51 protein-coding genes, 1 tRNA gene and 1 riboswitch (1 of these 53 running past the window's edge) are annotated in these 56,789 nt (G+C 68.9%); of the genes, 32 read left to right on the top strand and 20 right to left on the bottom strand.

All coding sequences use genetic code 11. The features are described from left to right. Together AB0E63_RS03075 and AB0E63_RS03070 are read right to left on the bottom strand one after the other, a co-directional pair. Nucleotides 1-543 carry the 5' end (the start) of an alpha/beta hydrolase-fold protein gene (locus AB0E63_RS03075; RefSeq protein ID WP_360360458.1) on the bottom strand. It extends 738 nt beyond the left edge of the window, so 543 of the gene's 1,281 nt are visible here — the first part of the coding sequence; its start codon is at nt 541-543; its stop codon lies beyond the left edge, outside the window. Nucleotides 544-614: 71 nt separating this feature from the next. Then, on the bottom strand, nt 615-1,586 hold the full coding sequence (locus AB0E63_RS03070; RefSeq protein WP_360360455.1) for a hypothetical protein: 972 nt from the start codon (nt 1,584-1,586) through the stop codon (nt 615-617). Nucleotides 1,587-1,654: 68 nt separating this feature from the next. Between AB0E63_RS03070 and AB0E63_RS03065 the strand changes: the two genes are divergently transcribed. From AB0E63_RS03065 to AB0E63_RS03050, 4 genes are all read left to right on the top strand, one after another. Continuing rightward, nucleotides 1,655-2,266: a VOC family protein gene (locus AB0E63_RS03065; RefSeq protein WP_360360452.1), complete on the top strand. Its 612-nt coding sequence runs from the start codon at nt 1,655-1,657 to the stop codon at nt 2,264-2,266. Between the two features lie 134 nt (nt 2,267-2,400). Then, nucleotides 2,401-3,237: an MIP/aquaporin family protein gene (locus AB0E63_RS03060; RefSeq protein WP_360360449.1), complete on the top strand. Its 837-nt coding sequence runs from the start codon at nt 2,401-2,403 to the stop codon at nt 3,235-3,237. A 39-nt stretch (nt 3,238-3,276) separates the two neighbouring features. Then, nucleotides 3,277-4,794: a glycerol kinase GlpK gene (gene glpK, locus AB0E63_RS03055; RefSeq protein ID WP_360360446.1), complete on the top strand. Its 1,518-nt coding sequence runs from the start codon at nt 3,277-3,279 to the stop codon at nt 4,792-4,794. 46 nt (nt 4,795-4,840) lie between these two features. After that, complete coding sequence (locus AB0E63_RS03050; RefSeq protein ID WP_360360443.1) at nt 4,841-6,553, top strand: glycerol-3-phosphate dehydrogenase/oxidase; 1,713 nt, start codon at nt 4,841-4,843, stop codon at nt 6,551-6,553. A 105-nt stretch (nt 6,554-6,658) separates the two neighbouring features. Here AB0E63_RS03050 and glpK (AB0E63_RS03045) read toward each other — a convergent pair whose 3' ends face one another. From glpK (AB0E63_RS03045) to AB0E63_RS03025, 5 genes are read right to left on the bottom strand one after another with little or no spacing between them, the layout of a single operon-like run. After that, nucleotides 6,659-8,176: a glycerol kinase GlpK gene (glpK, locus tag AB0E63_RS03045; RefSeq protein ID WP_360360440.1), complete on the bottom strand. Its 1,518-nt coding sequence runs from the start codon at nt 8,174-8,176 to the stop codon at nt 6,659-6,661. A gap of 21 nt (nt 8,177-8,197) precedes the next feature. Further along, nucleotides 8,198-8,956 carry an IclR family transcriptional regulator gene (locus tag AB0E63_RS03040; RefSeq protein WP_360360437.1) on the bottom strand — a complete coding sequence of 253 codons (759 nt, stop codon included), beginning with the start codon at nt 8,954-8,956 and terminating at the stop codon, nt 8,198-8,200. Between the two features lie 45 nt (nt 8,957-9,001). Beyond that, nucleotides 9,002-11,521 carry an FtsX-like permease family protein gene (locus tag AB0E63_RS03035; RefSeq protein ID WP_360360434.1) on the bottom strand — a complete coding sequence of 840 codons (2,520 nt, stop codon included), beginning with the start codon at nt 11,519-11,521 and terminating at the stop codon, nt 9,002-9,004. Next, on the bottom strand, nt 11,521-12,270 hold the full coding sequence (locus AB0E63_RS03030) for an ABC transporter ATP-binding protein (protein ID WP_360360431.1): 750 nt from the start codon (nt 12,268-12,270) through the stop codon (nt 11,521-11,523). Before AB0E63_RS03030 ends, AB0E63_RS03035 begins: the two co-directional genes overlap by 1 nt. Nucleotides 12,271-12,319: 49 nt before the next feature. Continuing rightward, entirely contained in the window at nt 12,320-13,210 is an 891-nt protein-coding gene (locus AB0E63_RS03025) for a PD-(D/E)XK nuclease family protein (protein ID WP_360360428.1), read from the bottom strand. Nucleotides 13,211-13,337: 127 nt separating this feature from the next. On the opposite strand from AB0E63_RS03025, the gene AB0E63_RS03020 reads away from it, so the two are divergent. From AB0E63_RS03020 to arc, 4 genes are all read left to right on the top strand, one after another. After that, nucleotides 13,338-14,201, top strand: coding sequence for an intradiol ring-cleavage dioxygenase (locus AB0E63_RS03020; RefSeq protein WP_360360425.1), 864 nt, complete (start codon nt 13,338-13,340; stop codon nt 14,199-14,201). 48 nt (nt 14,202-14,249) lie between these two features. After that, nucleotides 14,250-15,401: a site-2 protease family protein gene (locus tag AB0E63_RS03015; protein ID WP_360360422.1), complete on the top strand. Its 1,152-nt coding sequence runs from the start codon at nt 14,250-14,252 to the stop codon at nt 15,399-15,401. 41 nt (nt 15,402-15,442) lie between these two features. After that, a complete protein-coding gene (locus tag AB0E63_RS03010; RefSeq protein WP_360360419.1) occupies nt 15,443-16,399 on the top strand; it encodes a tRNA (adenine-N1)-methyltransferase in 957 nt (318 codons plus the stop codon). Between the two features lie 69 nt (nt 16,400-16,468). Further along, on the top strand, nt 16,469-18,214 hold the full coding sequence (gene arc, locus AB0E63_RS03005; protein WP_360360416.1) for a proteasome ATPase: 1,746 nt from the start codon (nt 16,469-16,471) through the stop codon (nt 18,212-18,214). Nucleotides 18,215-18,280: 66 nt separating this feature from the next. On the opposite strand, the gene AB0E63_RS03000 is transcribed toward arc, so the two are convergent. Next, nucleotides 18,281-19,132: an alpha/beta hydrolase gene (locus AB0E63_RS03000; protein WP_360360413.1), complete on the bottom strand. Its 852-nt coding sequence runs from the start codon at nt 19,130-19,132 to the stop codon at nt 18,281-18,283. Nucleotides 19,133-19,297: 165 nt separating this feature from the next. On the opposite strand from AB0E63_RS03000, the gene AB0E63_RS02995 reads away from it, so the two are divergent. Together AB0E63_RS02995 and AB0E63_RS02990 are read left to right on the top strand one after the other, a co-directional pair. Next, nucleotides 19,298-22,126 (top strand): AAA family ATPase, encoded by a 2,829-nt coding sequence (locus tag AB0E63_RS02995; RefSeq protein ID WP_360360410.1) that lies wholly within the window; start codon nt 19,298-19,300, stop codon nt 22,124-22,126. 60 nt (nt 22,127-22,186) lie between these two features. Next, nucleotides 22,187-22,528, top strand: coding sequence for a hypothetical protein (locus AB0E63_RS02990; RefSeq protein ID WP_360360407.1), 342 nt, complete (start codon nt 22,187-22,189; stop codon nt 22,526-22,528). A 6-nt stretch (nt 22,529-22,534) separates the two neighbouring features. Here AB0E63_RS02990 and AB0E63_RS02985 read toward each other — a convergent pair whose 3' ends face one another. Continuing rightward, the gene (locus AB0E63_RS02985; RefSeq protein WP_360360404.1) at nt 22,535-23,275 is read right to left on the bottom strand and encodes a phosphotransferase; all 741 of its coding nucleotides are present in this window, start codon (nt 23,273-23,275) and stop codon (nt 22,535-22,537) included. Further along, on the bottom strand, nt 23,272-23,763 hold the full coding sequence (locus AB0E63_RS02980; RefSeq protein ID WP_360360981.1) for an NUDIX domain-containing protein: 492 nt from the start codon (nt 23,761-23,763) through the stop codon (nt 23,272-23,274). Before AB0E63_RS02980 ends, AB0E63_RS02985 begins: the two co-directional genes overlap by 4 nt. Before the next feature lie 82 nt (nt 23,764-23,845). Here AB0E63_RS02980 and dop point away from each other — a divergent pair, with 82 nt between their 5' ends. The 7 genes from dop (at nt 23,846) to AB0E63_RS02945 (ending at nt 30,727) form a co-directional block, all read left to right on the top strand. Beyond that, entirely contained in the window at nt 23,846-25,366 is a 1,521-nt protein-coding gene (dop, locus tag AB0E63_RS02975) for a depupylase/deamidase Dop (RefSeq protein ID WP_360360401.1), read from the top strand. A 69-nt stretch (nt 25,367-25,435) separates the two neighbouring features. Then, on the top strand, nt 25,436-25,645 hold the full coding sequence (locus AB0E63_RS02970) for a ubiquitin-like protein Pup (protein WP_130448384.1): 210 nt from the start codon (nt 25,436-25,438) through the stop codon (nt 25,643-25,645). A gap of 8 nt (nt 25,646-25,653) precedes the next feature. Further along, complete coding sequence (gene prcB / locus AB0E63_RS02965) at nt 25,654-26,496, top strand: proteasome subunit beta (RefSeq protein WP_360360399.1); 843 nt, start codon at nt 25,654-25,656, stop codon at nt 26,494-26,496. 36 nt (nt 26,497-26,532) lie between these two features. Further along, nucleotides 26,533-27,384: a proteasome subunit alpha gene (gene prcA / locus AB0E63_RS02960; RefSeq protein ID WP_360360396.1), complete on the top strand. Its 852-nt coding sequence runs from the start codon at nt 26,533-26,535 to the stop codon at nt 27,382-27,384. Next, entirely contained in the window at nt 27,381-27,995 is a 615-nt protein-coding gene (locus AB0E63_RS02955; protein WP_360360393.1) for an NUDIX hydrolase, read from the top strand. The genes prcA and AB0E63_RS02955 overlap by 4 nt, the downstream gene beginning before the upstream one ends. 8 nt (nt 27,996-28,003) lie before the next feature. Then, on the top strand, nt 28,004-29,767 hold the full coding sequence (locus AB0E63_RS02950) for a beta-N-acetylglucosaminidase domain-containing protein (protein ID WP_360360390.1): 1,764 nt from the start codon (nt 28,004-28,006) through the stop codon (nt 29,765-29,767). After that, nucleotides 29,768-29,856: riboswitch (ZMP/ZTP riboswitch) on the top strand. A 28-nt stretch (nt 29,857-29,884) separates the two neighbouring features. Then, nucleotides 29,885-30,727 (top strand): tetrahydrofolate dehydrogenase/cyclohydrolase catalytic domain-containing protein, encoded by an 843-nt coding sequence (locus AB0E63_RS02945; protein ID WP_360360387.1) that lies wholly within the window; start codon nt 29,885-29,887, stop codon nt 30,725-30,727. A gap of 1 nt (nt 30,728) precedes the next feature. Here the strand turns inward: AB0E63_RS02945 and AB0E63_RS02940 are convergent, their stop codons facing one another. Further along, on the bottom strand, nt 30,729-31,604 hold the full coding sequence (locus AB0E63_RS02940) for a phytanoyl-CoA dioxygenase family protein (protein ID WP_360360384.1): 876 nt from the start codon (nt 31,602-31,604) through the stop codon (nt 30,729-30,731). Between the two features lie 99 nt (nt 31,605-31,703). On the opposite strand from AB0E63_RS02940, the gene AB0E63_RS02935 reads away from it, so the two are divergent. From AB0E63_RS02935 to AB0E63_RS02900, 8 genes are all read left to right on the top strand, one after another. Next, nucleotides 31,704-32,612: a helix-turn-helix domain-containing protein gene (locus tag AB0E63_RS02935; RefSeq protein WP_360360382.1), complete on the top strand. Its 909-nt coding sequence runs from the start codon at nt 31,704-31,706 to the stop codon at nt 32,610-32,612. Between the two features lie 84 nt (nt 32,613-32,696). After that, nucleotides 32,697-33,065: a chorismate mutase gene (aroH, locus tag AB0E63_RS02930; protein ID WP_360360380.1), complete on the top strand. Its 369-nt coding sequence runs from the start codon at nt 32,697-32,699 to the stop codon at nt 33,063-33,065. Continuing rightward, on the top strand, nt 33,062-34,126 hold the full coding sequence (locus AB0E63_RS02925) for a prephenate dehydrogenase (RefSeq protein ID WP_360360377.1): 1,065 nt from the start codon (nt 33,062-33,064) through the stop codon (nt 34,124-34,126). Before aroH ends, AB0E63_RS02925 begins: the two co-directional genes overlap by 4 nt. A gap of 51 nt (nt 34,127-34,177) precedes the next feature. Then, nucleotides 34,178-34,873 (top strand): (d)CMP kinase, encoded by a 696-nt coding sequence (gene cmk / locus AB0E63_RS02920; protein ID WP_360360374.1) that lies wholly within the window; start codon nt 34,178-34,180, stop codon nt 34,871-34,873. 46 nt (nt 34,874-34,919) lie between these two features. After that, nucleotides 34,920-35,648, top strand: coding sequence for a lysophospholipid acyltransferase family protein (locus AB0E63_RS02915; RefSeq protein ID WP_360360371.1), 729 nt, complete (start codon nt 34,920-34,922; stop codon nt 35,646-35,648). Next, nucleotides 35,641-37,020, top strand: a complete 1,380-nt coding sequence (gene der, locus AB0E63_RS02910) for a ribosome biogenesis GTPase Der (protein ID WP_360360368.1) — start codon at nt 35,641-35,643, stop codon at nt 37,018-37,020. The genes AB0E63_RS02915 and der overlap by 8 nt, the downstream gene beginning before the upstream one ends. Before the next feature lie 70 nt (nt 37,021-37,090). Next, nucleotides 37,091-37,165: transfer RNA gene (locus AB0E63_RS02905), tRNA-Pro, on the top strand. Nucleotides 37,166-37,193: 28 nt separating this feature from the next. Next, nucleotides 37,194-38,114, top strand: a complete 921-nt coding sequence (locus AB0E63_RS02900; protein WP_360360366.1) for a group I intron-associated PD-(D/E)XK endonuclease — start codon at nt 37,194-37,196, stop codon at nt 38,112-38,114. Here the strand turns inward: AB0E63_RS02900 and AB0E63_RS02895 are convergent. After that, nucleotides 38,031-40,205 carry an MMPL family transporter gene (locus tag AB0E63_RS02895; RefSeq protein ID WP_360360363.1) on the bottom strand — a complete coding sequence of 725 codons (2,175 nt, stop codon included), beginning with the start codon at nt 40,203-40,205 and terminating at the stop codon, nt 38,031-38,033. The genes AB0E63_RS02900 and AB0E63_RS02895 overlap by 84 nt on opposite strands. 87 nt (nt 40,206-40,292) lie before the next feature. Further along, nucleotides 40,293-40,841 (bottom strand): helix-turn-helix domain-containing protein, encoded by a 549-nt coding sequence (locus AB0E63_RS02890; RefSeq protein WP_360360361.1) that lies wholly within the window; start codon nt 40,839-40,841, stop codon nt 40,293-40,295. A 119-nt stretch (nt 40,842-40,960) separates the two neighbouring features. On the opposite strand from AB0E63_RS02890, the gene AB0E63_RS02885 reads away from it, so the two are divergent. After that, on the top strand, nt 40,961-41,905 hold the full coding sequence (locus AB0E63_RS02885) for a trypsin-like peptidase domain-containing protein (RefSeq protein WP_360360358.1): 945 nt from the start codon (nt 40,961-40,963) through the stop codon (nt 41,903-41,905). On the opposite strand, the gene AB0E63_RS02880 is transcribed toward AB0E63_RS02885, so the two are convergent. Then, nucleotides 41,892-42,437: a GNAT family N-acetyltransferase gene (locus AB0E63_RS02880; RefSeq protein WP_360360356.1), complete on the bottom strand. Its 546-nt coding sequence runs from the start codon at nt 42,435-42,437 to the stop codon at nt 41,892-41,894. The genes AB0E63_RS02885 and AB0E63_RS02880 overlap by 14 nt on opposite strands. A 23-nt stretch (nt 42,438-42,460) precedes the next feature. On the opposite strand from AB0E63_RS02880, the gene AB0E63_RS02875 reads away from it, so the two are divergent. After that, nucleotides 42,461-43,096, top strand: a complete 636-nt coding sequence (locus AB0E63_RS02875; protein WP_360360353.1) for a tetratricopeptide repeat protein — start codon at nt 42,461-42,463, stop codon at nt 43,094-43,096. An 8-nt stretch (nt 43,097-43,104) separates the two neighbouring features. Here AB0E63_RS02875 and AB0E63_RS02870 read toward each other — a convergent pair whose 3' ends face one another. After that, nucleotides 43,105-43,764: an MBL fold metallo-hydrolase gene (locus AB0E63_RS02870; protein WP_360360350.1), complete on the bottom strand. Its 660-nt coding sequence runs from the start codon at nt 43,762-43,764 to the stop codon at nt 43,105-43,107. Nucleotides 43,765-43,975: 211 nt separating this feature from the next. Here AB0E63_RS02870 and uvrA point away from each other — a divergent pair, with 211 nt between their 5' ends. Then, nucleotides 43,976-46,996 (top strand): excinuclease ABC subunit UvrA, encoded by a 3,021-nt coding sequence (gene uvrA / locus AB0E63_RS02865; RefSeq protein ID WP_360360347.1) that lies wholly within the window; start codon nt 43,976-43,978, stop codon nt 46,994-46,996. Nucleotides 46,997-47,087: 91 nt separating this feature from the next. On the opposite strand, the gene AB0E63_RS02860 is transcribed toward uvrA, so the two are convergent. After that, nucleotides 47,088-47,984, bottom strand: coding sequence for a hypothetical protein (locus AB0E63_RS02860; protein WP_360360344.1), 897 nt, complete (start codon nt 47,982-47,984; stop codon nt 47,088-47,090). A 260-nt stretch (nt 47,985-48,244) separates the two neighbouring features. Between AB0E63_RS02860 and AB0E63_RS02855 the strand changes: the two genes are divergently transcribed. Then, nucleotides 48,245-48,826: a Rieske (2Fe-2S) protein gene (locus AB0E63_RS02855; protein WP_360360341.1), complete on the top strand. Its 582-nt coding sequence runs from the start codon at nt 48,245-48,247 to the stop codon at nt 48,824-48,826. A gap of 56 nt (nt 48,827-48,882) precedes the next feature. Here the strand turns inward: AB0E63_RS02855 and AB0E63_RS02850 are convergent, their stop codons facing one another. Beyond that, nucleotides 48,883-50,103: a S8 family peptidase gene (locus AB0E63_RS02850; protein ID WP_360360338.1), complete on the bottom strand. Its 1,221-nt coding sequence runs from the start codon at nt 50,101-50,103 to the stop codon at nt 48,883-48,885. A gap of 149 nt (nt 50,104-50,252) precedes the next feature. Then, the gene (locus tag AB0E63_RS02845; protein ID WP_360360335.1) at nt 50,253-50,708 is read right to left on the bottom strand and encodes a DUF6194 family protein; all 456 of its coding nucleotides are present in this window, start codon (nt 50,706-50,708) and stop codon (nt 50,253-50,255) included. A gap of 82 nt (nt 50,709-50,790) precedes the next feature. Between AB0E63_RS02845 and uvrC the strand changes: the two genes are divergently transcribed. From uvrC to yvcK, 3 genes are read left to right on the top strand one after another with little or no spacing between them, the layout of a single operon-like run. Continuing rightward, nucleotides 50,791-52,821, top strand: a complete 2,031-nt coding sequence (gene uvrC / locus AB0E63_RS02840; protein ID WP_360360332.1) for an excinuclease ABC subunit UvrC — start codon at nt 50,791-50,793, stop codon at nt 52,819-52,821. Beyond that, complete coding sequence (rapZ, locus tag AB0E63_RS02835) at nt 52,821-53,687, top strand: RNase adapter RapZ (RefSeq protein WP_360360329.1); 867 nt, start codon at nt 52,821-52,823, stop codon at nt 53,685-53,687. Before uvrC ends, rapZ begins: the two co-directional genes overlap by 1 nt. Then, nucleotides 53,635-54,636, top strand: coding sequence for a uridine diphosphate-N-acetylglucosamine-binding protein YvcK (yvcK, locus tag AB0E63_RS02830; RefSeq protein ID WP_360360327.1), 1,002 nt, complete (start codon nt 53,635-53,637; stop codon nt 54,634-54,636). The genes rapZ and yvcK overlap by 53 nt, the downstream gene beginning before the upstream one ends. A 9-nt stretch (nt 54,637-54,645) precedes the next feature. Here the strand turns inward: yvcK and AB0E63_RS02825 are convergent, their stop codons facing one another. Continuing rightward, nucleotides 54,646-56,100 (bottom strand): hypothetical protein, encoded by a 1,455-nt coding sequence (locus AB0E63_RS02825; RefSeq protein ID WP_360360325.1) that lies wholly within the window; start codon nt 56,098-56,100, stop codon nt 54,646-54,648. Then, nucleotides 56,097-56,603 (bottom strand): SigE family RNA polymerase sigma factor, encoded by a 507-nt coding sequence (locus AB0E63_RS02820; RefSeq protein ID WP_360360322.1) that lies wholly within the window; start codon nt 56,601-56,603, stop codon nt 56,097-56,099. Before AB0E63_RS02820 ends, AB0E63_RS02825 begins: the two co-directional genes overlap by 4 nt. Nucleotides 56,604-56,789: the final 186 nt, after the last annotated feature.

Here is a 56,789-nt window from a genome sequence, read left to right as displayed (position 1 = left end):
CAGGTAGACGAGCTCCTGCCGATGCCGGAAGCCGCTGTACGCCGGTGGGATGTTCACCGCGACCAACCGTCCGGCCGGCGGGAGCTTCGTCGTACCGGTGCCGTGAGCCAGCCCGGACATCGACTCCTGACCGGGCAGCGGGGTGTTGGTCAAGTCGTTCACCGCGGCCGAGATGGTCGGGTAGTAGCCGGTAAACTGGTTGATCTGGTTCGCGAAGACCAGCGTTGCGAGCGCGATCGCGACGACCGCCGTGCCACGCCGCCACCACCGGGCACTACGCCACCCGGCGGCCAAGACGATCAGCGCCGCCAGACCGAGCCCGAACCAGAGCCACACGCGGAACGGCAGCGGATCGGTGATCCCGAGCAGTCGTGCACCCGGGTACGCCGCAATGAGCGTCCCCAGCGCCGCGCCGCCCGCAACCAGCGGGACGGTCCGCCGGCGCCACTGCCCATCCCGCCAGCCCACCGCGGCCAGCAGGGACGCGGCGGCCACGACATCCAGCAGCACCGGAAACCAGCCCCCGAGCAGCGACACACTCATTCCAGCCCTCCAAAGCCGACAAGACCCAACTCCCTAGACGCCGAGCCCGGCCAAGCGGTTGGCAGGAGCGATCAGTTCGACGGGAAAGTGAGGTCCTGCGGGTTGGTAGCGATGGCGGACTTCGCGATGCCACAGCTCATCGTGAGACCTGCGGGCACCCAGCATTTGAGCAGGTTGACGGGTTGGTCGCCCCCCGGCGCATCGGCGGCCGTGAAGGTGGTGTCGTTCAGCCATTGCCCGAACGTCGTCGGCTGCGCGCCGGTGACGATCACATATTGTCGGCCGTGGCCGTCGTACACCCGCAAGGTTCCGCCGGTCGCGACCACGTACTTTCCGGTGCCCTCTGGAGGCATGTCCAGGTAGGCGTACGTGCTGAACTCCGCCAGGGCGGACTTGACCACCACCGGGTACGACGGCCGGATCAGCTGTCCGAGGTGCGTGCGGACGTCCAGCCGGAACAGTCCGCCGGTCGTCGTGAAGTACGCCGAGTTGCCGTCGAGGGCGACCAGGCCGCCGGTGGGCTGGGCCGGTGGGGAACTGTGCGCCCCGCTCGGGCGGTTGATCTGGTACACGACGTCGTCGGTGCGGAGGTCCCGGATGATCGTGCGGGTGCCGCTGGTGGTCGGCTCCTCCCAACCGGCCAGCGCGCCGGATGCGACCACCGGGCTGTCGCTCGTAGCGTCGGCCAGCGTCCGGGTGGTCCGGCCGTCGGCCAGCTTGATCTGGTCGCGGTCGGCGAACACGAAGCCGACGTCGGTCTGGACGTAGCGCGCCAGGCGGGTGGTGCCGGTCGAGATCTCCGCGTCGCCGAAGTGGATCACGCCGTTCAGAGCGTACGTCGGACGCCGTTCGGTGAACGGGATGGGTGGCTTGGCCGCGGGCTCCGCGTCGTCCCGGATCATCCGGACCGCGCTCAGCCCGGCCGCGACCACGACGAGCGCGACGACCGCCGTACCGAGAAGGGTGCCGGCCCGCCGACGGCGGATGCGGCGCTTGCCCTGCGCGATGACGGCGTCGCCCATCCAGTCCCCTCCGTCGGACACATCCTCACCCGCCCTGACGTTCTGAGAGTCTCAAATGGTTGGTCCACGGAAGTCGTACTGTCGGGGGCATGCTGGATCACCTCGCGTTCGCCACCCCGGATCTCGCCGCGACCATCGCCTGGTTCGCCGAGGCGACCGGGGTCCAACCGGCCGAAGGTGGTCGTCACGACGGCCGTGGCACCCGGAACTACCTCGTCGGGCTCGGTCCCACGGCGTACCTCGAGATCATCGGGCCGGACCTGGAACGCCCGGCGACCGAGCCCGTGCCGTTCGGCATCGACAAGCTCGAGGGCGAGCGGCTGATCACCTGGGCGATCCACCCGGACGACATCGAGTCGGCAGCGGAGGCCGCGCGGCAGGCGGGCGCGGACCTCGGGTCGATCGTGTCGATGTCCCGGACGACCCCCGCCGGTGACGTGCTCAGCTGGCGGCTGACCGTCGCACAGCCCTCGCCGTACGACGGTGTCGTGCCCTTCCTGATCGACTGGGGCACGAGCCGCCATCCCGCCGCGTCCGGGCTACCGATGGTCGAGCTGGTCGAGTTCAGCGCCACACATCCACGGCCGGCCGAGGTGAGCGCCGTACTCGAGGTGCTCGGGGCGGAGCTGCCCGTCAGTGCTGGTGAGCCGGGCCTGCGGGCCGTGATCGCCGGGCCGGGAGGTACCTGTTCGCTGCGGTGAGATTACCGAGTGTCGCAGCGGCCGGTCGGGAGGAGAGCGTTCGACAATGTCGAACGACGAGCGTTGTGCCGCCTCGCGATCGCTCCTAGATTCCGGACAGCCGTGGTCGTCACGGCGTGGAAGGGAGGTTCGGCATGGCTACGACCGAAGCGGTCAAGGCAAGAACCCTTCTGGGGGAGTGTTCCGCGGAGTTCGCCGGAACGTTCATCCTGATCCTGTTCGGTGTGGGTGTGGTCGCCCAAGTGGTGGCCGGCGGCATCGGGGATCACGACTCGATCGCATGGGCCTGGGGTATCGGCGTGATCATGGGTGTGTACGTCTCAGCTCGGTTGAGCGGCGGCCACATCAACCCCGCGGTGACGATCGCGCTCGCGACGTTCCGTGGATTCCCCTGGCGCAAGGTGCTGCCGTACATCGGCGCGCAGTTCCTCGGCGCGTTCGCGGCGGCCATGGTGGTCCGCTGGAACTACGACAAGGTCCTGGAGAAGTTCGACCCCGGCCTGACCATCAAGAGTCAGGGCGTGTTCTCCACCCTGCCGGGCAACGGCAGCACGGAGCTCGGAGTCGGCATGTGGGGCGGCTTCCTCGACCAGATCATCGGCACCGCGATTCTCATGATGGTCATCCTGGCCATCGTCGACCTGCGCAACGTAGCGCCCGCGGCGAACCTCGGCCCGTTCATCATCGGTCTGCTGGTCGTCGGCATCGGCATGGCCTGGGGCACCCTGGCGGGCTACGCGATCAACCCGGCCCGTGACTTCGGCCCGCGGCTCGCCTCCTACCTCACCGGCTACGGGGGAGCGTTCAAAGACCAGTTCGGTGATCCCTACTTCTGGGTCCCGATCGTCGGACCGATCATCGGTGCGCTGATCGGAGCGCTGCTCTACGACCTCCTCGTCGGCCGCCACCTGCCGGTCGGCGAAGCGGACGAGGAGCCCGGCCGGATCCCCGAGGAGGAGACGACAGCATGATCCGCAGCACGACAGCGCAGTGTGAGGAGAGGAATTTCCATGGCTGACTTCGTCGGTGCCGTCGACCAGGGCACCACGAGCACCCGCTTCATGGTCTTCGACCACTCCGGCAATGAGGTGGGCATCCACCAGCTGGAGCACGAGCAGATCCTGCCGCAGGCCGGCTGGGTCGAGCACAACCCGGTGGAGATCTGGGAACGGACCAGCGCGGTCATCCGGACCGCGATGAACGCGCAAGGTCTGCAGGCGAGCGACCTGGCCGCGGTCGGCATCACCAACCAGCGAGAGACGACGGTGGTCTGGAACCGGCGGACCGGCCGTCCGTACTACAACGCGATCGTCTGGCAGGACACCCGGACCGACCGGATCGCCTCCGCGCTGGAGCGCGAGGGCAAGGGCGACGTGATCCGGCAGAAGGCCGGGCTCCCGCCGGCGACGTACTTCTCCGGCGGCAAGATCCAGTGGATCCTGGAGAACGTCGATGGCGTCCGGGAAGCGGCCGAGGCCGGTGACGCCGTGTTCGGCAACACCGACACCTGGGTGCTGTGGAACCTCACCGGCGGTACCGACGGCGGCGTCCACGTCACCGATGTCACGAACGCCAGCCGCACGATGCTGATGAATCTGGAGACGCTCGATTGGGACGACGAGCTGATCTCGTTCTTCAACATCCCCCGGCAGATGCTGCCCGAGATCCGGCCCTCGTCGGACCCGAACAAGTACGGCGAGACGCTGGCGAACGGCCCGTTGGGCGGAGTGATCCCGCTCACCGGTGACCTGGGCGACCAGCAGGCGGCGACCGTCGGGCAGGTCTGCTTCAACCCCGGCGAGGCGAAGAACACCTACGGCACCGGTAACTTCATGCTGCTGAACACGGGCACCGAGCTGGTCCGGTCGAAGGCCGGACTGCTCAGCACGATGTGCTACAAGTTCGGCGACGAGGCGCCGGTCTACGCGCTGGAGGGTTCCATCGCGGTGACCGGGTCCGCGGTGCAGTGGCTGCGGGACCAGCTCGGCATCATCTCCGGCGCGGCGGAGACCGAGACGCTGGCCCGGCAGGTCGCGGACAACGGCGGCGTGTACTTCGTGCCCGCGTTCTCCGGTCTGTTCGCGCCGTACTGGCGGTCCGACGCCCGCGGTGCGATCGTCGGACTGTCCCGGTTCAACACCAACGCCCACCTGGCCCGAGCAACACTGGAAGCGATCTGCTACCAGAGCAAGGACGTCTCGGACGCGATGGAGAAGGACTCCGGCGTCAAGCTGGACGTGCTCAAGGTGGACGGTGGCATCACCGCCAACGAGCTCTGCATGCAGATGCAGGCCGACATCCTCGGCGTGGCGGTGAGCAAGCCGGTCGTCGCGGAGACCACGGCGCTCGGGGCGGCGTACGCGGCCGGCTTGGCGGTCGGCTTCTGGAAGAACAAGGAAGAGCTGGTCCAGAACTGGAACGAGGACAAGCGGTGGGAGCCGCAGTGGAACGACGAGCAGCGCGCAGCCGGGTACGCCGGCTGGCAGAAGGCGGTCCAGCGGACGCTCGACTGGGTCGACGTCGACTGACCTGGCTGTCTCGGTAACAAGCAACGGAATCGGAAGGAACAGCACAGTGGGCGTAGTGGCTCTGTCACCGCAAGCGAGGGCCGAAGCGATCGACGCGATGGCCGACGGACGGGAACTGGACGTCCTGGTGATCGGTGGCGGGGTGGTCGGCACCGGGTCGGCCCTGGACGCCGCGACCCGGGGCCTGACCACCGGACTGCTGGAGGCGCGTGACTTCGCCAGCGGCACCTCCAGCCGGTCCAGCAAGCTGATGCACGGCGGTCTGCGCTACCTGGAGATGCTCGACTTCCGGCTGGTGCACGAGGCGTTGCAGGAGCGCGGGCTGCTGCTGCAACGCCTGGCACCGCACCTGGTCAAGCCGGTGCCGTTCCTGTACCCGCTCCAGCACCGCTGGTGGGAGCGGTTCTATGCCGGTGCCGGCGTCGCACTGTACGACGGGATGGCCGTCAGTTCGGGTCACGGCGCCGGCCTGCCGCTCCACCGGCACCTGACCCGCAGCGGTGCGATGCGGCTGGTGCCGAGCCTGAAGAAGTCGGCCCTGGTCGGCGCCATCCAGTACTACGACGCCCAGGTCGACGACGCCCGGCACACGATGGAACTCGCCCGGACGGCGGCGTCGTACGGCGCTCTGGTCGCGAACCGGGTCAAGGTCACCGGCTTCCTGCGGCAAGGTGAGCGGGTCACCGGGGTGCAGGCGAAGGACCTGGAGAGCGGCCGTGAGTTCGAGGTCCGGGCCAAGCAGGTCGTGAACGCGACCGGCGTGTGGACCGACGACACCCAGGCGATGGTGGGGGAGCGCGGTCAGTACCACGTGCGCGCCTCGAAGGGCATTCACCTCGTCGTCCCGAAGGACCGGATCCAGTCCAGCACCGGGATGATCCTGCGGACCGAGAAGTCCGTGCTGTTCATCATCCCGTGGGGCCGGCACTGGCTGATCGGCACCACCGACACGGACTGGCACCTGGACAAGGCCCACCCGGCCGCGACCAGCAAGGACATCGAGTACCTGCTCGACCACGTGAACGCCATCCTCACCACGCCGCTGACCCGCGAGGACGTCGAGGGCGTGTACGCCGGGCTGCGTCCGCTGCTCGCCGGCGAGTCGGAGAGTACGTCGAAGCTGTCTCGCGAACACGTGGTCGCGCACGCCGCGCCAGGTCTCGTGGTCGTTGCCGGCGGCAAGTACACGACGTACCGGGTGATGGCCAAGGACGCGATCGACGCCGCCGCGTCGGCACTCGACGGCCGGGTACCGCAGTCGGTCACCAAGACCACCCCGCTGGTCGGCGCCGACGGCTACCAGGCCCTGTGGAACCAGCGGCACCTGATCGCGCAGCGCTCCGGCCTGCACGTGGCCCGGATCGAGCACCTGCTCAACCGGTACGGCGCCCTGGTCGACGAAGTCCTCGCCCTTGTCGAGGAGGACCCGTCGCTCGGCGAGCAGCTGCCCGGCACCCAGGACTACCTGAAGGCCGAGATCGTGTACGGCGCCAAGGCCGAAGGCGCCCGGCACCTCGACGACATCCTGGCCCGCCGGACCCGGATCTCGATCGAGGCCTGGGACCGCGGTGTCGGCGCCGCCGAGGCCGCCGCCCGCCTGGTCGCCCCGATCCTCGGCTGGGACGAGGCAACCATCGAGCGCGAGGTCTCGTTCTACCTGCGCCGCGTCCAGTCCGAGCGCGACTCCCAGGACCAGCCCGACGACGAGTCCGCCGACAAGGTCCGCCTCGAAGCCCCGGACATCGTGTCGCCCGCCTGACCAGGCCGATGGGGAGGGCCGGCTGACGCAGCCCTCCCCGGTGCATATCAAGCGTTTGACAGCAACATCGCGGATGATGCTCTTCGAGGCTCGCCGAAAGGCTTGCTAGAGGTCCTGGTCCTCGGGGCGGATCCAGTTGAACGTGCGTTGCACGGCGGCCTTCCAGTTCGCGTACTCCGCCTCCCGGCGAGCCGGATCCATGTGCGGAATCCACTGCCCGGCGCGATGCCAGTTGCTGCGCAGCCCTTCGAGATCGGGCCAGTAGCCGACCGCCAAACCGGCCGCGTACGCCGCCCCGAGCGAAACGGTCTCGGTCACCATCGGGCGCACCACCCGTACGTCGAGCAGATCGGCCAGGAACTGCATCAGTAGGTTGTTCGCCGTCATCCCGCCGTCGACCTTCAACGCCGTCAGCGCGATCCCGGAGTCGGCGTTCATCGCGTCGACCACCTCGAGCGTCTGGAACCCGGTCGCCTCCAGCACCGCCCGGGCCAGATGTCCCTTGGTGATGTAGCCGGTCAGCCCGGCGATCACCCCACGCGCCTCGCTGCGCCAATGCGGCGCGAACAAGCCGGAGAACGCCGGCACGATGTACGCCCCACCGTTGTCCTCGACGGTCCGGGCCAGCGTCTCGATCTCGGCCGCGGTGTGGATCATCCCGAGCCCGTCCCGGAACCACTGCACCAGCGAGCCGGTCACCGCCATCGACCCCTCCAGCGCGTACGACGCCGGCTGGTCACCGATCTGGTACGCGACCGTGGTGAGCATGCCGTGCTTCGACCGGACGATCTCCTGCCCGGTGTGCAGCAACAGGAACGAGCCGGTGCCGTACGTGCACTTCGCCTCGCCCGCGCTGAAGCAGGTCTGCCCGAACAGCGCGGCCTGCTGATCGCCCAGGGCCGCGCCGATCCGGACGCCGGGCAGCACCTCGGTCGCGGTCGCGAAGACCCCGGACGACGGCCGGATCTCCGGCAGGATCGCGCGCGGTACGTCGAACGCCTCGAGCAGCCGGTCGTCCCACTGGAGCGTCTCGATGTTCATCAGCATGGTCCGGCTGGCATTCGTCACATCAGTGACGTGCAGTCCGCCGGACGCGCCGCCGGTGAAGTTCCAGATCAGCCAGCTCTCCATGGTGCCGAAGTAGATCTCGCCGCGCTCGGCCCGCTGTCGCAGACCGGGCGTGTGGTCGAGCATCCACCGGATCCGCGGCGCGGAGAAGTACGTCGTCAACGGCAGGCCGCACAGGTCGGCGTACCGGTCCGGACCCTCGTCCTCGGCCAGCTCGGTGACGAGCCGGTCCGTCCGGGTGTCCTGCCAGACCACCGCGTGCCCGATCGGCTGACCGGTGAACCGGTCCCAGAGCAGGCTGGTCTCCCGCTGGTTGGCGATGCCGATGGCAACGATCTGGGACGGCACGGCGCCGATCTGCCGGATCGCCGCCGGGACCACCCGGGTCACGTTGTTCCAGATCTGTCCGGCGTCGTGCTCGACCCAACCCGGTCGCGGAAACAGCTGCGGGTGCTCACGCTGGGCCACCGACACCAGTCGCCCGCGCCGATCGAAAAGGATGCATCGTGTCGAGTTCGTCCCCTGGTCGACGGCCGCCACGTACTGCTCAGCCATCGAGCCACCCCCGTCGAACCATCAGGTGTCCTCCCGCAGGTCTCGGCCGATCGCCTCGGCGGTGGCACGAACCATGGTGACCAGGTCGCCGCGATGCCGCAGCCGGCTGTCGCAGATCCGTTCGATCCGGCCGACCAGTCCCACCCCGCCGACGACCAGGCCGCCGAGTCCGCGGATCGGCGCGGCGATACCGGCAATCTCCACAGTGAGCTCCTCGAACTCACTGGCCCAGCCACGGGCGCGCACCGCGGCCAGCTCGTCGGCCAGCCGGACCGGGTCTGTGATCGTCCGGGTGGTGAACGCCTCCAGCTTGCGCGGGCGGGCGGCGCCGCTGGTGTCGAACGCGAGTACGGCCTTGCCGAGAGCGGTCGCGTGCGGCGGGAGCGTCGTACCGACGTCGAGGTCCTGGTCGCTGTCGTCCGGGCGGAAGACGTGGTGGACGACCACGACCTTGCCTTCGAGCAGGCGGCCGACGCGGACCACTTCGCCGCTGCGGGAGGCGAGGGAGTCGGCCCAGTTGATCGCCCGGCTGCGCAGCTCGTTCGGATCGAGGTAGCTCTCACCGAGCCGGCCGAAGGCGTCACTCAGGTGGTAATGCGCGCCACTGTGGTCCTGCTCGACGAAGCCGACCTGATGCAGCGTGCGCAGAATGCCGTGCACGGTCGTCTTGGCCAGCCCCAGTGCATTGCCGAGATCCGCGACCCCAAGTCCGTCGGGCGCGGCGGCTAGCAGTCGGAGCACAGCCGCAGCCCGCTCGATCGACTGCACAGTGCCCGGCACAACCGCAGGCTACCCGTGAAAACACTGCGTGGCAGTAGGTCGCGGTCACTCCGAGGCGATCGCGCGCAGGACGTCCAGGCGGGCTGCGCGCCGTGACGGCCAGACCGCAGCGAGTACGCCGACGATGCCGGCGGCCAGTACTGCGATCACCAGCTGAAGCACGGGGATGTCGCGGACGTTGAGCCCGTTGTCGACCATCGCGGCCTGGATCGACGCACCGAACGCCACTCCGATCGCCAGCCCGAGCAGGGCTCCGAGCAGGGAGATCGCGATCGACTCGACCCGCAGCATCCGGTTCAGTTGCTGGCGATCCATCCCGATCGCCCGCAGCAGGCCGATCTCGCGGGTCCGCTCGACCACGCCGAGTGCGAGCGTGTTCACGATGCCCAGGATCGCGATCAGGATCGCCAGCGCGAGCAGCATGCCGAGCGCGGCGAGGATGCCGTTGACCGGCCCGCGCGCGCCGGCCGCGTACCCCTGCTGATCGCGGACCTGGATCGACGGATAGTCCTTCAGCTGCCCGAGGATCGTGGCCCCGACCGGCCCCACTTCGGTGCCTTGGGCAACTTCGACGTACAGGACCGTGTCACTCGGAGCGCCGCCGACGGCCTCGTACGCCGGGAGCGAGAGGACGACCGTGTTCAGCTGGCGGTTCGGGGCCAGGATGCCGCCGACGGTGAGGCGGTGCTTGCCCGTCGTCATGGCGAGATCGAACGTTTTACCCACGCTCAGGCCGAGGGCCTTCGCCAGGTTTCGGGGCAGGACGGCCTGGCCGTCACGCAGTACGGCCGCCGAGCCGGCGTCGAACTTCGTCACGATCGGCCCGTCGAGGGTGCCCTCGCTGACGCCGCTGACCTGCACCGCCGTGTCGCCGACCTGTCCCGCCTGCTGCCTGACCTCGTGGACCGACTTGACGCCGGAAACCTTCCCGACCCGGTCGGCGACCTGCGTGCTGAAGCTGTCCGGACCATTGGAGGTGATGACCAGTTCGGAGCTGCCGAGGGCGTCCGCGATGTTCTGGTTGATCGACGCCTTGGCCGACGCGGCGATGACGAGCAGCCCGCTGACCAGCGCGACCGAGATCATCAGCGCGGAGGCCGTGGCCGACGTCCGCCGCGGATTGCGCTCGGCGTTGCGTCGGCCGAGCGTCACCGCGGCCTTGCGACCGAGCGGCCACATCAGCGCGCGAACGACGTACCTGCTGATCAGCGGGCTGATCATCACGACGGCGAGGACTGTCAGCCCGGCGCCGAGCCCGATCAGGACGGCGCCGGGGAGGTCGCCGGCGTTCAGGCCGATCAGGGCCAGCATCAAGGCCATCAGCAGCAGGAACCCGCCGATCAGGACACGGACGAGCAGCGAGCGTTCCGGCAGCGCCACGTCGTCGCGCATCGCCGCGACCGGCGGAAGCTTCCCTGCCCGGCGAGCCGCCGGGTACGCCGCCGCGATCGTCACGCCGACGCCGATCACGTAGCACGCGATCACGGTGGCGGGGCTGATCTGCAGCGCCGCGGTCGGGATCTGGAGGTCGAGGTGCTGGTAGAAGAACTGGATGCCCGCGGCCACACCGATGCCGATCAGCAGGCCGAGGGTCGAGCCGACGACACCGATGACGAGCGCCTCGGCGAGGACCGCGCCGGTGACCTGGCCGCGGGAGGCGCCGATCGCCCGGAGCATCGCCAGTTCGCGGGATCGCTGCGCGACGACCATCGCGAACGTGTTGACGATCAGGAACGTGCCGACGAACAGCGCCAGGCCGGCGAACATCACCAGCACGGTGCTGAAGCCGCCGAAGGTGTTGTCGAGGTCGTGCTCGCCGTCCGCCGCGACCTGCGGGGCGGTGCGAACCTTGACCGAGTCTCCGATGGTCTGGGCGATCACCTTGCGCACGGTGCCGGGGTCGGATCCGGGGGCGACGGCCACGCTGATCGAGGTCCAGCCCGGTTTGCCGAGCAGGAGGAGTTGGGCGGTCGTGGCGTCGAACGTGACCAGCGGGGCACCGGCCGAGACCCCGGACAGACCGGGCGTGGTGATCGCTGTGAGCTTGGCGGTGACGGATCTGGTCGGCGTGACGATCCGGACCTGGTCGCCGAGGTCGTAGCCCACCCGGGTCGCGGTGGACTGGTCGAGGCCGAGCTCTGCCACACCTGACGGCGGTTCGCCGTCGACCACTTTGAACGGCGCGTTGCGGGAATCCCGGGTCCACGCGGCGCCGAAGCTGGTCAGGCCATAGGTCTCGATCGGCTTCCCGTCCGGGCTGAGGATCTGTACGTCGCTGACCAGGAGCTGCGGGTTCGCACTCGCGACACCGGGTACCGCGGCGACCCGCTCGACCACCTCGGACTGGAAGGTCGCGGGCCGGTTCGCGCCAGCCTCGATCGGGCTGGCCGGTGTCACGGTGATGTCCGCCGTACTGATGCTGAAGTTCTTCTTCAGTGCGGTGGACAGCGTGTCGGTGAAGACCATCGCGCCGCCGGCGAAGGCGACGCCGAGCAGGACCGCGACCGTACACAGGACGAAGCGGAGCCGGTGCGCGAGGACCGAGCGGAGACCGAGCTTGAGCATCAGCCGGCCACGGCCGGGTCGAGCTGCTTCATGGTGTCGAGTACGGTCTCGGCCGTCGGGTCGAGCAGCTCGGACTGGAGCCTTCCGTCGGCCAGGAACAGGACCCGGTCGGCGTACGACGCCGCGGTCGGATCGTGGGTGACCATCACGACGGTCTGGCCGAAGTCACGGACCGAGCGATGCAGGAACCCGAGTACGTCGGCCGACGAGCGCGAGTCGAGGTTGCCGGTCGGCTCGTCGGCGAACACCACGTCTGGCCGGGAGATCAGCGCGCGGGCACACGCAACCCGCTGCTGCTGGCCGCCGGACAGCTCCGACGGCTTGTGGCCGAGGCGGTCGGACAGGCCGATCGTGTCGATCACAGTGGTGAGCCAGTCCTGGTCGGGCTTGCGGCCGGCCAGGTCGACGGGAAGCGTGATGTTCTCCAGCGCTGTCAGCGTCGGGACCAGGTTGAACGCCTGGAACACGAATCCGATCCGGTCCCGGCGCAGGTGCGTGAGCTGCTTCTCGGGCAGCCGGGTGAGGTCGACGTCGCCGAGGAAGACCTGCCCGTCGGTCGGCTTGTCGAGCCCGGCCAGGCAGTGCAGCAGGGTCGACTTGCCGGACCCCGACGGGCCCATGATCGCGGTGAACCGGCCCTTGCCGACGTCGGCAGTCACATCGGCGAGTGCGTCGACCTGTGTCTGGCCGCCGCCGTACCGCTTCCACACTCCAACAGCCCGCACCGCAGCCGTGTCGCCCACGCTCATGCGACGAACGCTATCCACCCAGGGTTCCTCCGCGGCCGGGTGGCTGCCCTCAGCCGTCGACGTCGACCAGATCCACCCCGGCGGATTCGGCCGCGACCTCCTCGACCGAGCGGGTGGGAAGTGGCGGGGGTGTGCCGCCCCAGGCCGGGCACAGAGGTTTGTGGTCGCACCAGTCGCAGAGTGGGCCGGGGCTGGGCCGCCAGTCGCCGGACTCGAGCGCCCGGGTGATTGCCGTCCACAACGCGGTGACCTTGCGTTCGCAGGCACGGAGATCGGCCTCGTCGGGCACGTACCGGACGATCTCGCCGTTGCCGAGGTAGACGAGCTGCAGCATCGCGGGAACCACGCCGCGCAGCCGCCAGAGCACGAGCGCGTAGAACTTCATCTGGAACAGCGCCTTGGCCTCGAAGAACTCCGACGGCGACCGTCCGGTCTTGTAGTCGACCACGCGGATCTCACCGGTCGGCGCGACATCCAGGCGGTCGACGTACCCCCGCAGGACCAGGCCCGACTCCAGTGCGGTCTCTACGTACAGCTCCCGCTCGGCCGGCTCGAGCGCGTTCGGGTCCTCGAGGGTGAAGTACTTCCCGAGCAGTTGGTGCGCCTCGGCCAGCCACTTCGCCAGCTCCTCGCCACTCGCGTCCTCGGCGAACAGCTCGGCGACCTCCGGCTCCTCCTCCAGCACGTGCTGCCACTGCGGCTCGAGCATCTCGGCCGCGTGCTCCAGCGTCCGCTGACCACGCGGCAGGTCGAACAAACGCTCCAGCACGCCGTGCACCACGGTGCCGCGAACCGCGGCGGGCGAGGGCTTCTCCGGCAGCCGATCGATGACACGGAAGCGATACTTCAGCGGGCAGCTCATGAAGTCCGCGGCCCGGGACGGCGACAACGCCCCACGCGGATGCCCATGCACATCGACTTCAGCTGCAACAACGCTCATACCCGAAACCCTAGGCCGTTGCGCCGACACTTCGCGTGCGCGCCACCCGAACCTGTGGAAAACCCTTCACAGCGAACTCCCAGCGGACTTTCGGCAGACCATCGGCTCCGGTTGTCACGCTGGTTGCATGAAGCCTCCACCGAAGCCACCTCGTGAACATGACCTTGGCCTGGAGTACGACCTGGGCACGCTGCACCGCCGCCGTTTCCTCGGCCTCTTCGCCGGCGCCGGCCTGGCCGCGGTGGCCGGCTGCTCGGCCGACGACACCGACTCGGTCACGGCCGATCCCACCACGACGTCGAGCTCGCCGACGGCGTCCGCCACCTCCAGCACGCCGACCACCTCCACGACCGCTGGTACGACGGACCTCGACGAGATCCCGCAGGAGACCGGCGGTCCCTATCCGGGTGACGGATCGAACGGGCCGAACGTCCTGACCGAGTCCGGCATCGTCCGCAGCGACATCACCAAGTCCTTCGGATCCGCCTCGGGGGTGGCGACCGGCGTACCGCTGACCGTCGAGCTCACCGTCCTGGACGCCGACAAGGACACGCCGCTGGCGGGCGCGGCCGTCTATCTGTGGCACTGCGACGCCGAGGGCCGGTACTCGCTGTATTCGGACGGCGCGACCGATGAGAACTATCTCCGCGGCGTCCAGGCGGCGGATGGGTCCGGAAAGGTCACGTTCACCACGATTTTCCCGGCTGCGTACATGGGCCGCTGGCCGCACATCCACTTCGAGGTCTACGCGAGCCTGGACGAGGCGACCGCGGCCGGGAAGATCACCCGCACCTCGCAACTCGCCCTGCCCAAGGACGCCTGCGACACCGTCTACGCGACCGACGGGTACGACGGCAGCGCGCAAAATCTGGCCCAGACATCCCTGGAGAACGACAACGTGTTCGGCGACGACGACGGCGTACATCAGCTCGCGACGGTCACCGGAGACACGAGCAAGGGGTACGTCGCCACGCTGAACGTGGGCGTTTGAGGCGGGTATGTAGCACGGTGTTACCTCCGGGCAAGTAGCGTTGGGTCGATGCCAGAACCGCGTGATCCTCAGAGCCCCGCCCAGCCCGCCGGTCCACCGCCGGGGACCTGGGTTCTTGGTCGTATCCGCGGGATCCGGCTCACGATGCGGTTCACCTGGCTTCCGGTGGCGATGCTGCTGGCGATCGGGTTCGCCGCGATCATCGGCCAGCAGTTCCCGGACCTCGGCGGCTGGCGCTACCTGGCGGCGTTCGCGTTCGTGGTGGCGTTCACGCTGTCGATCCTGGTCCACGAGCTGGCCCACGCGCTGATGGCGATGCGGTTCGGCATCCCGGTCTCCGAGATCAACCTCGGGTTCTTCGCGGCCGGCACGCACATCGAGGGCGAGCGGAAGTCACCGCTCGAGGAATTCGCCGTCTCGGTGGTCGGCCCGCTCGCGTCGCTGGTGGTCGGCGGGCTCGCCTACCTCGGCTCCCGCGCGGTCGACGAGGGCGTCGGGTACGTCGCGCTCTGGGAGCTCGGGATCGCGAACCTGATCGTCGGCGTCACCAACCTGCTCCCCGGCCTGCCGCTGGACGGCGGCTGGGTGCTGCGGGCAGTGGTCTGGAAGATCACCGGCAACATGCACAAGGGCACCATCGTCGCCGCCTGGGCCGGCCGGGTGCTCGCGATGCTGGTGCTGGCGGCCCCCGTCCTGATCGAAGAGATCTGGAACCGGCAACCGAGCATCATCGACTTCGTCATCGCGGTGCTGGTCGGCTGGTTCCTCTGGATGGGTTCCACCGCGTCGCTGATGCAGGCCCGGCTGCGCCGAAAACTCCCCGCGCTACAGGTCCGCACCATGGCCCGCCGCGCGATCGCGGTCCACTCCGGTACGCCGATCTCCGAAGCGGTCCGGCTCGCCGGCGAGGCGCAGGCCGGGGCGGTCGTGGTCATCGACGGTGACGGCAAGCCGCACGCGCTGGTGTCCGAGTCGGCCGTCGCCGCGGTCGCGCCGAACCAGCGCCCGTGGACCACTGTGAGCGAGGTCGCGACCCGCATCGGTGCGGGCCACATCATCGGCATCAACGACACCGGCGAGGAGATCCTCGCCACCGTCCGCGAACACCCCGCCTCCGAGTACCTGGTCCTGGACGCCGCCGGCACGGTCTACGGCGTACTAGCCACCGCCGACATAGAACAAGCCTTCCGCAACCGCTGAATTACGGCCGACGGGCGGCCCGAAGTTAAGGTGAGCGCCTTATGGCTGACTTGCGTGACTTTCCTGACCAGGCGTTCTCCGGGGTCCACCACGGCCCGTTGCAGGCGGGGGAGTGGATCACCCTGCAGGACTCCAAGGGCCGCCGGCACTCGGTGTTGCTCGAGCGCGGGAAGACCTTCCACACCACCAAGGGCGGCATCGCGCACGACGACCTGATCGACGGGCCGGACGCGGTGGTGATCAAGTCCAAGGGCGGCGTCGAGTACCTCGCCCTGCGACCCCTGATGGCTGACTACTCGGTTTCGATGCCCCGGGGCGCGGCGGTGATCTACCCGAAGGACACCGCGCAGATCGTCACGATGGCCGACATCTTCCCGGGCGCGAAGGTGGTCGAGGCCGGCGCCGGTTCCGGTGCGCTGACCACCGCGCTGCTGCGGGCGGTCGGGGTGCACGGGCAGGTCGTCTCGTTCGAGCGCCGGGAAGATTTCGCCGAAGTCGCGCGGAAGAACGTGACTGGTTTCTTCGGCGGCGAGCACCCGGCCTGGCGGCTCGAGGTGGGCGACCTCGTCGAGAAGCTGAACGAGCAGGACGTGGACCGCGTCGTACTCGACATGCTCGCGCCCTGGGAGTGCGTTGACGCCGTCGCTGAGGCACTTTCGCCCGGTGGGGTGTTCTGTGCCTACGTCGCCACTACGACGCAGCTGAGCCGCTTTGTGGAGACGCTGAGGGCACACGGCGAGTTCACCGAGCCGCGCGCCTGGGAGTCGCTCGTGCGAGACTGGCATGTAGAGGGCCTGGCAGTGCGGCCGGGCCATCGGATGCAGGGTCATACCGCGTTTCTGGTCACGGCGCGACGGATGGCGCACGGGGTGCAGGCACCCCGCAAGAAGCGCCGGCCCGCGCCAGGTGCGTACGGCGACGATTACCTGGGGCCTCGTCGCGCCGAAAAGTCCGAAGACATGCCGGGAGCAACGGATTCATCCGCAACCGACACGTGATGGGATTCAGCTTGCTCGGTGAGGTTTTCTGGGTAAGGTCCATAGGGTCGAGCCCCACATGGTGAGGTGATGATCGTGGCTGGAGACGAGAGTCCTACCGCGGCAGAGCTGCGTAACCAGGTCCGGTACCTGGAAGCCGAAGTCGCGGCGTTGCGACGTCGGCTGCTCGAGCACCCGGCTGACAGCCGGTCGCTCGAGAGCAGACTGTCCGAAACCCAGGCCTCCTTGGCGAGTGTCACCGCTCAGAACGAGCGGCTGGCCGACACGCTGCGGGAGGCGCGAGAGAAGATCATCGCCCTGAAGGAGGAAGTCGACCGCCTGGCCCAACCGCCGTCCGGATTCGGCACCTTCCTCGGACGGAACGAAGACGACACGCTGGACGTGTTCACCGGGGGCCGCAAGCTCCGGGTGGCGGCCAGTCCCTCGGTCGACCTGGACGCGCTCAAGCTCGGCCAGGAGCTGATGCTGAACGAGGCGCTCAACGTGGTCGAGGCCTGCGATTTCGAGGTCGTCGGCGACGTGGTGATGCTGAAGGAGCTGCTCGCCGACGGCGAGCGGGCGCTGGTGATCGCGCAGGCCGACGAGGAACGGGTCGTCCGGCTCGCCTCGCCGCTGCTCGACATCCCTCTGCGGGCCGGTGACTCGCTGTTGCTGGAGGCGCGCTCCGGATACGTCTACGAGAAGATCCCGAAGTCCGAGGTCGAGGAGCTGATCCTCGAAGAGGTGCCGGACATCGACTACACCCAGATCGGTGGCCTGTCCGGCCAGATCGAGCAGATCCGGGACGCGGTCGAGCTGCCGTACCTGCACAAGGACCTGTTCCTCGAGCACGAGCTCAAGCCGCCGAAGGGCGTCCTGCTGTACGGCCCGCCGGGCTGTGGCAAGACGCTGATCGCGAAGGCGGTGGCCAACTCGCTGGCCAAGAAGGTCGCCGAGCGGACCGGGGTCGACGGACAGAAGTCGTTCTTCCTGAACATCAAGGGTCCCGAACTGCTGAACAAGTACGTCGGCGAGACCGAGCGGCACATCCGCCTGGTCTTCCAGCGCGCTCGCGAGAAGGCATCCGAGGGCATGCCGGTGATCGTGTTCTTCGACGAGATGGACTCGCTGTTCCGTACGCGCGGAAGCGGTGTCTCCTCCGATGTGGAGAACACCATCGTCCCGCAGCTGCTGAGCGAGATCGACGGTGTCGAGGGACTCGAGAACGTCCTGGTCATCGGTGCCTCGAACCGTGAGGACATGATCGACCCGGCGATCCTGCGACCCGGCCGGCTGGACGTGAAGATCAAGATCGAGCGGCCCGACGCCGAGGCGGCCCGGGACATCTTCTCGAAGTACCTGACCACCACCCTGCCGCTGCACACCGATGACCTGAGTGAGTTCGGTGGCGACAAGGCCGAGTGCGTGAACGGGATGATCCAGCGCACGGTCGAGCGGATGTACACCGAGGCCGACGAGAACCGGTTCCTCGAGGTCACCTACGCCAACGGCGACAAGGAAGTCCTGTACTTCAAGGACTTCAACTCGGGCGCGATGATCCAGAACATCGTCGACCGGGCCAAGAAGATGGCGATCAAGGCCTACCTGGACGAGAACCAGAAGGGTCTGCGGGTGCAGCACCTGCTGCAGGCGTGCGTGGACGAGTTCAAGGAGAACGAAGACCTCCCGAACACCACCAACCCGGACGACTGGGCCCGCATCTCCGGAAAGAAGGGCGAACGGATCGTCTACATCCGTACCCTCATCTCCGGCAAGCAAGGCACCGAGCCCGGCCGCTCCATCGACACGGCCACGAACACGGGTCAGTACCTGTAACGAAGTCCGGCCAACGGCCGCCGCGTCAGCTCTTGGCTGACCGGCGGCCGTTCGGCGTTCCACGAGCTATCCGGCGACCCGGCGGCTCAGCTCGGCCAGTTCACGGTTGAAGTGGCCGGGTTGCTCCAGGTGCACGGTGTGGCCGACTCCGTCGTACCAGGCGGCCTCGGCGGTCGGGCAGATCGCCAGCACGTGCTCGGCCATCGCGGGGAGCACCACTGTGTCGGCCCGGCCGTGGGTGACCAGCAGCGGCACCGTAAGGGTCCGCAGTACGTCGTCCTCGTCGATCTCGCGAGCCGCCAGGTTGGCCCGGATCCGTGCCGGGACAGTCATGCTCGCGGCCAGCAGCAACTCCAGGTCGTCGGCTGCGAACGGGGTGGCCGGGAAGGCCTTGATCAGACCGCGTGCGCCGCGGATGTTGGCCGGCAGATCGTCGGCGATCAGATCGGGGAAGTTGTCCAGGAAGCCAGGTCCGATCAGTGTGCCGAACGCCGCCGGACCGAGCCGAACCGTGCCGCCGACGAAGTCGATCCCGCCGATCCGGTCATCGCCGTACGCCCGCAGGTAGTCGCAGATGACGAATGCGCCGTACGACCAACCGACCACTACCGGCCGGTCGAGGTGCAACTGTTTGATGACCGCGGCGAGGTCGTCGGCCCACAGACCGGCGTCGGTGTAGTGCTCCGGCTCCAGGGGTGCTTCCGACATGCCATGGCCACGCAGGTCGAACGCGACGAGCCGCAACTCTGCGGCCAGCGAGCTCTCGTACTGCTTCCACCAGCACAGATGGCTCTGTGACAGGCCGTGGACGAACACGATCGGTGGCCCGTCCATCCGGCCCCATTCGCGCACTTGCAGGCGCAGACCGCCACCGCCCCGCACGGTGTGGATCGTCGGCTGCTCGATGACTGCTGTCATGGCCCCTCCTCGGCTCGGTCGGTCGACTCGATCGTCACCGCGCGGCGCCACGGCCGGCATCGGGAACGGGCTACGTATCCCGAAGGGGCGAGATACGTAGCCGGAGGCGAACGGGGTGCGTACGAACACGTTCCGTGCCGGAGACAGGAGCGTGATACTGACCAGATGAAGGCTCGCGCGAGCGACGTATTCGTCGGGCGCGCCCGTGAACTCGAGGCGCTCGAAGGCGTGCTGGACGCCGCCCGGGCCGGCCGTGGCGGGAGCGTACTGATCGCGGGAGAAGCCGGCATCGGGAAGACCCGGCTGACGTCCGAACTGTCCGCCCGCGCCCGTGAGGCCGGGTTCGAGGTTCTGCTGGGCCGTTCGATCGACCTGGTCGGCACGGAGTTGCCGTACCAGCCGTTCGCGCAGGCTCTGCGCCCGGTCGGCGACCTCCCACGGGCGGACGGCCAGCAGTTCCGGGTGTTCGAGAACACCCTGGCTTTGCTCACGGGCCGGGCGGAGACCGCGCCGGTGCTGCTCGTCCTCGAAGACCTGCACTGGGCGGACCTGTCCACGCTGGATCTCGTCGTGTACCTCGCGCAGTACCTCCACGACCGGCCGGCGCTGCTGGTCGCGACGTACCGGGCGGACGAGCCGTCGTCGGCCGAGCGCATGCTCCGGCTCGCCAACGGAGTACGGCGTTCTGGATCGGCGCTGCTCGTGGACCTCGGGCCGCTCGACCGCGAGGACCTGGTCGCACTGGTCGCGGCGTACGACGTTCGGCCACGGACGGCCGCCGAGGCCGATGCGATCGTGGACCGGTCCGAGGGCAACCCGTTCTTCGCGCAGGAACTGATCGCCGCGGCCGGCGACGACGGTTTGCCGCGCGGGTTGCGTGAACTCCTGCTGCAACGGGTCAATCGGCTCGATCAGCAGGCCCGGATAGTGATCCGGATTGCCTCGGCCGCCGGCCGGGAGGTCGGATACTCGCTACTGCGAGCGGTCGCGGTGATGCCGGAGCAAGACGTCCGCGCAGCACTGCGGCAGGCGGTCGAGTACGGCGTACTGGTCGCCGAGCCGACTACCAGCAGCTTCCGATTCCGGCATGCACTGCTGGCGGAGGCGGTGTACGCGACCCTGCTGCCCGGCGAGCGCGAGGAGATCCACGAACACCTCGCAGCTGAGCTCGCACGCAGTGCAGCAGCAGGGCCTGCCGAGTTGGCGCCGCACTGGGCCGCCGCGGGGCGCAATGCGGAGGCCCTGGCGGCGTCGGTCGCCGCTGCCCGCGAGGCCGTGGCCGTCGCTGGTCTCGCCGAGGCTCTGGCTCAACTGGAGCGGGCGATCTCGCTGTGGCCGGCGGTTGCGAACGCGTCCGAGCTTGCCGGAGCCGATCTGGGGAGCATCTTCTCCTGGGCCGCCCAGCTCGCCAGCGAGACCGGCGAAGCGCCGAGGGCGGTCGAGCTCGCCCGGCGCGCGATCGACCTGGTCGGAGTCCGCGATCGGCGGCGTGCGGCGCTGCTGCAGGTGGACCTGGGTGAATACCTCCACCAGATCGGCAGTGACGGGTCCGGACTCGCCGCGCTGGAGCGGGCGGTCGAACTCGTGCCGCCCGAGCCGTTGGCGGATCGGGCGTACGTGCTCGCCTCGCTCGCCGGCGGCCTGATGGTCGCCTGGCGCCATACCGAGTCCGCAGCGCTGGCAGAGCAGGCATTGGCGCTCGCCCGTGCTGCCAGTGCCGGCGAGGCTATGGTTCGAGCCCTGACCGTCCGTGGTGCCGACCTCGTCTATCTGGGCAGGGCTGAGGCGGGCCTGGCCGATCTCGGCGAGGCGCTGCGACTGGCCGAGGAGATCGGCGACCGGATCGGGCTGGAGCGGGTGTACGTCAATCTGACCGATGCCCTGATGATGCTGGGTCGGCTACGGGAGACCGTCCAGGTCGGCCGGCAAGGCCTGGAGGCGATCCACCGGTACGGCGTCGACAGCGCCGTACTCGTCTCGAATCTGATCGAGGCGCTGTTCGCCCTGGGTGAGTGGGACGAGGCTGACGCACTGAGCACCGCCACGTTGCGGTCGATGGCGGCGAGCTACCCGTACATGCTGCTGATGCTCCGAGCCGATCTCGAGGTCGGCAGGGGCGACTTCGAGTCCGCCCGGGAGCACCTCGACGCCGCGCTCGAGACACTCCGTCCGGACCGCGGGCTGGGCATCTATGACGTGTACTTGGCCGAACTCGCGGTGTGGGAGCGACGGTGGGCCGCTGCCGCGGACCACGTGAGCGCCGCACTGGAAGGGGTGGGCTCGATCGAGGGCCCCCAGCTTCGCGTGTGGTTCTGTGCCAAAGGACTGCGGGCGCAGGCAGAGCTTGCCGCGTTGGCCAGGACCCGACGTGGCGCCGACGCCGAGCGGCACGCGCTCGACCGCGCGGACCAACTGATCGCAGTCGCCCGTCGCGCCGCTAAGAACGCCGCATTGGTGACGCCGACCAGCAATGCCTGGCTGGCGCTGGCCGAGGCCGAGTACGAGCGCGCCCGGGGCCGCGCCAGTCCTGAGCTGTGGGCCGACGCCGCAGACCTCTGCGAAGAGCTGGACCGTGCACCGCTCGCTGCCTACAGCCACTGGCGCCAGGCCGAGGCCTTGGTCATGGCCGGTGCATCCCGGACGGAGGCGAGCACTCCGGCCCGTGCAGCGTACGACGTTGCGGTCCGGATCGGTGCGGAGCCGCTGCGGCGAGAGCTCGAGCTGCTCGCCGAAGTCGCCCACCTGCGGCTCTCGACGCCGCCTGCCGAGGCTGAACCCGCCGAGGGTCTTGATCTCGGCCTCACCCCACGCGAGGCCGAGGTGTTGCTACTCCTGGCCCGCGGCTGTACCGACCGTGAGATCGCGGCGGCGCTGGTGATCAGCGTCCGGACGGTCGGCGTCCATGTGTCGCACATCCTGCAGAAGCTCGGCGTGGCCAACCGGATCGAGGCCGCCGCGATCGCACACCGCGCAAGTGGACTCAGGTCCACCTGAAGGGTGTGACCGGGGTTTCCCCTGATTACTGGGGCGTGGGGGCGGGCTTAGCTTGCTGATATGGCGACGGATGAGGTGCGGAAGGACCTGCGGGCGGCGGTGGCCGCGCGGCAGGAGCTGGGGCCGGAGTACGAGGCTGAGATCATCGACAGCTTCCTGGAGAAGCTCGACGCGCGGGACGTCCAGCGCCGGGCCGGACTGCCGGAGCCGGCCCGTCCGCGGCATCCGAGCCGTGAACAGGACCCGGGTGGCCTGGCGCTCGCGATCATCTCGGTCGTCGCCGCCATCCCGATCACCGCGATCGCCGCGGGCATGATCGGGCCGTTCGGCGTCGTCATCGGGTGGGCCGGCCTGGTCATGATCAACCTCGCCCGCGCCCTGGGTCGCCGCAACTATCGCTGACGGAGCTCAGAGCCTGGCCGGAATGTCGCTCAGTCCGCGTTCTACGTCGTCGGGGATGTCCAGCAGCAGGCCGCGGTGGACGCCGTACCAGGGGGCCAGTCTGCACCAGTCGAGGGCGCGTTCGCGCAGCTCAGGGGTCGGTTCGTAGGCCTCCGCCACACCCTTGGCGATGGCGGGCGGAGCGTCGATGAGCGCCCACGCCAGGTCGAGCGCCGGGTCGCCGATCACTGCGTCCGTCCAGTCGATGATCCCGGTGATCCGGCCTTGCGTCACCAGGATGTGGTCGGGACCGAGGTCGCAGTGGATCAGCGCAGTTCGCACGCATGCGACCCGGTCCAGCAGCTCGTTGGCCTTGGTCCGTACCTCGGCCGGCAGTAGCGGCACCACCTGAGCACGGCACTCCTCGAGAAAGGCCGTCTTCTCCTGGTCGGCGGTCGCCGCATCCAGGGCGCCGTGCGCAACCGCGTCGGCCGGGTCCACGGCGTGCAGAGCCTTGATGAAAGCGCCGAGCTCGCGGCCCATCGCCGTAGCGCCGTCCTGCAGAGGGGAACCAGGCAGCATCAGATGCCGTACGCCGTCCTCTGTCGGCTCGGGGACGGGGACGGGCAGTGGGAGCTGTGGAGCGAGCCAGGGGAGCAGCGTGGCCTCGGCCAGCAGCCGGGGACGGACCCCAGCGCGTCGGGGTGTGCGGTGGATCCAGGGACCGTCGATCCAGGCGTGGCTGTCCCAGCCCTCGATGATGGTCACACCAGGCTCCGGACCCAGGCTCCCAGCAGTCCGATCGCGTCGGGCATGAAGGACCAGGACGGGTCGTCCAGTCGCGCGACGAGCTCGGCCGGGGACATCCAGGCGCCCCACTCGACCTCTTCCGGCTGGTGCTTCACCGGGCCGTCCCAGACACACGTATACAGGTACGCGTGGTACGTCGTGTTGTCGTCGGCGTAGTCCCCCTCCGGCAGAGCAGTCAGCTCTACACCGGAGATCCCCAGCTCCTCGGCCAGCTCCCGGACAACGGCGTCGTACGGGTTCTCTCCGGCCGCGACGACCCCGCCGGCCGCGAAGTCGTACCGGCCCGGGTAGACGTCCTTGGTCGGCGTACGGCGGTGCACGTAGATGTCACCGGCCGGATTCCGGACGACCACTCCGGTGGCCGAGTGTCGCAGGTTGTCGCGGCGCATGACCGATCGCGGCTGCGATCCGATAACCACGTTGTCCTCGTCCAGGATCGCCACCATTTCGTCCACGCCGGAAGTTTCACACGTAACCCTGTGGACACAGCAACACCTTTAGTGGCGCGTACCGCGTAGGCTCGTTCGCATGAGTGTTCGGCGGATCATGGGGACCGAGACCGAGTTCGGCATCTCGGTTCCAGGCCAGCCCGGGGCGAACCCGATGCTGACCTCGAGCCAGGTGGTGAACGGCTACGCCCAGACGCAGCCGCTCGCGCGCAAGACCCGGTGGGACTTCGACGAGGAGCACCCGCTGCGGGACGCGCGCGGCTTCGACCTCAGCCGGGAGGTGGCCGATTCCAGCCAGCTCACCGACGAGGAGACCGGCCTGGCGAACGTGATCCTCACCAACGGCGCCCGGCTGTACGTCGACCACGCCCACCCGGAGTATTCCGCGCCGGAGACGACGAATCCGCGCGACGCCGTGGTCTGGGACAAGGCCGGCGAGCTGGTGATCATGGAAGGCGCCCGGCAGGCCCGCCAGATCCCCGGCGCCCCACAGCTGAACCTGTACAAGAACAACACCGACAACAAGGGCGCGTCGTACGGCTCGCACGAGAACTACCTGATGCGCCGCTCGACCCCGTTCGCGTCGATCGTGCGGCACCTGACGCCGTTCTTCGTGAGCCGTCAGGTGGTCACCGGCGCCGGCCGGGTCGGCATCGGCCAGGACGGCACCCAGCACGGTTTCCAGATCAGCCAGCGGGCCGACTACTTCGAGGTCGAGGTCGGGCTGGAGACGACCCTGAAACGCCCGATCATCAATACCCGTGACGAGCCGCACGCGAATCCGGACCGCTACCGCCGCCTGCACGTGATCATCGGCGACGCGAACCTCTCCGAGATCTCGACGTACCTGAAGGTCGGTACGACGTCGCTCGTGCTGGCGATGATCGAGGACGGCTGGCTGACCGACGACCTGGGCGTGGACCGCCCGGTCACCGCGCTGCACGAGGTCAGCCACGACCCGACCTGCACGCATCTGATGACGCTCAAGGACGGTCGCAAGCTGACCGCGGTCCAGTTGCAGACGGAGTACCTGGAGCAGGCCCGCAAGTACGTCGAGGACAAGTACGGCGACGACGCGGACCGGCAGACCAAGGACGTGCTGCACCGCTGGGAGCAGGTGCTCGACCAGCTCGCCATCGACCCGATGAAGCTGTCGGACCAGCTCGACTGGGTCGCGAAGTACAAACTGCTCCAGTCGTACCGTGACCGCGACGGCCTGGACTGGGACGACTCCAAGCTCCACCTGGTCGATCTGCAGTACGCCGACCTGCGCCCGGACAAGGGTCTTTACTACAAATTGGTGAAGGCCGGCCGGATGCTGCGCCTCGTCACCGACGAGGAGATCCGGATGGCGGTCTCGCACCCGCCGACCGACACCCGGGCATACTTCCGCGGCCGCTGCATGCAGCAGTACGCGCCGCAGGTGGCGGCCGCCTCCTGGGACTCGGTGATCTTCGATCTGCCGGGCAAGGAGTCGCTGCAGCGGATCCCGACCCTGGACCCGCTGCGCGGCACGAAAGCGCATGTCGGGGCACTTCTTGACCAGTGCGACACCGCGAGTGACCTGGTTCGCACCATCACTGGGGGTGCCGCCGGGTAGGGTCGCTAGTACAGCAACGGAAGAGTCGGTTGGGCGTCTCTTCCACTGCGGTTCTAGGAGGTGTGTGCCATGGCGAAGGACGGCGGTCAGCAACACAAGCAGCCGAAGCGTTCGTCGACCGAGGAAGAGGTCGAGCAGGTCGAGGCGTCGGAAGACGTCCAGGAGCGCAAGGAGCGGCTCGACGAGGACGTCGACTCGATCCTCGACGAGATCGACGAGGTGCTCGAGGAGAACGCCGAGGAGTTCGTCCGCGGATTCGTGCAAAAGGGTGGGGAGTGAACCGCTCGATGACTTTCGATGCCTCCGGCCGGCTGCCGGAAGCCTTCCTGACCCCAGGCGGCTCGTCGTTCATGGACTTCCTGGCCGGGCACGCGCCCGACCTGTTGCCCGGACGGCGCAGCCTGGGGCAGGCCGACTTTTCCTCCGAGGTCCCGCACGGTACGACGATCGTCGCGGCCACCTTCCCCGGTGGCGTCGTGATGGCGGGCGACCGGCGCGCCACGATGGGCAACGTGATCGCCCAGCGTGACATCGAGAAGGTGTTCCCCGCCGACGAGTATTCCGCGGTCGCGTTCGCGGGCACGGCCGGTTTCGGGATCGAGATGGTCCGGCTGTTCCAGGTCGAACTCGAGCACTACGAGAAGCTCGAGGGCGCGACGCTGAGCCTGGACGGCAAGGCCAACCGGCTGAGCGCGCTGATCCGGGGCAACCTGGCGATGGCGTTGCAGGGCCTGGCCGTGGTGCCGCTGTTCGCGGGCTACGACCCGGACCTCAAGGGTGGCCGGATCTTCTCCTACGACCCGACCGGCGGGCGGTACGAGGAGACCCACTTCCACAGTGTCGGCTCGGGGTCGGTGTTCGCCCGTGGTGCGCTGAAGAAGCTCTACCACGAGGACGCGTCCGTGACGGACTGCGTCACGGCCGTGATCCAGTCCCTGATCGACGCCGCCGACGACGACTCGGCGACCGGCGGTCCGGACATGCTGCGGCGGATCTTCCCGGTGGTCGGTGTGGTCACCTCGGACGGCTACCAGCGGCTGCCGGAGGACGAGGTCGCCGCGATCGTGGACGCGGCCTGGGCCGCGCGGCACCGGCGTCCCGACGGCCCCGCCACGGCGTCATTGACCTGATCCCGATCGACTGACACATAGAGGACGACACCTTCGATGAGCGTTCCGTTCTACGTCTCGCCCGAGCAGTTGATGCGGGACCGGGCCGACTTCGCCCGCAAGGGCATCAGCAAGGGCCGCAGCGCGATCGCGCTGCAGTACGCCGACGGCATCCTGTTCGTCGCGGAGAACCGCTCGCCCGCGTTGCACAAGGTCGCCGAGATCTACGACCGGATGGCGTTCGCCGCCGTCGGCCGGTACAACGAGTTCGAGAACCTGCGGATCGCCGGCGTCCGGCTGGCCGACATGCGGGGGTACTCCTACGACCGGCGCGACGTCACCGGCCGGGCGCTGGCCAACGCGTACGCGCAGACCCTCGGCGCGATCTTCTCCTCCGGCGGTGAGAAGCCGCTCGAGGTGGAGATCCTGGTCGCCGAGATCGGCGCCAGCGCGGCCGAGGACCAGATCTACCGGCTCACCTACGACGGCTCGATCGCGGACGTCCGCGGGTACGCCGTGATGGGCGGGCCGGCCGAGACGGTCGCGGACTATGTCGGCGAGCACTTCAAGGAGGGCATCTCGCTGGCCGGGGCGCTGCGGCTGGCCGTGGATGCGCTCGGCCACGACAGCGGCGAGGTCCGGCAGCTGACCTCGGACCAGATCGAGGTCGCCGTTCTGGACCGGACCCGGACGCAGGTGCGCAAGTTCAAGCGGATCTCCGTGGAGACCCTCGAGCGCATCCTGTCCGAGTCCCGCCCGGACTCCGAGCCGGCCAAGCCGACCGAGGACGCCCCGGTGGCCGGGGAGACCACGACGGCCGCGGCCGACGAGGCACCGGTCGCCCCGCCGGATGACGACGCACCCGTCGCTCCACCGGAGGAGCCCGGCGGCGACAACCGGCCGCTGTGAGCAAGCAGATCGATGGCGCAGCCGCCGCGGACTCCGTGGCGGCTGCGCTGTCTCGTCCCGGTGACCCGCAGCCGTGGGAGTTGCTGGGAGAAGAGCCGGGGTTTCACCGGTTCCTGACGGTGAACCTGCGGCGCTACCGGATGCCGGACGGGCGCGAGGTCGAGTGGGACGTGTTCGGCCCGAAGTCGGCGGACGGGATCACCTCGGGCATCACCGTGCTGCCGCTGACCTCCGACGGCCGCATCGTCACCATCCGGATGTTCCGCGCGGGACCCGACCGGATCGTCACGAACCTGCCCGGCGGACTGGTCGAGCCGGGGGAGGACCCGGCGCTGGCCGGCGCCCGGGAGCTCGAGGAAGAGACCGGGTACACCTGCGAGTCGCTCGACCTGGTCGGCTGGCAGTGGTCGTCGGCGTCCTCGACCTCTCGCAAATACGTCGCGATCGCCCGCGGCTGCCGTCCGGACGGGAAGCAGGCACTGGACGAGACCGAGGACTGCGTCCCGGTCGAGCTGACTGTGGATGCTTTCCGCGCGGAACTCCGGACACCGGGCGCGATGACGGGGATCGACGCGGCCTATCTCGCCCTCGATCATGCAGGGCTTCTCTAGGAGCAGTCATGACACCTGAGCCTCAGCAGACCACCCGCCGCGATGACGGGTTCGATCTCGGTGACACCGTCGCGCTGGTGCACGGCCCGGCCACCGATGCCGACGCCGAGCGCGTCGTCCGCGAAACGCTCACGAAGGCCGGCGTACGCACCATCTCCGACGGGCCGGCGGAGGTGACTGTCTGGCTCGGCGGGAGCGCGAGCACGCTCGAGCAGCTCGGTGTCGCGCCGGCCGGTTTGCTGCCGGCCGAGGGGTACGTCGTGGCCGTCGGCGCTCAGCAGGTCGTGCTCGACGGGGTCGATGCCCGCGGCATCTACTACGCCGCGCAGACCTTCGCACAGCTTGTCCAGGGCAACCATGTGGACGGCGTCGAGATCCGCGACTGGCCGACGATGCGGTACCGCGGGTCGATCGAAGGCTTCTACGGTACGCCGTGGTCGCACGCGGACCGGCTCGATCACCTGGACTACCTCGGCGCGCACCGGATGAACACCTACGAGTACGCCCCGAAGGACGACCCGTACCACCGCGAGCAGTGGCGCGACCCGTACCCGGCGGACAAGCTGGCCGAGCTCGGCGAGCTGATCGATCGCGCCCGGCGGAACAAGGTCGACTTCACCTTCGCGCTCTCGCCGGGCCTGTCGATGCGCTACACCGACGACGCCGACTTCCGGGCGTTGATCGCGAAGTTCGAGGCGCTGTACGCGCTGGGTGCGCGGGCGTTCAACGTGGCCCTGGACGACATCGAGTACGAGACATGGCACAGCGCCGACGACGAGGAGAGGTACGCCCCCGGCGGCGGTGGGGCAGGGCTCGCGCAGAGCGAGCTGCTGAACCGGATCCAGCGCGAGTGGGTCGAGACCAAGGCGGACCTCGCGCCGCTGCAGATGGTCCCGACCGAGTACTACAACGTCGACGAGACGCCGTACAAGCAGGCGCTGCGAGAGCAGATGGACGGTGCGGTGGTCGTGCACTGGACCGGTATCGGCGTCGTACCGGAGGCGATCACCAGCGCCCAGGCGGCTGAGGCGAAGGCGGTGTTCGGGCACGACATCCTGATCTGGGACAACTACCCGGTCAACGATTACGCGGCCGGGCGGATCCTGCTCGCGGCGTACAGCGGCCGCGAGCCGGGCCTCGCGGACCACGTCGTCGGCGTGATCTCGAACCCGATGAACCAGGCCGGGGCCAGCAAGCTCGCCCTCTACTCGTTCGCGGAGTTCGGCTGGAACCCGGCGACGTACGACGAGCAGGCGTCCTGGCACCGCGCGATCGCGGAAACGGCCGGGGGAGACGCCGAGACGATCGCGGCGCTCGAGATCTTCGCCGACCTCACCACCTACGACGGGAAGCTTCATCTCGCGAACGCCCCGGCGCTGACCGCGAAGACCGCCGCGTTCTGGCGGACCTGGGATGCGGGTGACCTGGCCGGCGCGATCGCGGACCTCGAGCCGTACCTCGAAGCGATCGAGAACGCTCCGGGTCAGATTCGCCAGGGCGTGATCGACCCGGCGTTCGCCGACGAGGCGGATGCCTGGCTCGACGCGGCCTTCTACTGGGGTCAGGCGCTGCGCCAGGCCCTTCGCGTCCTCGAAGCCGGCGCCGAAGGCAACAGCTCGGACGTCGCCACCGGCCGGGACCAGATCAACCACCTGGTCACGCAGGCCGAGGAGATCCGTGACATCCGGCTCCCGCACTCCAAGACCCACCCACGCATCGGCGACGGCGTTGCCGACACCTTCATCAGCCGGGTGACCGACTCGGTATCCTGAGCGATGGACCGCGACTGGCGTTGAGGTGGAAGACCACCGGGGAACGGTCTGCCGGAGATCCGGCTGCGCCGCGCGCCTGGGCATCTGACCTGTAGTCGACGCCCGAAGGAGCGCGCCATGACCGCTGAACTGATGATCGGGACCCACCTCGCCGCCGAGATGGTGGCGAAGGCGGCCGAGCGAGCCCGCGAACTGCGGGAGCGGACGGGCGTGCAGCCGTGTCTGGCGACCGTACTGGTGGGGGACGACGCCGCGTCGGCGACGTACGTGCGGATGAAGCAGAACCGGTCGAAGAAGGCCGGGATCGCGTCGCGGAGCGTCGTACTGCCCGCGGAGACGACGACCGAGGAGTTGGTCGCCGAGGTGACCAAGCTGTCCCAGGACCCCGAGGTGCACGGGATCCTGCTGCAGCACCCGGTGCCGGCACAGATCGACGAGCGGGCCGCGTTCGAGGCGATCGACCCGGGCAAGGACGTCGACGGCGTGACGATGCGGTCGTTCGCCGCGATGGCGTTCGGCGATCCCGGGTTCCGGTCCGCGACGCCCGGCGGGATCATGCGCCTGCTCGAGGCGTACGACGTACCGATCGCCGGAGCACACGCGGTCGTCATCGGCCGCAGCCCGATCCTCGGCAAGCCGGTCGGGATGTTGCTGCTGGCATCGAATGCGACCGTCACCTACACGCACTCGCGGACCACGGACCTGCCGGACATCGTCCGCACCGCGGACATCGTGATCGCCGCGGTCGGCAAGCCGAACTTCGTCCGCGGCGACTGGCTCAAGCCGGGCGCGGTCGTGGTCGACGCCGGGTACAACGAGGGCAACGTCGGTGACGTCCACTTCGAGGAGGCGGCCCAGGTCGCCCGCCTGATCACGCCGGTTCCGGGCGGTGTCGGGCCGATGACGATCGCCCTGCTGCTGGAGCAGGCCGTCGACGCCGCCGAGGCTCAGGCGGGGTGAGTCAGCGGTCGCACCCGCCGTCCTTGTCCCGGCGGGAGTGCGGCCGGGCGAGATCGTCGATGCCCTTGTAGGCGTACGGATCGGTCCCGGCCACCATCACGATGTCGCGGTAGTCGTGCTTGCCGACATGGACTCCGGATGGCACGGACTGCCAGGGGAGGAGCGACTCCGCGCTCATGTAGTGGCTGGCGAGCGCCCGGCGGAGTCCGTGCCGGCCGGTGTTCGGCAGTGATCGGTGCAGCAGGTAGCCGTTGAAGATCACCGCCGAACCCGCGGGCACCTCGACCGGGACCGCATCGCCGTCGGTGTACGGGAAGTCGAACGCCTCCACCGTGCAGTCGAAGCGGAGATCGTCCTGCTCCCGGTCGGGATAGATGACCCCGCGACGATGGGAGCCCGGTAGAACCCACAGGCAGCCGTTCTCCACGGTGGCATCGTCGAGCGCGATCCACACCGCGGTCAGCGAGCGATCCCTGGTCGGGATGAAGAACTCGTCCTGGTGCCACGCCTGGCCCGGTTTCCCCTCGGGCTTGATGAACAGCATCGACTGCATGGCCTTGACGTTCGGCCCGATCACCGCGGTCAGCGCCGCGACCACCCGTGGTGCCCGCAACGCCGCGAGCGCCACGTCGGACACCTTGTGCGGCTGGTGGATGCACAGGTACTGGCGCAGGACGTCCTCGGTCGGCTCGGCGGCCGGACCGCCGTCGATGACGCCGAGGTCACTGCGGCACAGGGCCTCGGCCGCGGCATGGAGCGCGGTGACCTGGTCGGCCGACAAGGCCTGATCCAGGACGACGAAGCCGTCCCGCCGGAACGACCCGACCAACTCGTCGGTGACCTCGGCGAAGCTGGGTACGGCGGCGACAGACTGCATCTGATGCTCCATCCGGCTTTGGCGGCGTTGACCGGCTTCACGGTCTCAGAGCCCGGCAGGCCCGGCCAATGCCGCTGGCTCGCGCATTACTATCTGTTCGTGACTTCGCGACCGCCGGTGATCAGCGTGAACTCCGTGGTCCAGGTCGCGGACTACGCGCCCGGGGCAACCTATGGCCCACGCACGCTGCCGAACTACGAACTGCTCTGGGTCCTGCACGGTTCGGCGCGGTGGCGGACCGATGTGTACGACGACGCCGGCGTCCGGCAGGCGACCGTGGAGGAGGACCTTCGCCCGGGCACGGTGGCGTTGGCTCGGCGCGGGAACCGGGACGCCTATATCTGGGACTGTGATCGCTGGTCACGCCATGCCTACGTGCACTTCCAGATCGAGGACCTCGGCGGACTTGGCGCTCCGTCGAGGTGGCCCTCGGTGCGATCGAGGTCCGATCCGGGCCTGCTGGACGGTCTGTGCGGCTATCTGCTGGATCTGGCCGGCGTCCCGTCTTCGTCGGTCCGGGGACACAGCGACCGGTTGGTGGCGACGATGCTGGAGGTCTTCGTCAGCGCTCCGGCCGGCCAGTCGAGCGAGGAGATGCCGGATGCAGTCCGGCGCTTGGTCGAGCATGTCGCGGCGGTGTGGGCCAGGAGCGGCCCGCGGATCATCTCCGTCCCGGAGTTGGCCGCCGCGGCGAACCTGTCGGCGGGACATCTGCACCGGCTCTTCCGGGAGCGGTACGGCTGCGGACCGGCGTACGCCCTGGATCTGATCCGGTTGGCCCGGGCTGCGATCGCACTCCTGCGCACCAACGCGACGATCGCGGAGATCGCGTCGGACGGCGGCTACAGCAACCCGTATCACTTCTCCCGACGCTTCTCCCTCGCGTACGGTCAGCCGCCGGGAACGTTCCGGCGTCGCCGGCAACTGTCGGATCCACTCGCACCGGTCCGGGAGGCCGGACTGCTTCCGGTGGCCCGGAGGCTGCTCGAGGCGGCCCGGAGCGGCTGACGCGATGGCACCATCCGAGACGGCTGTCCACGCTCTGACTACTCTGCCCTAGGGTTGGAGGCAGACGACTAAGGAGGCGGGTACGTGGCGGTACGGGCGATCCGGGGTGCCACCCAGCTCGACGTGGACGAGCGCGAGCATCTGCTCGAGCGGTCCGCGGAGCTGGTGAAGGCGGTCCTGGAGGCGAACGATCTGGAGAGCGAGGATCTGATCAGCATCCTGTTCACCGTCACGCCGGACCTGCACTCGGAGTTTCCGGCCGTAGCCGGCCGGCAGATCGGGCTGACCGACGTACCGCTGATGTGCATGCAGGAGATCGCCGTCCCGCACGCGCTGCCGCGGGTGGTCCGGCTGATGGTGCACACCGAGACCCCGCGGTCCCGCGAGAAAATCCAGCACGTCTACCTCCACGGCGCCGTCGCTCTCCGTCCCGACCTGACAGGCGCCCAGTGAGTGAGCTCCGTGGCCCGGTGCGGATCGTCGGTACCGGACTGATTGGTACGTCGATCGGCCTGGCGCTGGCGCGGTTGGGAGTCGTGGTCGAGCTTGTTGACGCCGACCCGGACAACGCGCTGATGGCCGAGCGGATCGGCGCGGGGTCGCGGCTGGTCCAGATCGAGCCGCAGCTCGTCGTGGTCGCCGTACCGCCGGATCATGTCGGCGCGGTGATCGCCGAGCAGCTCGAGCAGACCGACGCGGTCGTCACCGACGCCGCGAGCGTGAAGTCCAAGCCGCTCGCCGACGCGCGCAAGCTCACCGGCGACCTCAGCCGGTACGTCGGCAGCCACCCGATGGCAGGCTCCGAGCGGAACGGCCCACTCGCCGGCCGCGCGGACCTGTTCGACGGCGCGACCTGGGCGATCACCCCGCACGAGACGAGCGCACCCGAGGCGGTCGAGCTGGTCCGGCGGCTGGCCGAGGCCGCCGGGGCGCGGACGGTCGAGCTGTCGGTCGAGGACCACGACCTCGGTGTCGCGCGAGTGTCGCACCTGCCGCACCTGATGTCGGCGCTCGCCGCCGGCACGCTGGCCGACGCGCCGAGCTCGCACCTGCAGCTGTCCGGCCAGGGCGTCCGGGACGTGACCCGGATCGCGGCCGGCGACCCGAAGCTGTGGACCCAGATCGTGTCCGCGAACTCGACCGCCCTGACCGGCCTGCTGGAGCAGATCCGCGGTGAGCTCGATCGCCTACTCGTTGCCTTGGGCAAGGAAGAGGCGGCCGAGGAACTCACCTCGATCCTCGGGCTGGGGGTGTCGGGCGCGGTCCGGGTGCCGGGCAAGCACGGTACGCCGCACATTGATCTGGTCACTGTTCTGGTGACGATCCCCGACCGGCCGGGGCAGCTGGCCCGGTTGTTCGCCGACGCGGCCGAATCCGGGGCGAACGTCGAGGACCTGCGGATCGACCACAGCCCGGGGCGTCCGGTCGGTGAGGTCGAGCTGGCGGTGAAACCGGGATCGGTCGACCAGTTGGTCGACGTACTGACCGAGCGCGAGTGGGTCGTCCACCGCTGAGGTTCGCATATTGTGCCTGAGTTGTCCCCGGGCACAGGTAATCTTCGGGGCATGATCATCGCTGTGGACGGCCCGAGCGGCTCCGGCAAGTCGAGCACCGCCCGAGGCGTCGCCAGCCGGCTGGGGCTGCGCTACCTGGATACCGGAGCGACATACCGGGCGGTGACCTGGTCGGCGCTCGAGCACGGCCTCGACCTGGACGACACCGCGGCGGTCGCGCAGCGGTCCCGCGAGCTGCGGCTGGAGATCAGCACCGACCCGGAGCGGCAGTTCGTGATCGCCGACGGGACCGACGTGACGGTCGCGATCCGGGAGCCGCGGATCAGCGAGGCGGTCTCCAAGATCGCCACCAACCTGGACGTCCGCGCGGACCTGATCCCGCGGCAGCGCGCGATCATCGACGCCGCCCAGCCGACCGGCGGGATCGTGGTCGAGGGCCGCGACATCGCGACCGTGGTCGCCACCGACTCCGAGCTCAAGGTGCTGCTCACCGCCGACACCGACGCCCGGCTGGCGCGCCGCGGCGCCGAGCTGGCCACCGGGTCGGTGACCGCCGAGCAGCTCCGCGACCAGATCGTCCGCCGGGACGCCGACGACGCGACCGTCTCGGAGTTCCTGGTCGCGTCCGACGGAGCGGTCACCATCGACTCGACACACCTCTCCCTCGAGGAGGTCATCGACGTGATCAGCCGACTCGCGAAGGAGGCCGAGGCCGCCCACCTGGTCGCAGGCGACCAGGAGTCATGAGAGAGCTTTCGGCGCCTGCGCTCCTCAGTCCAGGGCAGGAGGCCCCATGACCGCGGAACTCACCGGCCACCTGGAGTTGCCCCGCACCGACGATCTGCCCCGGCTCCCGTACCGGCTCGCGGTACCGGCCCGCTGGGTCGCCAAACCGTACTTCCATCGCAAATACCGGCTCACCGTCCACCACCAGGACCTGTTCCCGCGGACCGGTCCGGTGCTGATGACGCCGAACCATCTGAGCCTGCTGGACGGCCCATTGCTCGGCGCGATCGCGCCCCGGATGCTGCACCAGCTCGGCAAGATCGAGGCCTTCGGCGGTCTCCAGGGCAAGGTCCTGCGGCGTTTCGGCCAGATTCCCGTCGACAGGTCGTCGTACGACGTCCTCGCGGTCCGGCAGTCGATCAAGGTGCTCCGCGACGGCCGCGTGCTGAACATCTACCCGGAGGGCACCCGCGGCGCCGGCGACTTCGGACGGATCCGGGTCGGAGTGGCCTATATGGCTATGGTCACGGGTGCGCCGATCCTGCCGGTGGCCCTGCTCGGGACCAGGCTGCCGCGCGGCGACGTGGAGCGCTTTCCGCCGGCCGGGAGCCGGGTGGACGTGGTCTATGGCGAGCCTTTCACGATCGACCGCGTACCCTTTCCCAGGAGGCATTCCGACGTACGCGCGGTTGCCGACCAGATCGGCGACGTGTTGCGGGCCCATGTGAGGGCGGCCGTCGCAGCCACCGGCCACCCCCTCCCGGGCGGACCAGACAAGAAGGACCCTGATGACTGACCTGCCCACCGGCTACGACTTCGCCGAGCCTACGCACGACCGGGAAGACACCGGCCCGCTGCCGGTGCTCGCGATCGTCGGCCGGCCGAACGTGGGCAAGTCCACGCTGGTGAACCGCATCATCGGCCGCCGCGAGGCGGTCGTCGAGGACACGCCGGGCGTCACCCGCGACCGCGTGTCGTACGACGCCAACTGGGCGGGCCGTGGCTTCACGGTCGTCGACACCGGCGGCTGGGATCCGGACGCGGTCGGCATGGCGGCCCTGGTCGCCGCGCAGGCCGAGGTCGCGATCAACGCGGCCGACGCGGTCCTGTTCGTGGTCGACGCCACCGTCGGCATCACGGATGCGGACGAGGCGGTCGTGCGCGTGCTGCGGAAGTCGGGCAAGCCCGTCGTGCTGGCGGCGAACAAGGTCGACGACCAGCGGGTCGAGGCCGAGGCGATGAACCTGTGGAGTCTCGGCATCGGCGAGCCGTTCCCGGTCTCCGCGATGCACGGCCGCGGCACCGGCGACATGCTGGACGCCGTCCTGGCCGCGCTGCCCGAGGCGCCGCCCGAGCGTGATCCCGAGTCCGGTGGTCCGCGCCGCGTCGCGATCGTCGGCAAGCCGAACGTCGGCAAGTCCTCCCTGCTGAACAAGGTCGCCAAAGAGGACCGCGTCGTGGTCAGCGACGTCGCGGGTACGACGGTCGACCCGGTCGACGAGCTGATCACGCTCGGCGGCAAGGAGTGGCGGTTCATCGACACCGCCGGCATCCGGCGCAAGGTGAAGAACGCGCAGGGACACGAGTACTACGCCTCCCTGCGGACCAACGCCGCGATCGAGCGGGCCGAGGTCGTGGTGGTCGTGATCGACGCCTCGGAGACGATGACCGAGCAGGACCTGCGGATCATGAGCGCGGTCGAGGAGGCCGGCAAGGCGCTCGTGATCGCGTACAACAAGTGGGATCTGGTCGACGAGGACCGCCGGTACTACCTGGAGCGCGAGATCGACCGCGACCTGGTGCAGTTCCGCTGGGCGCCGCGGGTGAACATCAGCGCGCTGACCGGCCGTCACATGGAGAAGCTGGTGCCCGCCGTCGAAGCGGCGCTGGACGGCTGGCAGACCCGCGTCCCGACCGGCCAGCTGAACGCGTTCCTCGGCCGGCTGGTGGCCGCGCACCCGCACCCGGTCCGCTCCGGCAAGCAGCCGAAGATCCTGTTCGGCACCCAGGCGACCACGATGCCGCCGACCTTCGCGATCTTCACCTCCGGCCAGATCGAGGCGTCGTACCAGCGCTTCATCGAACGCCGCCTCCGCGAAGACTTCGGCTTCGTCGGCAGCCCCGTCCACGTCCAGATCCGAGCCCGCCAAAAGAACAAGAAACGCTGACCGGGCGCTGGTCAGAGCACTCCCTAGGATGAGGTAAGGTGTACTCCGCTCGCCTCTCTGGGGCGAGCATCGGGCTGTAGCGTAGTTTGGTTAACGCGCCGGTCTGGGGGACCGGAGAGCGGGAGTTCAAATCTCCCCAGCCCGACCTGCTATGAGGGGTACCGATACTGTCGGTGCCCCTCATTACGTTTGGCCCCATGGCAGCAACAAGGGACAAGCGGACCTGGAACGATGCTCAACTGCAGCAAGCGGTCGCGGCCAGCCGATCCTGGCGCGCAGTCGCCCGCGAGCTGGGATTGAAGGCGACTTCCGCAGGCGTGATCCGGACGGTGAAGCGGCATGCCGCCCGACTCGACCTCGACACAGCGCATTTCACCGGCCAACGTCGGTGGTCGGACAGCCAGTTGCGGCGAGTCATGCTCGGGGCGACCTGCTGGGCCGATGTGCTCACCGGTCTCGGTGTGATCGACAACGGTGAGAACCGGGTTCGGGTGAAGGGGCATTCCGCGCGGCTGGGCTTGGACTGCACACACCTGAAGACGCCGCAGGCTCCTCCGGCAGCCGGTGAGGTCTTCGAGCAACCCTTCCAGCCGGAGATGCTTCGTTATGCGGCCTCGGCGGTGGCGATGGCCTGGTTCAGCTTGCGTGGCTGTGCCGTCGCGTTGCCGATCGAGCCCCAGGAGTACGACCTGCTGGTGACGACAGACAAGGGCATTCAGCGTGTGCAGGTGAAGACATGTGGGTCCCGTAATGGCAAGGGACGTTGGCATGTGGGCGTGGGACGACGGCCCTACGTGCTCGACAAATCAGCCGGAAAGATGCCTTACGACCCTGACTCGCTCGACTTGTTCTTCATCTTGCTCGGTGACGGCAGCATCTACCTCATCCCAAGCGCTGTCTTGGCTGGGCGGGTAGCTATCGATGCCGAGAACTACGCGCCGTACCGGATCGGGGATGCATCGAGCCTGCTTCGTGGGGCATCAACGAGCGCTCAGGCCCCACGCGGCGCATCAGCGCACGCTCTCGAGTTCCTTGGGCTCCGGCCCCTCGGCGACGCGCAGGCTTTCGCCTTCGATGTCTACCTTGGGGGTTAGCCGGTCGAGCCACTTCGGGAAGTACCAGGCTCGGTTGCCGAGGAGGGAGAGGACTGCGGGGACGAGGGTCATGCGGACGACGAAGGCGTCGATCAGGACGCCGATGGTGAGGCCGAAGCCGATCGCCTTGATGATCGGGTCGTGGACCATGATGAAGCCGGCGAACACCGACGCCATGATGAGTGCGGCCGCCGTCACCACACGGGCGCCGTGGCCGAGACCCTCGATGGTTGCCTCGGTCGCATGCTTGCCGTGCACGAACTCCTCACGGACCCGGGACACGATGAACACCTCGTAGTCCATCGCCAGCCCGAACAGCACGCCCAGCATGATGATCGGCAGGAAGCTGACCAGCGGACCAGGCGAGTCCACCCCGAGCAGACCCGCACCCCAGCCCAACTGGAACACGGCGACCGTGATGCCGAACGTCGCGCCGACGGTGAGCACGAACCCGAGCGTCGCCTTCAACGGCACCAGCAGCGACCGGAACGCCAGCAGCAACAGCAGGAACGACAACCCGATGACAACCAGCAGGTACGTCGGTAGCGCGTCGGACAACTTGTTGGACACGTCGACGCCGACCGCGGTGTTGCCCGTCACCGAGATGCTCGCGTCGCCGGTGGCGAGCGGCTGCACCTGGGACCGCAGGTTCGTCACCAGCGCTGAGGTCTCCTCCGTCGCCGGTCCGCTCTTGGGGATCACCTGTAGGAGCCGGGTCGTACCGTCCGCACTCGCCGGCCCGGGTTGGGCCGCTACGACATCCTTGAGGCCTTGCGACTTCGCGAGTACCTGCTTGACCAGCGCGTCGGACGTCGCCGCGTTGTCGGTCTTCACCACGACGACGAGCGGACCGTTGGCGCCCGGCCCGAAGGCGGCGGCGGTGAGGTCGTAGGCGACCCGCTGGTTCGTGCCGGCCGCGGCCGAGGCGCCGTCGGGCAGCGCGAGCTGCATGTCCTTGACCGGGATCGCCAGCAGCCCGAGCCCGATGATGCTGAGGGCAACGATCGGGACGCGGAACCGCGTGACGAACCGTCCCCAGCGGAACCCGAAGCCTTCCTTGACCGGAGCGGCCGTCGGCGCCTTGCGGATCTTGCGGGGGAGAATCCGGTTCCCGACGAACCCGAGCATGGCCGGCAGCAACGTGAGGGCGACCAGGACTGCCGTGAGTACGGTCGCAGCCGCCGCGAAGCCCATCGCGGTCAGGAACGGTACGCCGACCACGCTCAGCCCGGCCAGCGCGATCACGACAGTCGCGCCGGCGAACAACACCGCCGACCCCGCGGTCGCCGTCGCGCGACCGACCGACTCCTCCGGATCCATGCCCTCGGCAAGCTGGCTGCGGTGCCGCGAGCTGATGAACAACGCGTAGTCGATCCCGACCGCAAGACCCAGCATCAACGCCAGGATCGGCGCGGTCGACGACACATCCACGAAGGCGGTGACCAGGAACAGTCCGGCCATGCCCGCGAGTACGCCGAGCAGCGCGGTCAGCAACGTCATCCCGGCCGCGACCAGCGACCCGAACGTGACGACCAGGACGACGGCCGCGACCGCGACCCCGATCACCTCGGTGGCACCGACCTCGGGTACGCCGCCGACCACCTGGCCGCCGGGGACCACTTGGAGATCACCGGAGCTCAGTCCGCTGAGTGCGTCGTACGCCTGGGTGCTGTCCTTGGCGAGCTCGTCGGCGGGCTTGGCGAACTGGACGCTGATCAGGCCGGTCTTGCCGTCCGGGCTGATCGCTTTGCTGGTGAACGGATCGATCGCAGCGATCACCTCGGGCACCTGCGCGGCCCGGGCGACGGTCGCGCCGACGGCGGCCTTGATGGTCGGATCGGTGAGCGTCTTGCCGTCAGGCGCCTTCACCACAACGGTCGCCGAGGCGCCGCTGGCCGCGGGCAGCTCCTGCTTGAGAGCGTCCAGCGCGCGCTGCGACTCGGTGCCGGGGATCGAGAAGGTGTTCGTGGTCTTGCCGCCCAGCGTCAGCGCGCCGACGCCCAGCAGCACGAGGAACAACGCCCAGACCGCGGCGACGAGGCGCCGGCGCTGGTAGGAGAACCGGCCGAGCCGGTACAGCAGAGTGGCCATCGGGAAGTGCGTCCGTTTCGAGTCGGTACGGCGTACGGGCAGGGGGAACCGTCCACCGGCGGGGTGCCGGTGGCCGGGGTGATCGGGTCAGCCGCGTCTGAGCAGTCGCCGCAGGGCGATGTCGCAGAGTCTCCGCAGTTCGTCGTCGGTGCGTTCGCCGGGACGCCGGCACTCGCCCAGCAGGCCGTTGACGGCGAACTTGGCCAGGTCGTGCTCGAGCGGATCGTCCGAGCCGGCCATGTACTCGGTCAGGCGCATGCCGTCCGTGACCAGTCCGGCGATCTCGGGCACCTGCTCGATCACCGGAATGATGTCCTGGAGTACGTCGATGACGCCGCGGTGCACCACGGCCAGGTCGATGAAGCGCTGGATCGCGAACTCCTGCGCCTCGGGGCGGGCCAGCTTCTCGGCCGCGGTGATGAGCTCGGCGAGGTCAGCGGCAGCCGGTTCGAGGACGGCGGCCAGGACCGCGGGCTTGCCGCTGAAGTGGTAGAGCACCGTCGCCTTCGAGCAGCCGGCGGCGGTCGCGATGTCCTGCAGCGAGGTCGCGTTGTAGCCCTTGGCCTGGAACAGGTCCATCGCCTGCCGGACGATCTCGTGCCTGGTCCGTTCCCGGGCCGGGGTGCTGACTGCCATGTCAGTCATCATCCTGACCGATCGGCCAGTTTTCAACCGATCGGTCAGGATTGTGGCCTGCTTCACTCGATGGCCTGCGCTTGCTCGCGGTGTAATGATGTAATTCAGGAGGCTGGATCATGGCTGACGAGATTGCCGGCGACGACGTACTGGATGCCTACTCCCGAGTGGTCTCGGGTGTGGCCGAACACCTGATCCCGCGGGTCGCGAGCCTGCGGATCAACAGCCGGCGCGGCGACTCGTCGGGGTCGGCGGTGGTGCTCACCGGGGACGGGCACCTGCTGACGAACGCCCATGTGGTCGGTGAGGGCGAGCAGGCGACTGCGGACTTCGCGGACGGTACGTCGGCACAGGCCCGGGTGGTCGGGGTCGACCGGCTGTCCGATCTCGCCGTACTGCGGTCCGACCGGGAGATCCCGGATCCGCCGGAGTTCGGCGACGCCGATCACCTGAAGGTCGGGAACCTGGTCGTTGCCGTCGGCAACCCATTGGGACTGGCCGGGAGTGTGACCGCCGGCGTGGTGAGCGCGCTCGGCCGGTCGCTGCCGGTGCGGAGCGGGTCGGCGCAGCGGATCATCGAGGACGTGATCCAGACGGATGCGGCCCTGAACCCGGGCAACTCCGGCGGAGCGCTTGCTGACGGCAACGGCCGGGTGATCGGCATCAACACCGCGGTGGCCGGCATCGGGCTCGGCCTCGCGGTTCCGGTCAACCCGACCACGCGCCGGATCATCTACTCACTCCTGCATGACGGCCGGGTCCGCCGCGCGTACCTCGGTCTGGTCACAACGCCCGCACCGCTGCGGCCCGCGCTCGCTGAACGGTTCGATCAACGGACGGCGCTCCGCGTCGTCGAGGTCATCACGAACAGCCCGGCCGACCTGGCCGGGTTACGCGCCGGCGACCTGGTCCTGGCCGTCGACGGCGTACCGCTGCGCGACGCTCAGTCTCTCCAACGCCTGCTCTTCGCCGACGCCATCTCCCGGCGCACCGAGATCACCGCCATCCGCAACAACGCCCTGGTCGACGTCATCGCGCACCCCACCGAACTCACCGACCGCTAGTCAGCTCGGCTCGGAGGAGGGCGCAGGTGCCAGGCTTGAGGGGAGCCTTCGGGAAGGTGAAGTCGCGGGTCAGCTCTGTGAAGCCGAACCTCTGGTGGAGGTCGAGGATTGCGCCATTGGCCACGTTGGCGAAGTAGTAGATGGCGTCGGCGCGCTCGGCGGTCCAGCGCATTCGCTCGATGGTGATCAGGTCGCCGATGCCGTGCCGGCGCCAGTCGGGCGAGACGATCAGGCCGATGAGGTAGTAGCCGGTGGGTGCCGTGTTCGGCGGGTCGGTGGGGGAGAGCTCGTGGTGGATCACGGCGCCGTACCCGATGACCTCCCCGTCGGCGCACGCGACCACCGTGTAGCGGTCGGGGTGCTGGAGGTCGGCCCGCAGGCGTTCGAGGCGTTCGGCCGCGGGCCCGCCGGTGCGCGTGACGATCAGCCGCGCGCACGCGTCGAGATCCTCGACCCGCGCCGGGCGGACCTCAACCTGCGTGCCGGGATCTTGCCGGCTGTCGTCCGGCCGGTAGTCGGCGAAGTTGCTCATGGCCACACCCTAGGATCAGGCGGGTGGATGAGCAGATGCGGCTGGTCGGGGAGTTGTACGAGCGAGCGATCTTCAACGGCGAGTACGGCGGCCTGCCCGAGGCTGACCGTGCACTCGACGCCGTCGAGGCCGAGCTGTTGATCGGTCGCGGCCGGATCATGCACGGCCGGTACCTGGAAACGCAGGTCGAGACGCCCGAGGAGTTGCCGGCGTTCGAACGAGCAGCCGACCTCTATCGCGCCCTCGGCGACGAGCGCGGCGAAGCCGTAGCCCTCTTCTGGATCGGCTGCTTCCATCAGGTCGTCCGTAACGACAACGCCGCCGCCGTGCCACCCCTGACCACCGCCGCCGAGCTGGCGCGGAAGACCGGCGACCAACTCATCCTTTCCTACGCCCTCCGCCACCTCGGCGTCGTCGCGCACATGGCCGGCCAGTACGACGACGCCCGCGCGTTCCTCGAGGAGTCGACCACACTCCGCCGTACTCTCGGATTCACCGCAGGCGTAGCCGCCAACCTGGTCGGCCTCATCTACCTGGCCATCGCCCAGGGCCGCCCCGACGACGCCCGCACCCTGGCCGACGAAGCCGCCGACCTGGCAGCCACAGCCAAGGCGGGAGCCATCAGCGCCCAGATCGAAGCCGCCCGCTCACAGCTCTAGTCGCGCGCTCACCAGCCGCGTTCGCGCCATTCCTTCAGATGCGGGCGCTCGGTACCGAGGGTGGTGTCGGAGCCGTGGCCGGGGTAGACCCAGGTTTCGTCGGGGAGGGTGCCGAAGAGCTTGGTCTCGACGTCGTCGAGGAGTGAGGTGAAGCGCTCGGCGTCGCCCTGGGTGTTGCCGATGCCGCCGGGGAACAGCGAGTCGCCGGTGAACAGGTGCGGGGCACCGTCCGGGTCGTCGTACAGGAGCGCGATCGAGCCGGGGGTGTGGCCGACCAGGTGGATGACGCGCAGGCTGCAGTTGCCGACGGAGATGTGGTCGCCCTCGTCGACGAGCTGGTCGGTGGGGACATCGATGCCCTCGGCGTCGTACCGGCCGGCGACCGTGGTGGCGCTGGTTCGGGCGACGATCTCGGCGAGCGCCTGCCAGTGGTCCCCGTGCCGGTGGGTGGTGACGACCCGGGCGATCCCGCCGTCGCCGATCAGCGTGAGCAGTGTGTCCGCCTCGTTGGCGGCGTCGATCAGGACCTGCTCGTCGGTCTGCCGGCAGCGCAGCAGGTAGGCGTTGTTGTCCATCGGCCCGACCGCGACCTTGGTGATCATCAGGTTGGCCAGCTCGTGTGTCTGCGCCGGCCCGCCGACCTTGACGTTCCCGTGGTACTCCGGCATGCGCCCTCCCAAGATGTCGGTGATACCGCCGATCCTTGCACTCCCGACCCGTCAGGTCACATCCGGCCGGTTTGCCAGAACCACCCTCGGCGATCGAATATACTTTCGAAAGCGGCCGCGGGATCCGGCTCCGGAAGTTTTTGTCGGTGGGCCTCGTTAGCATGACGGGGCATGTCCCGCATACCCCTCGAGAACGGCTGAGAGTGAGCTTGTGTCTGACCGTCTGATCGTGCGCGGAGCGCGTGAGCACAACCTGAAGGACGTCTCGGTCGACCTGCCGCGGGACGCGATGATCGTCTTCACCGGCCTGTCCGGGTCCGGGAAGTCCAGCCTGGCCTTCGACACGATCTTCGCCGAGGGCCAACGGCGGTACGTCGAGTCGCTCTCGGCGTACGCGCGGCAGTTCCTCGGTCAGATGGACAAGCCCGACGTCGACTTCATCGAGGGTCTGTCGCCGGCGGTCTCGATCGACCAGAAGTCCACCTCGCGGAATCCGCGCTCCACCGTCGGCACGATCACCGAGGTGTACGACTACCTCCGGTTGCTGTTCGCCCGGGCCGGCCGGCCGCACTGTCCGGAGTGTGGCGAGCCGATCGCGCGGCAGACGCCGCAGCAGATCGTCGACCGGGTGCTCGAGCTCGAGGAGGGCACGCGCTTCCAGGTGCTGGCCCCGGTCGTCCGCGGCCGCAAGGGGGAGTATCTCGATCTGTTCCGCCAGCTGACCGGTCAGGGGTTGGCCCGGGCCCGGGTGGACGGCGAGACGATCCAGCTCACCGACCCGCCGAAGCTCGACAAGCAGAAGAAGCACGACATCGACGTGGTCGTCGACCGGCTCGCGGTGAAGAGCTCTGCCAAGCAGCGGCTGACCGACTCGGTCGAGACCGCGCTCGGCCTGGCCAGCGGTCTGCTCGTGCTGGACTTCGTCGACCTGCCCGAGGACGACCCGCATCGCGAGCGCCGGTTCTCCGAGAAGCTCGCCTGCCCGAACGATCACCCGCTCGCCATCGACGAGCTGGAACCACGGTCCTTCTCCTTCAACTCGCCGTACGGCGCCTGCCCGGTGTGCACCGGTCTCGGCACCCGGATGGAGGTCGACCCGGAGCTGCTGATCCCGGACCCGTCGAAGTCCCTCGACGAGGGCGCGATCCAGCCGTGGTCCGGCCAGAACGTCTCGCAGTACTTCGAGCGCCTGCTGGCCGCGCTGGCCAAGGACCTGAAGATCAAGACGAGTACGCCGTTCGGCGAGCTGCCGGCGAAGGCGAAGAAGTCGCTGCTCACCGGCCACGACAAGCAGGTCCACGTCTCGTACCAGAACCGCTACGGCCGCGAGCGCTCGTACTACACCACCTTCGAGGGCGTGATCCCGTACGTCGAGCGCCGGCACGCGGAGGCGTCCAGCGACACCGGCCGGGAGCGCTTCGAGGAGTACATGCGCGAGGTGCCGTGCCTGGCCTGCAACGGCGCCCGGTTGAAGCCGATCTCGCTCGCGGTCACCCTCGGCGGCAAGAACATCGCCGAGATCAGCGCGATGTCGATCGACGAGGTGCACGCGTTCCTGGTCCAGATGGAGCTGTCGCCGCGCGAGAAGCAGATCGCCGAGCGGGTGGTCAAGGAGATCGGCGAGCGGCTCCGGTTCCTGCTCGACGTCGGCCTGGACTACCTGGCGCTGAGCCGGCCGGCGGGTTCGCTGTCCGGTGGCGAGGCGCAGCGGATCCGGCTGGCGACCCAGATCGGTTCCGGGCTGGTCGGCGTCCTGTACGTCCTCGACGAGCCGTCGATCGGCCTGCACCAGCGGGACAACCGGCGGCTGATCGAGACGCTGGTCCGGCTGAAGGATCTGGGCAACACGCTGATCGTCGTCGAGCACGACGAGGACACCATCGACCACGCCGACTGGGTGGTCGACATCGGCCCGGGTGCCGGTGAGCACGGCGGTCAGGTCGTCGTCTCCGGCACGGTCGAGGACCTGCGCAACCACCCGGACTCGATCACCGGGCAGTACCTGTCCGGTCGCCGGGAGATCCCGATTCCGCCCGTCCGGCGTCCGCTGACCGAGGGCCGCGAGCTGACCGTGTACGGCGCCCGGCAGAACAACCTCAAGGACATCGACGTGACCATCCCGCTCGGGGTGTTCGTCGCGGTGACCGGGGTATCGGGCTCGGGGAAGTCGACGCTGGTCAACGACATCCTCTACACGTCGCTCGCGCGGCAGATCTACGGCGCCCGCGCGGTGCCGGGGCGGCACACGAAGATCTCCGGCATGGAGCTGGTCGACAAGGTCATCCACGTCGACCAGTCGCCGATCGGACGGACGCCGCGCTCGAACCCGGCGACGTACACGGGTGTCTGGGACCACGTCCGCAAGCTGTTCGCGGAGACGCCGGAGGCCAAGGTCCGCGGCTACCAGCAGGGCCGGTTCTCCTTCAACGTCAAGGGCGGCCGATGCGAGGCCTGCTCGGGTGACGGCACGCTGAAGATCGAGATGAACTTCCTGCCGGATGTGTACGTGCCGTGCGAGGTGTGCCACGGCGCCCGGTACAACCGCGAGACGCTCGAGGTGCACTACAAGGGCAAGACGGTCGCGGATGTGCTGGACATGCCGATCGAGGAGGCGTCGGAGTTCTTCGCCGCGATCCCGGCGATCTCGCGGCACCTGACGACGCTCGTCGAGGTCGGCCTCGGGTACGTGCGGCTCGGTCAGCCCGCGCCGACGCTGTCCGGTGGTGAGGCGCAGCGGGTGAAGCTGGCGTCCGAGCTGCAGCGGCGCTCGACCGGGCGCACGGTCTACGTGCTGGATGAGCCGACGACCGGCCTGCACTTCGAGGACATCCGCAAGCTGCTCGGTGTCCTCGGCGGCCTGGTGGACAAGGGCAACTCGGTGCTGGTGATCGAGCACAACCTCGACGTGATCAAGACCGCGGACTGGATCATCGACCTCGGTCCGGACGGCGGACGCCGGGGCGGGACGCTGGTCGCGGAGGGTACGCCGGAAGAGGTCGCGGCGAACGCGGCGTCCTACACGGGTGAGTTCCTCGCGGAGATCCTCGAGGGTCGCGCCGCCAAGCCGAGTGCGAAGCAGCAGGCCGCCGCGGCGAAGTCGGCACCTGCCAAGAAGACGGCGGCGGCGGTCAAGAAGACCACAGCCGCAAAGACTACGGCTGCGAAGAAGACGGCCACCGCCAAGAAGGCCGTGGCCAAGAAGGCGCCGGCGAGGAAACGCGCCGCCAGTTGACGGCCCAGGCCGCGCGTTGACAGCCTGGCCCGCAGGGCGGCCGGGCTGTCGTGATGCGGCAGGCAGTGGAGTAGCTCGCCGCGTCAGTAGCTCAGCGGCCGAACACCTGGCCGAACAGTTGCCGCAGCCAGGTCCGGCGCGGATGCGGCTTCAAGGCAGACGGCAGTACGACCGTCGGCGGTGTCGCCAGCGTCACCGGTACCTGAACCATCCGGTCACCCTGCAACCAGAAGAGATCCGGGCAGCACTGGTCCGGCGCGTCGCGGTACGTCCCGGTGACGAACCGCGCCAGCGCGTCGGCCTGATCCTGTCCGGCGTCGGCGGGGCAGTAGGCAACCGTGCTCAACCGCGGCACCCCGACCAGCACGCCCGCTCCCAGAGCGGCCGGCGGCAACAAGTCCTCCCGGTCGACGATCGCCATCGACACCAATGGATCGCCGTCCCGGCTGAGCACGGTGAAGCCGTCGTGTTCGACCGGCTCCAGGTCCGCGATCTCCGCCAGACTCAGCTGCACCGGCGACGGCACGCCCGGATCGCCCAGTCCGAGCATCGCTCGCCGGACGACGGTCAGTCGCCGGAGCGCGGCGCCGGTCTTGATGAACACCACCACCTCGAAGTGTTCGCCGAACGGGATCAACGCGTCCGCGGCCGGTCCGGCCGTCCGTGCCGACCAGCCGCGCTGCACGAGCAGGGCACGCTGCCGCTCGGCCACGTCGCCGTACCGGTGTTCCTCGGTGGCGAGTTCACCTTCGGCGACGACGGCCCGCAACCAGGCCTCGATCTGTTCCGGCCATCGTGGATGTGGGAGCTGAAGGCAACGATCGACGATCTCGCCGACGCCCACGACGGCAGACATCTGCAGTGCGCCACGTCCCCAGCCGACCTCGACCGTACGCTCCTCGGTGTCCACGACACAGCCGGGTAACCAGATCGGCGCGAGATCCGCGATCACCTCGACAACAGCGAAACTTTCGCTCGTGCTTGTCATGTCTCGACCTCTGCCACCACTGCAGTGTCTCGCGCCTCGGTTCCAGAAGAAGGACGAAGGCCCCCCGCGTCCCGCGGACTGGTCACCGGCGCTCAGCTGATTCACAGGAAACTCTCAAACGTCGGTTGAATCCGGCGATCGTTGAACCGATCGGCTGATCCGGTCGTTTGACTCGGTATCCGGCCATTTGGATCGGTCGGCTACAAAGATGCAAAGCGTTCAATTACTTTGACCCGGCAGGCTCTTGGAGGTCCAGATTCATGAGCGATGACACCATGGCAGCACCACCCACCGCGCCGTCGTCCAGCGCAGCCGCGCCCGACGCTCTGCGCGATCGGCGGTCGGTGCTCCGCTGCGCGGCGATGGTCGCGCTCGCGGGTGCCAGCGCACCGATCCTCGCCGCCTGCGGTGGCAGCGACGACGCGAGCGGGGGCGGCGGCTCCAGCTCCGCACCGACCACCACGGGCACCAGTTCCGCCCCGACCAGCTCCGCGCCGTCGTCGAGCGCACCGTCCTCCAGCGCACCGTCCTCGAGCGCACCGGCCAGTGGCGGCACGGTCCTCGGCCCGACGTCCGACGTACCGGTCGGTGGCGGGATGGTGTTCAAAGACGCCAAGGTCGTGGTGACCCAGCCGACCGCGGGCCAGTACAAGGGCTTCTCCGCGGTCTGCACCCACCAGGGCAACCCGATCGGATCGGTGGAGGGCGGCCAGATCGTCTGCCCGTTCCACAACAGCCACTTCAGCATTGCCGACGGCAGCCCGGTCAGCGGGCCGGCGCAGTCGCCACTCCCTGCGGTGAACGTCGCCGTCGAAGGCGGCAACATCGTTCAGTCCGCCTGAGCGCGAACGAAGGGCCCGGCCACCCCGAGGCCGGGCCCTTCGTGTTCAGGTGACTGTCACTTCTTTGCTGGGTCGACCTTGCCGACGAACAGCAGCTTGTTCGGGGAGCCCGTGCCCGGGTCGCCCACCTTGTCCGGCGTCGACGCGCCGACGAGCGCGGTCGCGACATCCGCCGGCTTCGCGTCCGGGTGGTCGGCCAGGTAGAGCGCGACCCCGCCGGCCACGTGCGGCGTGGCCATCGACGTACCGCTCATCTTCGCGGTCGCGTCCGGGTCGGTGATGCCGACCGAGGTGATGTCGACGCCGGGCGCGAACAGGTCGACGCACTTGCCCCAGTTGGAGAACGTCGCCTTCTGGTCCTGGTCGTCGGTCGCGCCCACGGTGATCGCCGAGGGTTCGCGGGCCGGCGAACCCTGGCAGGCGTCCGAGCTTTCGTTGCCAGCAGCAACGGCGTACGTGACGCCGGAGTCGACCGACGCCTTCACCGCCGCGTCCAGCGCGTCGTCCGCGCCGCCGCCCAGGCTCATGTTCGCCACCGCGGGCTTCTTCGCGTTCTTGGTCACCCACTCGATCCCGGCCACCACGGTCTCGGTCGAGCCGGAGCCCTTGCAGTCGAGCACCCGGACGCCGAACACCTTGGCACCCTTGGCCAGGCCGTACGTCGTACCCGCGATGGTGCCGGCCACATGGCTGCCGTGTCCCATGCAGTCGACGCCGTTCTGGCCGTCGCCGACGGTGTCGGTGCCGACCGAGGCACGGTCGCCGAAGTCCTTGTGCGCGGCGTAGATCCCGGTGTCGATCACGTAGACGTTGACGTTGTCCGCGGTGGTGGCCGCCTCGTACTTCTTGTCCAGCGGCAGGTCACGCTGGTCGGCCCGATCCAAGCCCCATGGCGGATCGTCCTGCGCGACGGTGATCTTCTGATTCTGCTGGACGTACGCGACCCGCTGGTCCCCGGCCAGCTTCTTGGCCTGGTCCTCACTCATGCTCGCGGAGAAGCCCTTGATCGAGGCGTCGTACTGGTCGCGCACCTTGACGTCGTAGCTGCTCGCCAGGCTGGCGTTGGTGGCCCGGCTCTGGGCCTGGGAGCGCCGGCCGTTCAGGACGACGATGTAGCTGCCGGGGATGGCGTCCGGGGTACCGGCGCCGCGGATGGTGACGGCTGCGGATTGCGCTGCGTCACTCCCGGCCGCGGTGGCGGCGATCCCGGTGACGGCGAGCGCGGACGCGGCGACCGCGCCCAGCACAGCACACGGTCTGCGAATGGTGGGGAACATGGGCGGAACTCCCTCGAGTCAACGCAAGGCCCGATTGCCTCACGCAAAGGTCCTGCGCATCTACCCTGGGTCACACGCTAGAGACCGCGCTCATCCCAACCGGCGATCAAACCGGCCTTATGACATAACCCGCAACACGACCGCAACGTTCATCGGGTTTGGCGGGCCGCCTGGTTGGCGTACTTGCGGGCGGCGAACTCGTAGGCCTCCGTGAGCAGTGGCCGAAGCGGCGCGAGTTCGGTGGGGGAGACGATGCACACCCAGTGCTGTGAGGCGTAGAACGGATGTGGCATCAGTTTGTCCCGCACGGAGTAGTCATGGCCGGAGTCCAGCACCCAGTCGGCGTCGCGTTCGGTCGGCACCGGACCGAACAAGGACGTGTACGTCGCCTTGGTCAGGCCGAGGTTGAGCCGCCAGGCGCCGGGTTCGTCCAGCCGCGAGACATGCTCGTAGTGGTCGCCGGTGACGATGGTGGCGAACGGTTGCTGCCGTTCCGGCGGCAGGTCCGCCGCCGGGTCGTAGAGGTAGAACAGGTCGTCCTGAGCCTCGAGGACCCGGATGCCGTCGTCCGCACGGATCAGCCGATCCATCTCTTCAACAGTCATACCTTCAAGTCTGTCATTGAAGCGGCGTTAGAGACTTTTGCCGGATTCCGGATTTGTCGGCGACCCGAACTAGGGTGGTCGAGTGGCTGATCCGTCCTCCTACCGTCCCGCTCCCGGGTCGATCCCCGACTCGCCTGGTGTGTATCGCTTCAGCGACTCCGCCGGCCGGGTGATCTACGTCGGCAAGGCGAAGAACCTGCGGGCCCGGTTGTCGTCGTACTTCCAGGACCTGGTGAACCTGCACCCGCGGACCCAGGCGATGGTGACGACGGCCTCGAAGGTCGAGTGGACCGTGGTCGCCAGCGAGGTCGAGTCGCTGCAGCTGGAGTATTCCTGGATCAAGGAGTACGACCCTCGCTTCAACGTGAAGTACCGCGACGACAAGTCGTACCCGTGGCTCGCCATCACCCTCAACGAGGACTACCCGCGGGTGATGGTCGGCCGGGGCCAGAAGAAGAAGGGCGTGCGGTACTTCGGTCCGTACAGCCATGCGTGGGCGATCCGGGAGACCGTGGACCTGCTGCTCCGGGTGTTCCCGATGCGCTCGTGCAGCAAGGGTGTCTTCAACCGGCACCGCCAGATCGGCCGGCCCTGCCTGCTGGGCTACATCGGCAAGTGCGCCGCTCCCTGCACCGGTCAGGTGAGCCAGGAGGAGCACCGCAAGATCGTCGACGATTTCGCCGCGTTCCTGTCCGGCCAGACGGCAACGTACGTGCGCCGGCTGGAGAAGGAGATGAGGGCCGCCGCTGCCGAGCTCGAGTACGAGCGGGCCGCGAAGATCCGGGACGACCTGGCCGCCCTGGAGAAGGCGCTGGCCAAGAACGCGGTCGTCCTCGGCGACGGCACCGACACCGACGTGATCGCGCTGAGCGAGGACCCGCTCGAGGTCGCCGTCCAGATCTTCTACGTCCGCGGCGGCCGGATCCGTGGTGAGCGCGGCTGGATCGCCGACAAGGCCGACGGTACGGCGACCACCGGCGACCTGGTGTCCCGGTTCATCCAGCAGACGTACGCCGGTGATTCCGGTGACGCGATCCCGCGCGAGATCCTGGTGCCGACCGAGCCCGACGACATCGAAGCGCTGACCGAGTGGCTGTCCGAGCTGCGCGGTTCGAAGGTGTTCATCCGGGTCCCGCAGCGCGGTGACAAGAAGGCCCTGATGGAGACGGTCGAGCGGAACGCGCTGCAGACGCTGACCATGCACAAGACCAAGCGGGCCAGCGATCTGACCACCCGCAACCAGGCGCTCGAGGAGATCCAGGCCGCGCTCGACCTGCCCGAGGCGCCGCTGCGGCTGGAGTGCTACGACGTCTCGAACCTGCAGGGCACCGAGGTGGTCGCCTCGATGGTCGTCTTCGAGGACGGCCTGCCCCGCAAGAGCGAGTACCGCCGGTTCGTGATCAAGGGTGTGGACGGGCAGAACGACGTCGCGTCCATCGCCGAGGTGCTGACCCGCAGGTTCCGGCGACTGCTCGATGAGCGGGCCACGCTGCAGGAGGACGAGGATCCCTCGGCCGCCCTGATCGACCCGGAGACCGGCCGCGCGCGCAAGTTCTCCTACGCACCCGGACTGGTCGTCGTCGACGGTGGTCCGCCGCAGGTCGCGGCCGCACGCCAGGCGATGGACGAGCTCGGCCTCGGCGATATCCCGGTGGTCGGCCTGGCCAAGCGGCTCGAAGAGGTCTGGGTGCCGGACGAGGAAGACCCGGTCATCTTCTCGCGTACGTCGGAAGGGCTGTATCTGCTCCAGCGCCTACGCGACGAGGCGCACCGGTTCGCCATCACTCACCACCGCAACCGGCGCTCGAAGTCGATGGTGGAGAGTGTTCTCGACGAGGTCCCGGGGCTCGGCGACGTCCGCCGGAAGACGCTGCTGCGGCATTTCGGCTCGCTGAAGAAGTTGCGGGGGGCCACGATCGACGAGGTGGCCGACCTGCCCGGATTCGGCCGGCGGACGGCGGAATCCGTCGTACTCGCGGTGAACGCTGCGGCAACGAAGGCGGAAACCGGCCGGGCGCCGTCGGTGAACACGGCCACGGGCGAGATACTGGGCGACGACGTCCCGGCGCCGGCCGGGGCGCCCGACGGGGACCCAGGGAGAACTGAGAGCTGATGGACGACACGGGCGGCAACCTCATCATCGTGTCCGGGATGTCCGGCGCAGGACGAAGCTCCGTCGCCGACGTACTGGAGGACCTCGGCTGGTTCGTGGTCGACAACCTGCCACCGATGTTCCTGACCACGCTCGTCGAGCAGGTGGTCGGCACCGGCGCGGCTCCGCGGCTGGCGGTCGTGGTGGACGTCCGGACCGGCTTGTTCTTCGAGGAGCTGAGCTCGGCGATCCACGATCTGCGGCTCAAGGGATACCGGCCGCTGACGCTGTTCCTGGAGGCGTCCGACGACGTGATCGTGCGCCGGCAGGAGAGCGTCCGCCGGCCGCACCCGCTGCAGGGCGAGGGCCGGTTGCTGGACGGGATCCAGCGCGAGCGCGAGCTGCTCGGTGACATCCGGGCCGGCGCGGACCTGGTCATCGACACCTCGAACCTGAACATCCACCAGCTGGCCGCGAAGATCGTGAACGCGTTCGGCGACGAGGAGAACGCCGAGCTGCGGGCGACCGTGGTGTCGTTCGGGTTCAAGTACGGCATCCCGGTCGACGCCGACGTGGTCGCCGACATGCGGTTCATCCCGAACCCGTACTGGCAGCCCGACCTGCGCCCGATGACCGGGCAGGACAAGCCTGTGTCAGACTTCGTGCTCGGCCATCCGCTGGCCCAGCAGTTCCTGGACAACTACGTGGACGTGCTGGACACCCTGCGGACCGGCTACCTGAACGAGGGCAAGCGCTTCGTCACCGTCGCGATCGGCTGCACCGGGGGAAAGCACCGCAGTGTCGCGATGGCCGAGGAGATCGCCCGCCGGCTGCGTGAGAAAGGGTCGCCGACGTTGGTCGTACACCGGGATCTGGGGCGGGAGTGACGGCGTAGTGTCACGGGCGCCCCGGGTGGTCGCACTGGGTGGGGGACACGGCTTGGCCGCATCCCTGTCCGCACTTCGTCACGTCACCGACCAGCTGACCGCGGTCGTCACCGTCGCCGACAACGGCGGATCGTCCGGACGTCTCCGCCAGGAGCTCGGCGTCCTGCCACCGGGTGATCTGCGGATGGCGCTGGCCGCGCTCTGCCGCGACGACGAGTGGGGCCGGACCTGGGCCGACGTACTGCAACATCGCTTCCGCAGCAACGGTGAGCTGCACGACCACGCGGTCGGCAACCTGTTGATCGTCGCGTTGTGGGAGTTGCTCGGCGAGGCTGTCGACGGGCTGGACTGGGTGGCGCGGTTGCTTGGTGCGCAAGGGCGAGTGCTGCCGATGTCCGCCGTACCGTTGGACATCACGGCGCGGGTGCTCGGGCTGGATCCGGAGCATCCGGAGGTGATCACCGAGATCCGCGGTCAGGCCGAGGTGGCGACGACCGAGGGTCAGGTGGTCGACGTTGCGCTCGACCCGGCCGACCCGCCGGCCTGCCCCGAGGCTCTGGTGGCCATCGCGGAAGCCGACTGGGTCGTGGTGGGTCCGGGTTCGTGGTTCACGTCCGTCATCCCCAACCTGCTGGTGCCCGCATTGTCCCGCGCTCTCGAGCAGACCAGCGCGCGTCGGCTGCTGACGCTCAACCTGGGAGAGCAGAAGGGCGAGACCGACGGCTTCTCACCCGAGACCCACCTCGAGGTCCTCGCGGCACACGCTCCAGACCTGCGCATCGATGTCGTCCTCGCCGACGTCGGCCACGTCCCGGACCCCGCGTCACTGCGCCGTACGGCGGAATCGCTCGGCGCGGAGGTGGTCATCGCCGACATCGCCGACGACGACCGCCACCTGCACCACGCCCCGGACAAACTCGCCAAGGTCTACCGCGAGATCTTCGCCTGACCGGTCCGCTCAGTCGAAGTCGGCGTCGACCTGCTGCTGCTTGTCGTACACCTGCTTGCCCTGGGCGTCGAAGCCGCGGACCCGCACCGTCTGGATGTCCGAGTTCCCGCCGGTCAGTCCCCAGATGTAGTAGCCGTTGGAGATCAGCGCGCGGGTCGGGCCCTGCGTCGGCAGGTCGACGACGATCTGCGCGACTCCCTTGGGCACCATCCCGAAATCGACGCCGGATCCGAACGTACCGTCGGCCTGCACCGCGCCCCGCGTGTAGTCGTACGCGCCCTTGGCCGTCGGCGTCAGCATGTGGCACCACGCGTAGACCCGCTTGCCCGGCGAGACCAGGACGGCGGTGAGCTTGTCGCCCGTACCGGTCTTGAGCGCGACCTGCCAGTCCTTCGTGACCGGCCCGGCCGCCTTGATCACCGAGGTACTCGGGTTCGTCGCTCCGCCCCTCCCAGCGTCCTCGAAGTAGATGTCGTCGACGCCGCCGCACCGGGTGGTGATCTGCTCGTCGGTCAGCGGACTGACCGGCGGCGGGGGAGCGAGCGGCTTCCCGGTCAGAGGATCCTTGGTGAGCAGGACCTGCGGTGTGATCGGCTCCGCGGTCTTGACGGTCACCGACGGATCGACGGTCGGCTGGGCCGGGGCAGTGACCGGCTTGGGGGTCTGGTCGTACACCTTCGTGCCGTTGGCGTCGTAGCCGCGGATCCGGTTCACCGTGATCAGCTGGTCGATCCTCCAAGCGTGGCCGAGGGTGACGAATCCGTCGGTTCCGACCAGGGCCTCACGAGGACTGCTTTCACCATCGATGTCCACCAGGACCCGGGTGACACCGGGGACCGGAACCAGGAGGCTGTCCCGCACGGTCAAAGGCTGTCGGTTCTGACTCCTGGCCCGGACCTCAGCCGTGCTGGTGCGCCCGTAGCTCTCCGGCTTCGACGGTCCAGTCATGGTGCACGTCGAGACCATCGACTGGTCCGGTGAGAGGAACAGGGCGTTCAGCACGGACTGGTCGCCGCTCTTCACCACGAGCTTCCACCCGGCGTTGACCGGCCCGGACTTGTCGGTGGTCTTCTTCTGCGACTGCATGACGAGATGCTCGAACGTGGTGTCGAACCGCGTGCAGCGGCGGAGGACCTCGGCATCGGACAACGGGCTCACCGGAGGTGCCGGCGTGACCGTGTTGCCGGTCTCGTTGTCGATGATGCGGCCGGTCTTCGCGTCGATCGTGATGGTCTGGCCCTCCGGTGTACCCGCTGGTCCCGCGCTCTCGGGACGGGTCGCTGACCAGGCCGCGATGCCGCCGACGATCGCGGCGGTCGTGACGACCGCTGTAGAGACGGTGGCGATCCGGCCGCGTCGAACCGACCGGCGGGCGCGGACGAGGATGTCGTCGACGTCGGTGTGCAACGGTCGGTCCGAGTCGTCGGCGGCCGCGGCCAGCATGCGTTCGATGTCCGTGCTCATGAGGCGCTCCTTTCGGTCTGTTCGAGTAGTTCGCGGAGGCGGGCCAGCCCGCGGGAGGTCTGGCTCTTGACGCCGCCGACGCCGATCCCGAGGACATCGGCGGTCTGTTCGAGGCTGAGGTCGGCGTAGTGCCGCAGTACGACGCACGCACGCTGGCTCGGCGGCAGCGCGGCGAGCGCCTGCACGACGAGCAGGCGATCGTCGACCGGTCCGGCGAGATCGGGTACCGCCGGGTGGTTGTCGTCCGGATCGTGCAGGCGTTCGCGGCGCCATGGCTTCCTGGACTGGTCGAAGACCGCGGACACGACGGCGCGGTGCGCGTAGCCGTTCAGGTTGTCCTTGCGTTCGATCCGGCTCCAGCGCCGGTAGACCTTCACCAGTGCGTCCTGGGCCGCGTCCTCCGCGCGATGCCAGTCTCCGCACATCAAGTACGCCGTACGCCGCAGCCGCCGGACCGTGATCGCGGCGAACTCGGTGAACTCGGCTTCGTCCCGTGCCTTCATGCCCCTCCTGTCACACTGTCGGCGAAGAAACGCGACCAGCCACACGAAAGGTTGCAGACCCCACAACAGGTCACTGCTCACTGCGTTGGAGTGATGTGGTCCCTCCTCATCCCCTTCCGTTCTCTCCGCCGAGCTCCGCTCGGCGGAAGCTCGGCGGAAGCTCGCATCGAGGGACGGGCCCCGAGG

The organism is Kribbella sp. NPDC026596 (assembly GCF_040638415.1).
GTDB lineage: Bacteria > Actinomycetota > Actinomycetes > Propionibacteriales > Kribbellaceae > Kribbella.
Note: the sequence above shows the minus strand (reverse complement) of the source record. Positions and strands in the feature narration are given on the sequence as shown.

Excerpts from the sequence above, each read along its gene's own strand:
- der (WP_360360368.1), top strand. The coding sequence starts at position 35,641 with ATGACTGACCTGCCCACCGGCTACGACTTCGCCGAGCCTACGCACGAC.
- AB0E63_RS03030 (WP_360360431.1), bottom strand. The coding sequence starts at position 12,270 with ATGAGCGTGGGCGACACGGCTGCGGTGCGGGCTGTTGGAGTGTGGAAG.
- prcB (WP_360360399.1), top strand. The coding sequence starts at position 25,654 with ATGACTTTCGATGCCTCCGGCCGGCTGCCGGAAGCCTTCCTGACCCCA.
- AB0E63_RS02870 (WP_360360350.1), bottom strand. The coding sequence starts at position 43,764 with ATGCCGGAGTACCACGGGAACGTCAAGGTCGGCGGGCCGGCGCAGACA.
- AB0E63_RS03025 (WP_360360428.1), bottom strand. The coding sequence starts at position 13,210 with ATGAGCGTTGTTGCAGCTGAAGTCGATGTGCATGGGCATCCGCGTGGG.
- AB0E63_RS03015 (WP_360360422.1), top strand. The coding sequence starts at position 14,250 with ATGCCAGAACCGCGTGATCCTCAGAGCCCCGCCCAGCCCGCCGGTCCA.
- glpK (WP_360360440.1), bottom strand. The coding sequence starts at position 8,176 with ATGGCTGAGCAGTACGTGGCGGCCGTCGACCAGGGGACGAACTCGACA.
- AB0E63_RS02860 (WP_360360344.1), bottom strand. The coding sequence starts at position 47,984 with ATGACAAGCACGAGCGAAAGTTTCGCTGTTGTCGAGGTGATCGCGGAT.
- AB0E63_RS02855 (WP_360360341.1), top strand. The coding sequence starts at position 48,245 with ATGAGCGATGACACCATGGCAGCACCACCCACCGCGCCGTCGTCCAGC.
- AB0E63_RS03065 (WP_360360452.1), top strand. The coding sequence starts at position 1,655 with ATGCTGGATCACCTCGCGTTCGCCACCCCGGATCTCGCCGCGACCATC.
- AB0E63_RS02940 (WP_360360384.1), bottom strand. The coding sequence starts at position 31,604 with ATGCAGTCTGTCGCCGCCGTACCCAGCTTCGCCGAGGTCACCGACGAG.
- AB0E63_RS02880 (WP_360360356.1), bottom strand. The coding sequence starts at position 42,437 with ATGAGCAACTTCGCCGACTACCGGCCGGACGACAGCCGGCAAGATCCC.
- AB0E63_RS02820 (WP_360360322.1), bottom strand. The coding sequence starts at position 56,603 with ATGAAGGCACGGGACGAAGCCGAGTTCACCGAGTTCGCCGCGATCACG.
- AB0E63_RS02890 (WP_360360361.1), bottom strand. The coding sequence starts at position 40,841 with ATGGCAGTCAGCACCCCGGCCCGGGAACGGACCAGGCACGAGATCGTC.
- AB0E63_RS02970 (WP_130448384.1), top strand. The coding sequence starts at position 25,436 with ATGGCGAAGGACGGCGGTCAGCAACACAAGCAGCCGAAGCGTTCGTCG.
- AB0E63_RS02895 (WP_360360363.1), bottom strand. The coding sequence starts at position 40,205 with ATGGCCACTCTGCTGTACCGGCTCGGCCGGTTCTCCTACCAGCGCCGG.
- AB0E63_RS02845 (WP_360360335.1), bottom strand. The coding sequence starts at position 50,708 with ATGACTGTTGAAGAGATGGATCGGCTGATCCGTGCGGACGACGGCATC.
- AB0E63_RS03010 (WP_360360419.1), top strand. The coding sequence starts at position 15,443 with ATGGCTGACTTGCGTGACTTTCCTGACCAGGCGTTCTCCGGGGTCCAC.
- AB0E63_RS02850 (WP_360360338.1), bottom strand. The coding sequence starts at position 50,103 with ATGTTCCCCACCATTCGCAGACCGTGTGCTGTGCTGGGCGCGGTCGCC.
- AB0E63_RS03060 (WP_360360449.1), top strand. The coding sequence starts at position 2,401 with ATGGCTACGACCGAAGCGGTCAAGGCAAGAACCCTTCTGGGGGAGTGT.
- AB0E63_RS02915 (WP_360360371.1), top strand. The coding sequence starts at position 34,920 with ATGACCGCGGAACTCACCGGCCACCTGGAGTTGCCCCGCACCGACGAT.
- rapZ (WP_360360329.1), top strand. The coding sequence starts at position 52,821 with ATGGACGACACGGGCGGCAACCTCATCATCGTGTCCGGGATGTCCGGC.
- AB0E63_RS03020 (WP_360360425.1), top strand. The coding sequence starts at position 13,338 with ATGAAGCCTCCACCGAAGCCACCTCGTGAACATGACCTTGGCCTGGAG.
- AB0E63_RS02885 (WP_360360358.1), top strand. The coding sequence starts at position 40,961 with ATGGCTGACGAGATTGCCGGCGACGACGTACTGGATGCCTACTCCCGA.
- dop (WP_360360401.1), top strand. The coding sequence starts at position 23,846 with ATGAGTGTTCGGCGGATCATGGGGACCGAGACCGAGTTCGGCATCTCG.
- AB0E63_RS02950 (WP_360360390.1), top strand. The coding sequence starts at position 28,004 with ATGACACCTGAGCCTCAGCAGACCACCCGCCGCGATGACGGGTTCGAT.
- AB0E63_RS02990 (WP_360360407.1), top strand. The coding sequence starts at position 22,187 with ATGGCGACGGATGAGGTGCGGAAGGACCTGCGGGCGGCGGTGGCCGCG.
- AB0E63_RS03035 (WP_360360434.1), bottom strand. The coding sequence starts at position 11,521 with ATGCTCAAGCTCGGTCTCCGCTCGGTCCTCGCGCACCGGCTCCGCTTC.
- AB0E63_RS02945 (WP_360360387.1), top strand. The coding sequence starts at position 29,885 with ATGACCGCTGAACTGATGATCGGGACCCACCTCGCCGCCGAGATGGTG.
- arc (WP_360360416.1), top strand. The coding sequence starts at position 16,469 with ATGATCGTGGCTGGAGACGAGAGTCCTACCGCGGCAGAGCTGCGTAAC.
- glpK (WP_360360446.1), top strand. The coding sequence starts at position 3,277 with ATGGCTGACTTCGTCGGTGCCGTCGACCAGGGCACCACGAGCACCCGC.
- AB0E63_RS03000 (WP_360360413.1), bottom strand. The coding sequence starts at position 19,132 with ATGACAGCAGTCATCGAGCAGCCGACGATCCACACCGTGCGGGGCGGT.
- prcA (WP_360360396.1), top strand. The coding sequence starts at position 26,533 with ATGAGCGTTCCGTTCTACGTCTCGCCCGAGCAGTTGATGCGGGACCGG.
- cmk (WP_360360374.1), top strand. The coding sequence starts at position 34,178 with ATGATCATCGCTGTGGACGGCCCGAGCGGCTCCGGCAAGTCGAGCACC.
- AB0E63_RS02995 (WP_360360410.1), top strand. The coding sequence starts at position 19,298 with ATGAAGGCTCGCGCGAGCGACGTATTCGTCGGGCGCGCCCGTGAACTC.
- AB0E63_RS02980 (WP_360360981.1), bottom strand. The coding sequence starts at position 23,763 with ATGGTGGCGATCCTGGACGAGGACAACGTGGTTATCGGATCGCAGCCG.
- AB0E63_RS02825 (WP_360360325.1), bottom strand. The coding sequence starts at position 56,100 with ATGAGCACGGACATCGAACGCATGCTGGCCGCGGCCGCCGACGACTCG.